This window comes from Streptomyces sp. NPDC051822, assembly GCF_044452745.1.
Lineage (GTDB): Bacteria > Actinomycetota > Actinomycetes > Streptomycetales > Streptomycetaceae > Streptomyces.
The window spans coordinates 110,572-164,959 of the sequence record NZ_JBITBZ010000012.1 but is presented as its reverse complement, the minus strand read 5'-3'; the positions used below and the strand labels follow the sequence as shown (position 1 = coordinate 164,959).

56 protein-coding genes, 2 pseudogenes and 1 riboswitch (2 of these 59 running past the window's edge) are annotated in these 54,388 nt (G+C 72.8%); of the genes and pseudogenes, 36 read left to right on the top strand and 22 right to left on the bottom strand.

Annotation, left to right across the window (positions count from 1 at the left end):
- On the top strand, nucleotides 1-1,521 hold the 3' portion of the coding sequence (locus tag ACIA8N_RS30445; RefSeq protein WP_365780771.1) for an ABC transporter ATP-binding protein. Its footprint begins 261 nt before the window's first position; only the last 1,521 of its 1,782 coding nucleotides appear in the window; its start codon lies beyond the left edge, outside the window; it ends in the stop codon at nucleotides 1,519-1,521.
- 75 nt (nucleotides 1,522-1,596) lie between these two features.
- Here ACIA8N_RS30445 and ACIA8N_RS30440 read toward each other — a convergent pair whose 3' ends face one another.
- Complete coding sequence (locus ACIA8N_RS30440) at nucleotides 1,597-1,812, bottom strand: hypothetical protein (protein ID WP_399416833.1); 216 nt, start codon at nucleotides 1,810-1,812, stop codon at nucleotides 1,597-1,599.
- A 15-nt stretch (nucleotides 1,813-1,827) separates the two neighbouring features.
- Between ACIA8N_RS30440 and ACIA8N_RS30435 the strand changes: the two genes are divergently transcribed.
- Nucleotides 1,828-2,460 (top strand): TetR/AcrR family transcriptional regulator, encoded by a 633-nt coding sequence (locus tag ACIA8N_RS30435; protein ID WP_365780772.1) that lies wholly within the window; start codon nucleotides 1,828-1,830, stop codon nucleotides 2,458-2,460.
- Nucleotides 2,461-2,463: 3 nt separating this feature from the next.
- On the opposite strand, the gene ACIA8N_RS30430 is transcribed toward ACIA8N_RS30435, so the two are convergent.
- Nucleotides 2,464-3,255 carry a metal-dependent hydrolase gene (locus ACIA8N_RS30430; RefSeq protein WP_365780773.1) on the bottom strand — a complete coding sequence of 264 codons (792 nt, stop codon included), beginning with the start codon at nucleotides 3,253-3,255 and terminating at the stop codon, nucleotides 2,464-2,466.
- A 132-nt stretch (nucleotides 3,256-3,387) separates the two neighbouring features.
- Between ACIA8N_RS30430 and ACIA8N_RS30425 the strand changes: the two genes are divergently transcribed.
- Both ACIA8N_RS30425 and ACIA8N_RS30420 read left to right on the top strand, forming a co-directional pair.
- Entirely contained in the window at nucleotides 3,388-5,901 is a 2,514-nt protein-coding gene (locus ACIA8N_RS30425; RefSeq protein ID WP_365780774.1) for a DUF3516 domain-containing protein, read from the top strand.
- Between the two features lie 19 nt (nucleotides 5,902-5,920).
- The gene (locus ACIA8N_RS30420) at nucleotides 5,921-6,784 is read left to right on the top strand and encodes an acyl-CoA thioesterase II (RefSeq protein ID WP_030206807.1); all 864 of its coding nucleotides are present in this window, start codon (nucleotides 5,921-5,923) and stop codon (nucleotides 6,782-6,784) included.
- Nucleotides 6,785-6,797: 13 nt separating this feature from the next.
- Here the strand turns inward: ACIA8N_RS30420 and ACIA8N_RS30415 are convergent, their stop codons facing one another.
- Nucleotides 6,798-7,868 carry an RNA ligase (ATP) gene (locus tag ACIA8N_RS30415; protein ID WP_365780775.1) on the bottom strand — a complete coding sequence of 357 codons (1,071 nt, stop codon included), beginning with the start codon at nucleotides 7,866-7,868 and terminating at the stop codon, nucleotides 6,798-6,800.
- A 118-nt stretch (nucleotides 7,869-7,986) separates the two neighbouring features.
- Entirely contained in the window at nucleotides 7,987-8,211 is a 225-nt protein-coding gene (locus tag ACIA8N_RS30410) for a DUF6011 domain-containing protein (protein ID WP_365780776.1), read from the bottom strand.
- 36 nt (nucleotides 8,212-8,247) lie between these two features.
- Here ACIA8N_RS30410 and ACIA8N_RS30405 point away from each other — a divergent pair, with 36 nt between their 5' ends.
- Both ACIA8N_RS30405 and ACIA8N_RS30400 read left to right on the top strand, forming a co-directional pair.
- Entirely contained in the window at nucleotides 8,248-8,730 is a 483-nt protein-coding gene (locus tag ACIA8N_RS30405; RefSeq protein ID WP_365780777.1) for a glutathione peroxidase, read from the top strand.
- A 61-nt stretch (nucleotides 8,731-8,791) separates the two neighbouring features.
- Entirely contained in the window at nucleotides 8,792-9,499 is a 708-nt protein-coding gene (locus ACIA8N_RS30400) for a putative protein N(5)-glutamine methyltransferase (protein WP_399416838.1), read from the top strand.
- Nucleotides 9,500-9,594: 95 nt separating this feature from the next.
- On the opposite strand, the gene ACIA8N_RS30395 is transcribed toward ACIA8N_RS30400, so the two are convergent.
- Nucleotides 9,595-10,965 (bottom strand): cytochrome P450, encoded by a 1,371-nt coding sequence (locus ACIA8N_RS30395; protein WP_365780779.1) that lies wholly within the window; start codon nucleotides 10,963-10,965, stop codon nucleotides 9,595-9,597.
- A gap of 152 nt (nucleotides 10,966-11,117) precedes the next feature.
- On the opposite strand from ACIA8N_RS30395, the gene ACIA8N_RS30390 reads away from it, so the two are divergent.
- A complete protein-coding gene (locus tag ACIA8N_RS30390) occupies nucleotides 11,118-11,585 on the top strand; it encodes a VOC family protein (RefSeq protein ID WP_365780780.1) in 468 nt (155 codons plus the stop codon).
- Nucleotides 11,586-11,592: 7 nt separating this feature from the next.
- Here the strand turns inward: ACIA8N_RS30390 and ACIA8N_RS30385 are convergent, their stop codons facing one another.
- Nucleotides 11,593-12,807: an acyl-CoA dehydrogenase family protein gene (locus ACIA8N_RS30385; RefSeq protein ID WP_365780781.1), complete on the bottom strand. Its 1,215-nt coding sequence runs from the start codon at nucleotides 12,805-12,807 to the stop codon at nucleotides 11,593-11,595.
- A gap of 162 nt (nucleotides 12,808-12,969) precedes the next feature.
- Here ACIA8N_RS30385 and ACIA8N_RS30380 point away from each other — a divergent pair, with 162 nt between their 5' ends.
- The gene (locus ACIA8N_RS30380) at nucleotides 12,970-13,617 is read left to right on the top strand and encodes a TetR family transcriptional regulator (protein WP_365780782.1); all 648 of its coding nucleotides are present in this window, start codon (nucleotides 12,970-12,972) and stop codon (nucleotides 13,615-13,617) included.
- Nucleotides 13,618-13,670: 53 nt separating this feature from the next.
- On the opposite strand, the gene def is transcribed toward ACIA8N_RS30380, so the two are convergent.
- The gene (gene def / locus ACIA8N_RS30375) at nucleotides 13,671-14,231 is read right to left on the bottom strand and encodes a peptide deformylase (RefSeq protein ID WP_365780783.1); all 561 of its coding nucleotides are present in this window, start codon (nucleotides 14,229-14,231) and stop codon (nucleotides 13,671-13,673) included.
- A 126-nt stretch (nucleotides 14,232-14,357) separates the two neighbouring features.
- Between def and ACIA8N_RS30370 the strand changes: the two genes are divergently transcribed.
- From ACIA8N_RS30370 to ACIA8N_RS30350, 5 genes are all read left to right on the top strand, one after another.
- On the top strand, nucleotides 14,358-15,605 hold the full coding sequence (locus tag ACIA8N_RS30370) for a MurT ligase domain-containing protein (protein ID WP_030546002.1): 1,248 nt from the start codon (nucleotides 14,358-14,360) through the stop codon (nucleotides 15,603-15,605).
- A gap of 19 nt (nucleotides 15,606-15,624) precedes the next feature.
- A complete protein-coding gene (locus ACIA8N_RS30365) occupies nucleotides 15,625-16,353 on the top strand; it encodes a type 1 glutamine amidotransferase (protein ID WP_030206782.1) in 729 nt (242 codons plus the stop codon).
- A 158-nt stretch (nucleotides 16,354-16,511) separates the two neighbouring features.
- The gene (locus ACIA8N_RS30360) at nucleotides 16,512-17,537 is read left to right on the top strand and encodes a 6-phosphofructokinase (RefSeq protein WP_030206780.1); all 1,026 of its coding nucleotides are present in this window, start codon (nucleotides 16,512-16,514) and stop codon (nucleotides 17,535-17,537) included.
- Between the two features lie 104 nt (nucleotides 17,538-17,641).
- Nucleotides 17,642-18,589, top strand: a complete 948-nt coding sequence (locus tag ACIA8N_RS30355; protein WP_365780784.1) for a cytochrome c oxidase assembly protein — start codon at nucleotides 17,642-17,644, stop codon at nucleotides 18,587-18,589.
- 136 nt (nucleotides 18,590-18,725) lie between these two features.
- A complete protein-coding gene (locus ACIA8N_RS30350) occupies nucleotides 18,726-18,932 on the top strand; it encodes a hypothetical protein (RefSeq protein WP_365780927.1) in 207 nt (68 codons plus the stop codon).
- A gap of 15 nt (nucleotides 18,933-18,947) precedes the next feature.
- Here the strand turns inward: ACIA8N_RS30350 and ACIA8N_RS30345 are convergent, their stop codons facing one another.
- Nucleotides 18,948-19,985 carry a DUF3048 domain-containing protein gene (locus ACIA8N_RS30345; RefSeq protein WP_365780785.1) on the bottom strand — a complete coding sequence of 346 codons (1,038 nt, stop codon included), beginning with the start codon at nucleotides 19,983-19,985 and terminating at the stop codon, nucleotides 18,948-18,950.
- Between the two features lie 80 nt (nucleotides 19,986-20,065).
- Here ACIA8N_RS30345 and ACIA8N_RS30340 point away from each other — a divergent pair, with 80 nt between their 5' ends.
- Entirely contained in the window at nucleotides 20,066-20,803 is a 738-nt protein-coding gene (locus ACIA8N_RS30340; protein WP_365780786.1) for a lysophospholipid acyltransferase family protein, read from the top strand.
- A gap of 117 nt (nucleotides 20,804-20,920) precedes the next feature.
- Here the strand turns inward: ACIA8N_RS30340 and ACIA8N_RS30335 are convergent, their stop codons facing one another.
- The 8 genes from ACIA8N_RS30335 to ACIA8N_RS30300 all read right to left on the bottom strand — a co-directional run bounded on the left by ACIA8N_RS30335 (nucleotide 20,921) and on the right by ACIA8N_RS30300 (nucleotide 27,739).
- Nucleotides 20,921-22,501 carry an alpha/beta hydrolase gene (locus tag ACIA8N_RS30335; protein ID WP_365780787.1) on the bottom strand — a complete coding sequence of 527 codons (1,581 nt, stop codon included), beginning with the start codon at nucleotides 22,499-22,501 and terminating at the stop codon, nucleotides 20,921-20,923.
- 142 nt (nucleotides 22,502-22,643) lie between these two features.
- Nucleotides 22,644-23,387 (bottom strand): urease accessory protein UreD, encoded by a 744-nt coding sequence (locus tag ACIA8N_RS30330; protein WP_365780914.1) that lies wholly within the window; start codon nucleotides 23,385-23,387, stop codon nucleotides 22,644-22,646.
- Complete coding sequence (ureG, locus tag ACIA8N_RS30325) at nucleotides 23,384-24,061, bottom strand: urease accessory protein UreG (protein ID WP_365780788.1); 678 nt, start codon at nucleotides 24,059-24,061, stop codon at nucleotides 23,384-23,386. Before ureG ends, ACIA8N_RS30330 begins: the two co-directional genes overlap by 4 nt.
- A gap of 96 nt (nucleotides 24,062-24,157) precedes the next feature.
- Complete coding sequence (locus ACIA8N_RS30320; protein WP_365780789.1) at nucleotides 24,158-24,823, bottom strand: urease accessory UreF family protein; 666 nt, start codon at nucleotides 24,821-24,823, stop codon at nucleotides 24,158-24,160.
- Nucleotides 24,824-24,833: 10 nt separating this feature from the next.
- Complete coding sequence (locus ACIA8N_RS30315) at nucleotides 24,834-26,555, bottom strand: urease subunit alpha (protein WP_365780790.1); 1,722 nt, start codon at nucleotides 26,553-26,555, stop codon at nucleotides 24,834-24,836.
- Nucleotides 26,548-26,907 (bottom strand): urease subunit beta, encoded by a 360-nt coding sequence (locus ACIA8N_RS30310; protein WP_365780791.1) that lies wholly within the window; start codon nucleotides 26,905-26,907, stop codon nucleotides 26,548-26,550. Before ACIA8N_RS30310 ends, ACIA8N_RS30315 begins: the two co-directional genes overlap by 8 nt.
- A gap of 12 nt (nucleotides 26,908-26,919) precedes the next feature.
- Entirely contained in the window at nucleotides 26,920-27,222 is a 303-nt protein-coding gene (locus ACIA8N_RS30305; RefSeq protein ID WP_030545977.1) for an urease subunit gamma, read from the bottom strand.
- Between the two features lie 238 nt (nucleotides 27,223-27,460).
- Entirely contained in the window at nucleotides 27,461-27,739 is a 279-nt protein-coding gene (locus ACIA8N_RS30300) for a type II toxin-antitoxin system Phd/YefM family antitoxin (protein WP_365780793.1), read from the bottom strand.
- Between the two features lie 56 nt (nucleotides 27,740-27,795).
- Here ACIA8N_RS30300 and ACIA8N_RS30295 point away from each other — a divergent pair, with 56 nt between their 5' ends.
- From ACIA8N_RS30295 to ACIA8N_RS30285, 3 genes are all read left to right on the top strand, one after another.
- Nucleotides 27,796-28,422, top strand: coding sequence for an ATP-dependent Clp protease proteolytic subunit (locus ACIA8N_RS30295; protein ID WP_365780794.1), 627 nt, complete (start codon nucleotides 27,796-27,798; stop codon nucleotides 28,420-28,422).
- 7 nt (nucleotides 28,423-28,429) lie between these two features.
- Nucleotides 28,430-28,735: a hypothetical protein gene (locus ACIA8N_RS30290; protein ID WP_365780795.1), complete on the top strand. Its 306-nt coding sequence runs from the start codon at nucleotides 28,430-28,432 to the stop codon at nucleotides 28,733-28,735.
- Between the two features lie 390 nt (nucleotides 28,736-29,125).
- A riboswitch (cyclic di-AMP (ydaO/yuaA leader) is annotated at nucleotides 29,126-29,257 on the top strand.
- Nucleotides 29,258-29,259: 2 nt separating this feature from the next.
- A complete protein-coding gene (locus tag ACIA8N_RS30285) occupies nucleotides 29,260-29,736 on the top strand; it encodes a C40 family peptidase (RefSeq protein ID WP_030206742.1) in 477 nt (158 codons plus the stop codon).
- A gap of 141 nt (nucleotides 29,737-29,877) precedes the next feature.
- Here the strand turns inward: ACIA8N_RS30285 and ACIA8N_RS30280 are convergent, their stop codons facing one another.
- Nucleotides 29,878-30,315, bottom strand: coding sequence for an ATP-binding protein (locus ACIA8N_RS30280; RefSeq protein WP_365780796.1), 438 nt, complete (start codon nucleotides 30,313-30,315; stop codon nucleotides 29,878-29,880).
- A 177-nt stretch (nucleotides 30,316-30,492) separates the two neighbouring features.
- Nucleotides 30,493-31,680 carry an 8-amino-7-oxononanoate synthase gene (locus ACIA8N_RS30275; protein WP_365780798.1) on the bottom strand — a complete coding sequence of 396 codons (1,188 nt, stop codon included), beginning with the start codon at nucleotides 31,678-31,680 and terminating at the stop codon, nucleotides 30,493-30,495.
- A gap of 143 nt (nucleotides 31,681-31,823) precedes the next feature.
- On the opposite strand from ACIA8N_RS30275, the gene bioB reads away from it, so the two are divergent.
- The 11 genes from bioB to mug all read left to right on the top strand — a co-directional run bounded on the left by bioB (nucleotide 31,824) and on the right by mug (nucleotide 42,366).
- Nucleotides 31,824-33,119, top strand: coding sequence for a biotin synthase BioB (bioB, locus tag ACIA8N_RS30270; protein WP_365780799.1), 1,296 nt, complete (start codon nucleotides 31,824-31,826; stop codon nucleotides 33,117-33,119).
- Nucleotides 33,120-33,124: 5 nt separating this feature from the next.
- Complete coding sequence (locus tag ACIA8N_RS30265) at nucleotides 33,125-34,405, top strand: adenosylmethionine--8-amino-7-oxononanoate transaminase (RefSeq protein ID WP_399416832.1); 1,281 nt, start codon at nucleotides 33,125-33,127, stop codon at nucleotides 34,403-34,405.
- A 28-nt stretch (nucleotides 34,406-34,433) separates the two neighbouring features.
- Entirely contained in the window at nucleotides 34,434-35,180 is a 747-nt protein-coding gene (gene bioD, locus ACIA8N_RS30260) for a dethiobiotin synthase (RefSeq protein WP_365780800.1), read from the top strand.
- Nucleotides 35,181-35,234: 54 nt separating this feature from the next.
- Complete coding sequence (locus tag ACIA8N_RS30255; RefSeq protein ID WP_365780801.1) at nucleotides 35,235-35,579, top strand: VOC family protein; 345 nt, start codon at nucleotides 35,235-35,237, stop codon at nucleotides 35,577-35,579.
- A gap of 10 nt (nucleotides 35,580-35,589) precedes the next feature.
- The gene (locus ACIA8N_RS30250; protein ID WP_365780802.1) at nucleotides 35,590-36,261 is read left to right on the top strand and encodes a class I SAM-dependent methyltransferase; all 672 of its coding nucleotides are present in this window, start codon (nucleotides 35,590-35,592) and stop codon (nucleotides 36,259-36,261) included.
- A 99-nt stretch (nucleotides 36,262-36,360) separates the two neighbouring features.
- On the top strand, nucleotides 36,361-36,786 hold the full coding sequence (locus ACIA8N_RS30245; protein ID WP_365780803.1) for a GNAT family N-acetyltransferase: 426 nt from the start codon (nucleotides 36,361-36,363) through the stop codon (nucleotides 36,784-36,786).
- 215 nt (nucleotides 36,787-37,001) lie between these two features.
- On the top strand, nucleotides 37,002-38,363 hold the full coding sequence (locus tag ACIA8N_RS30240) for a hemolysin family protein (RefSeq protein WP_365780804.1): 1,362 nt from the start codon (nucleotides 37,002-37,004) through the stop codon (nucleotides 38,361-38,363).
- A complete protein-coding gene (locus ACIA8N_RS30235) occupies nucleotides 38,360-39,379 on the top strand; it encodes a hemolysin family protein (RefSeq protein WP_365780805.1) in 1,020 nt (339 codons plus the stop codon). The genes ACIA8N_RS30240 and ACIA8N_RS30235 overlap by 4 nt, the downstream gene beginning before the upstream one ends.
- Before the next feature lie 101 nt (nucleotides 39,380-39,480).
- On the top strand, nucleotides 39,481-40,263 hold the full coding sequence (locus ACIA8N_RS30230; RefSeq protein WP_365780806.1) for an SGNH/GDSL hydrolase family protein: 783 nt from the start codon (nucleotides 39,481-39,483) through the stop codon (nucleotides 40,261-40,263).
- A 109-nt stretch (nucleotides 40,264-40,372) separates the two neighbouring features.
- Nucleotides 40,373-41,815, top strand: a complete 1,443-nt coding sequence (gene purB, locus ACIA8N_RS30225; protein WP_030545949.1) for an adenylosuccinate lyase — start codon at nucleotides 40,373-40,375, stop codon at nucleotides 41,813-41,815.
- Complete coding sequence (gene mug / locus ACIA8N_RS30220) at nucleotides 41,812-42,366, top strand: G/U mismatch-specific DNA glycosylase (RefSeq protein WP_365780917.1); 555 nt, start codon at nucleotides 41,812-41,814, stop codon at nucleotides 42,364-42,366. The genes purB and mug overlap by 4 nt, the downstream gene beginning before the upstream one ends.
- A 26-nt stretch (nucleotides 42,367-42,392) precedes the next feature.
- Here mug and ACIA8N_RS30215 read toward each other — a convergent pair whose 3' ends face one another.
- Nucleotides 42,393-42,878 (bottom strand): hypothetical protein, encoded by a 486-nt coding sequence (locus ACIA8N_RS30215; protein WP_365780807.1) that lies wholly within the window; start codon nucleotides 42,876-42,878, stop codon nucleotides 42,393-42,395.
- 151 nt (nucleotides 42,879-43,029) lie between these two features.
- Between ACIA8N_RS30215 and ACIA8N_RS30210 the strand changes: the two genes are divergently transcribed.
- Nucleotides 43,030-44,187, top strand: coding sequence for an ROK family transcriptional regulator (locus ACIA8N_RS30210; RefSeq protein WP_365780808.1), 1,158 nt, complete (start codon nucleotides 43,030-43,032; stop codon nucleotides 44,185-44,187).
- A 54-nt stretch (nucleotides 44,188-44,241) separates the two neighbouring features.
- On the opposite strand, the gene ACIA8N_RS30205 is transcribed toward ACIA8N_RS30210, so the two are convergent.
- The gene (locus tag ACIA8N_RS30205) at nucleotides 44,242-44,982 is read right to left on the bottom strand and encodes a GntR family transcriptional regulator (protein ID WP_365780809.1); all 741 of its coding nucleotides are present in this window, start codon (nucleotides 44,980-44,982) and stop codon (nucleotides 44,242-44,244) included.
- A 280-nt stretch (nucleotides 44,983-45,262) separates the two neighbouring features.
- Nucleotides 45,263-46,156 (bottom strand): RNA polymerase sigma factor SigJ, encoded by an 894-nt coding sequence (gene sigJ / locus ACIA8N_RS30200; RefSeq protein ID WP_365780918.1) that lies wholly within the window; start codon nucleotides 46,154-46,156, stop codon nucleotides 45,263-45,265.
- Nucleotides 46,157-46,290: 134 nt separating this feature from the next.
- On the opposite strand from sigJ, the gene ACIA8N_RS30195 reads away from it, so the two are divergent.
- Nucleotides 46,291-47,121 carry an alpha/beta fold hydrolase gene (locus ACIA8N_RS30195; protein WP_365780810.1) on the top strand — a complete coding sequence of 277 codons (831 nt, stop codon included), beginning with the start codon at nucleotides 46,291-46,293 and terminating at the stop codon, nucleotides 47,119-47,121.
- A 48-nt stretch (nucleotides 47,122-47,169) separates the two neighbouring features.
- Here the strand turns inward: ACIA8N_RS30195 and ACIA8N_RS30190 are convergent.
- Nucleotides 47,170-48,006: pseudogene (locus ACIA8N_RS30190) on the bottom strand (EamA family transporter); the annotation flags it as partial.
- A 149-nt stretch (nucleotides 48,007-48,155) separates the two neighbouring features.
- Between ACIA8N_RS30190 and ACIA8N_RS30185 the strand changes: the two are divergent.
- The 6 genes and pseudogenes from ACIA8N_RS30185 to ACIA8N_RS30160 all read left to right on the top strand — a co-directional run.
- Complete coding sequence (locus ACIA8N_RS30185) at nucleotides 48,156-48,566, top strand: RidA family protein (RefSeq protein ID WP_365780919.1); 411 nt, start codon at nucleotides 48,156-48,158, stop codon at nucleotides 48,564-48,566.
- 29 nt (nucleotides 48,567-48,595) lie between these two features.
- Nucleotides 48,596-48,880 (top strand): annotated as a pseudogene (locus tag ACIA8N_RS30180) (GntR family transcriptional regulator); the annotation flags it as partial.
- A 128-nt stretch (nucleotides 48,881-49,008) separates the two neighbouring features.
- Complete coding sequence (locus tag ACIA8N_RS30175) at nucleotides 49,009-50,157, top strand: PLP-dependent aminotransferase family protein (RefSeq protein ID WP_365780920.1); 1,149 nt, start codon at nucleotides 49,009-49,011, stop codon at nucleotides 50,155-50,157.
- A gap of 190 nt (nucleotides 50,158-50,347) precedes the next feature.
- Nucleotides 50,348-51,937: an alkaline phosphatase D family protein gene (locus tag ACIA8N_RS30170; RefSeq protein ID WP_365780811.1), complete on the top strand. Its 1,590-nt coding sequence runs from the start codon at nucleotides 50,348-50,350 to the stop codon at nucleotides 51,935-51,937.
- A 68-nt stretch (nucleotides 51,938-52,005) separates the two neighbouring features.
- A complete protein-coding gene (locus ACIA8N_RS30165) occupies nucleotides 52,006-53,382 on the top strand; it encodes an SWIM zinc finger family protein (protein WP_365780812.1) in 1,377 nt (458 codons plus the stop codon).
- Nucleotides 53,379-54,388, top strand: the beginning of a protein-coding gene (locus tag ACIA8N_RS30160) for a DUF6493 family protein (protein ID WP_365780813.1). 1,837 nt of this gene lie beyond the right edge of the window; 1,010 of the gene's 2,847 nt are visible here — the first part of the coding sequence; it begins with the start codon at nucleotides 53,379-53,381; its stop codon lies off the right edge, out of view. The genes ACIA8N_RS30165 and ACIA8N_RS30160 overlap by 4 nt, the downstream gene beginning before the upstream one ends.

Genomic DNA, 54,388 nt, shown 5'->3' with positions numbered 1-54,388 from the left:
GCGGTCGCGCTGCTCGTCCAGACGTTCTTCGTACGGCTCGTCCGGCTGCGCGGGGCGATGCTCGGCGAGGAGATGCTCGCCGACCTCCGGGAGGACTTCCTGGTCCGCGCGGTCGGCCTGCCTCCCGGCGTCCTCGAACGGGCCGGCACCGGCGACCTGCTGTCCCGGATCACCACCGACGTCGACCGGCTCTCCAACGCGATGCGCGAGGCCGTGCCCCAGCTGGCCATCGGCGTCGTGTGGGCGGGACTGCTGCTCGGCGGCCTGGCGGTGACCTCGCCGCCGCTCGCCCTTGCCGCGCTGCTCGCCGCGCCGCTGCTCATCGTGGGCGGCCGGTGGTACTTCAAGCGGGCGCCCTCGGCGTACCGCTCGGAGTCCGCGGGGTACGCGGCGGTGGCCGCCGCCCTCGCCGAGACGGTCGACGCCGGCCGCACGGTCGAGGCGCACCGCCTCGGCGACCGCCGGATCGCCCTGTCGAACCGGCGCATCACCGAGTGGGTCGCGTGGGAGAGGTACACCCTCTTCCTGCGTTCGGTGCTCTTCCCTGTCGTCAACGTCACCCACATGACGGTGCTCTGTTCCGTGCTCCTGCTCGGCGGGGTCTTCGTCCTCCAGGGCTGGATCGACGTGGGCCAGCTGACGACGGGCGCCCTGCTCGCGCAGATGCTGGTGGACCCGATCGGTCTGGTGCTCCGCTGGTACGACGAGCTCCAGGTCGCCCAGGTGTCCCTGGCCCGGCTCGTCGGCGTCCGGGACATCGAGCCGGACGCGGGCGACAAGGAGGTGCGGCCGGAGGGCCGCGCCGTCCGGGCCGACGACGTCCGCTTCGGCTACCGCGAGGGCGTCGACGTGCTGCACGAGGTCTCCCTCACGGTGGCCCCCGGCACCCGGATCGCCCTGGTGGGCCCTTCGGGCGCGGGCAAGTCCACCCTCGGCCGGCTGCTCGCGGGGATCTACGCCCCGCGGACCGGCTCGGTCACGCTCGGCGCCGCCGAACTGGCCCGGATGCCGGCCGAGCGGGTCAGGGAGCACGTGGCCCTGGTCAACCAGGAGCACCACGTCTTCGTGGGCACGCTCCGGGACAATCTGCTGCTCGCCAGGACGGGGGCGTCGGACACCGAGCTGTGGGCCGCGCTCACGGCGGTGGACGCTGAGGTCTGGGCGCGGGGTCTCGACGAGGGCCTGGACACCGAGGTCGGCTCGGGAGGCAGGTCCCTGTCCCCCGCGCAGGCCCAGCAGATCGCCCTCGCCCGCCTCGTCCTCGCGGACCCGCACACGCTGGTCCTCGACGAGGCGACCTCGCTGCTCGACCCGCGGGCGGCCCGGCACCTGGAGCGCTCCCTCGGCCGTGTCCTGGACGGCCGCACGGTCGTGGCCATCGCACACCGGCTGCACACCGCTCACGACGCCGATCTGATCGCGGTGGTCGAGTCGGGCCGGATCACCGAGCTCGGCAGCCACACGGAACTGGTCGCGGCGGACGGGGCGTACGCGGCCCTGTGGCGCTCCTGGCACGGCTGACCGACAGGGCGGGCGGACCAGGCGGGGCTGACGGACAGGACGGGGCTGTCGTTCGACGGCCCCGCCCGGCCCGGCTCAGTAGCCGATCGTGAAGCGGCGCTGGACGAAGCGGGGCAGCTCCGCCTCGTCGATCAGCGCCACGGCCGCGTCCTCCGCCGAGACGCGGCTGCGTCCCTCGGCGTCCCTGACCGGCTGGTCCTCGCCGATGCGGAAGCGGCCGGTGCGCTCCCCTGGTGCGATGTCCTCGGCGGGGCTGAAGTAGGTCCACCGCCGGTTCGAGGTGCGCAGCACGTTCAGGGCGTCGCGGTGGCCTCGGGCGGCCCCGACGCCATCACGCTGCGCGCCATCGCCCGCGAGATGGGCATGACGGCCAACGCGATCTACGGCTACTTCGCCACCCGGGACGACCTGGTCACCAGGCTCATCGACGACGTGTACTCGGCGCTCGCCGACACCGTGGAGGCGGCCTGGGCCGGCGCCCCCGCCGAAAACCCGGCCGCTCGCATCCTCGCCTGGGCCCGCGCCTTCCGCGCCTGGGCCCTGGCGAACCCCGAAGGCTTCCGGCTCGTGTACGGCGACCCGGTCCCCGGCTACCGCGCGCCCGAGGCGGGCCCGGCCCCGGACGCGGCCCGCCGGGTGTGCACCGGACTCGCGGGGCTCGCCGCGGCCGCCTGGCCGCACGCCGGACCCCTCTACCGGGACAGCGCGTTCACCTGGTCCGACTTCGACGCCGGACTCCTCGACAAGGTGCGCCCGGCCTTCCCGGAACTGCCCCCGGCGGGCGTCGCCCTCGCCCTGCGGCTCTGGGGACACTTGCACGGCCTCGTGGCCCTGGAGGTGTACGGACACCTCGGCCGCCAGACGGCGAGCCCGGACAAGCTCTTCCAGGAAGAGCTGTCCCGGCTCGTGACGACCCTCGGGGTGCCCCGTACCGCCTGAACGTCAGAGGAAGCCGAGCGCCGACGCCCCGCCCACTCCGCCGAGAAGCATGAAGGCGGGCATCAGGACCTTCAGTTCGACCCAGCTGCCGGCGCGGAAGCGCATGAACTTCGGCGGACCGATCGGGTACCAGCGCTTGCGGCCGACCGGGATGGGCCACAGGATCGGGCAGCCCGAGACGGTCAGGGCGTCCCCGATGTCGTGGACGAGGGCGCCCAGGACGATCGGCAGGCCGAGCCACAGGTACTCCTGGCCGGGGCCGGTGAAGAACCAGTCCGCGCCGTTGCCCGGCTTGTCGAGCACGCCCGCCAGGATCCAGGCGCTGGTCGCCCCGAGCAGCCACACCAGGACGTCGCTGGACATCCGGGCGGCCCGCCACAGCAGGCCTTCCACGGCGAGCACCAGATGCACGAAGAGGATGGCGAGGACCGCCCAGCGGCCGCCGGTGACCGCCGCGGCGGAGGCGCCGCCGCCGATCAGGACCGCCCAGAGCCAGGTGTGGGTGAGGGTCCGGTGGCCGCCGGACCTGCGCGGGTCGGCGGAGGAGCGGGTCGCCTTGTAGACCGCGTACGACAGCTTGTCGACGATCTCGCACAGGCCCTTGGAGACCGGTCCGAAGGCCCGCGAGATGGTCGCCGACTTGTGGTCGAGGTCGGGGGCGAGGGCCGCGCCCGCGCAGATGAGCGCGCCGACGAGGAGAACCGGCCAGGGCATCGGCCGGTCGAAGGCCGCCGCGACCGCTCCGACCCCCAGCCAGGCCGCGGCTCCGGACAGCGAGTGCGCCGGTCCCATCATGGTTGACCCGCCCCGTTTCTCCCCTGCCGGCGCTCAGTTGACGCACGGTCGACGGGCGAGCCTATCGTCCGTGATCAACGCTGCCGATGGCCGGTTCCCTCATCCGAGCGGAATCCAGGCAAGATGGGGGGCGTGACCCTTATCGATCAGCTGCCGCCGACCGCCGACCCCGACGCCCTCTTCGAGGCCTTCTCCTCCTGGGCCGAGGACCGGGGCATCACGCTCTACCCGGCCCAGGAAGAGGCGCTGATCGAGGTCGTCTCCGGGGCCAACGTGATCTTGTCCACACCCACCGGCTCCGGAAAGTCGCTGGTCGCGGCGGGGGCGCACTTCACCGCGCTCGCGAACGACCAGGTGACCTTCTACACCGCGCCGATCAAGGCGCTCGTGTCGGAGAAGTTCTTCGACCTGTGCAAGCTCTTCGGCACCGAGAACGTCGGCATGCTGACCGGCGACGCCTCCGTGAACGCGGACGCGCCGATCATCTGCTGTACGGCTGAGGTGCTGGCCTCGATCGCGCTGCGGGACGGCAAGTACGCGGACATCGGCCAGGTCGTGATGGACGAGTTCCACTTCTACGCCGAACAGGACCGCGGCTGGGCCTGGCAGATCCCGCTCCTGGAACTCCCCCAGGCGCAGTTCGTGCTCATGTCGGCGACGCTCGGCGACATGTCGATGTTCGAGAAGGACCTGACCCGGCGCACGGGCCGGCCGACCTCGGTGGTCCGCTCGGCGACCCGGCCGGTGCCGCTCTCGTACGAGTACCGGCTCACGCCCATCACGGACACCCTGACCGAGCTGCTCGAGACCAGGCAGGCGCCGGTCTACATCGTGCACTTCACGCAGGCGCAGGCCGTCGAGCGCGCGCAGTCGCTGATGAGCATCAACATGTGCACGCGCGAGGAGAAGGACAAGATCGCCGAGCTGATCGGCAACTTCCGCTTCACCACCAAGTTCGGCCAGAACCTCTCGCGTTACGTCCGCCACGGCATCGGCGTGCACCACGCGGGCATGCTGCCGAAGTACCGGCGGCTCGTCGAGAAGCTCGCCCAGGCGGGCCTCCTGAAGGTGATCTGCGGGACGGACACCCTCGGCGTCGGCGTGAACGTGCCGATCCGCACGGTGCTCTTCACGGCCCTGACCAAGTACGACGGCACCCGGGTGCGGACGCTGCGCGCCCGTGAGTTCCACCAGATCGCGGGCCGGGCCGGCCGGGCCGGCTTCGACACGGCCGGTTACGTGGTCGCCCAGGCCCCCGAGCACGTCATCGAGAACGAGAAGGCGCTCGCCAAGGCCGGCGACGACCCGAAGAAGCGCCGCAAGGTGGTCCGCAAGAAGGCCCCCGAGGGCTTCGTCGCCTGGAGCGACACCACCTTCGAGAAGCTGATCGCCGCCGAGCCCGAGCCGCTGACCTCCCGCTTCAAGGTCACCAACATCATGCTCCTGTCGGTGATCGCCCGGCCGGGCAACGCCTTCGAGGCGATGCGCAAGCTCCTGGAGGACAACCACGAGCCGCGCAAGGCCCAGCTGCGGCACATCCGGCGCGCCATCGCGATCTACCGCTCGCTGCTCGACGGCGGGGTGGTGGAACAGTTGCCCGAGCCGGACGCCGAGGGACGCACGATCCGGCTGACGGTCGACCTCCAGCAGGACTTCGCGCTCAACCAGCCGCTGTCGACGTTCGCGCTCGCCGCCTTCGACCTGCTGGACCCGGAGTCCCCCTCGTACGCCCTGGACATGGTGTCCGTCCTGGAGTCGACGCTCGACGACCCCCGCCAGATCCTCCACGCCATGCAGAACAAGGCGCGCGGCGAGGCGGTCGGGCAGATGAAGGCGGACGGCGTCGAGTACGAGGAGCGGATGGAGCGGCTCCAGGACATCTCGTACCCGAAGCCGCTGGAGGAGCTCCTCTGGCACGCGTACAACGTCTACCGGAAGTCGCACCCATGGGTCGGCGACCACCCGGTGTCGCCGAAGTCGGTCATCCGTGACATGTACGAACGGGCCCTGACCTTCACGGAGTTCACCTCCTGGTACGAGCTGGCGCGGACCGAGGGCATCGTCCTGCGCTACCTCGCGAGCGCGTACAAGGCGCTCGACCACACCATCCCGGACGACCTGAAGACCGAGGACCTGGAGGACCTGATCGCCTGGCTGGGCGAGATGGTGCGCCAGGTCGACTCCTCGCTGCTCGACGAATGGGAGCAGCTCGCCAACCCCGAGGTGCAGACGGCCGAGGAGGCCCAGGAGAAGGCCGACCAGGTCAAGCCGGTCACGGCCAACGCCCGCGCCTTCCGGGTCCTCGTGCGCAACGCGATGTTCCGGCGGGTGGAGCTGGCCGCGCTCGACAACGTGGCCGCGCTCGGCGAGCTCGACGCCGAGTCCGGCTGGGACGCGGACGCCTGGGGCGAGGCGATGGACGCGTACTGGGACGAGTACGACGACCTCGGTACGGGCCCGGACGCGCGGGGCCCGAAGCTGCTCGCCATCGAGGAGGACGCGGCGCACGGCCTGTGGCGCGTCCGGCAGACCTTCGCCGACCCGAACGGCGACCATGACTGGGGCATCGGCGCGGAGGTGGATCTCGCGGCCTCCGACGAGGAGGGCCGCGCGGTCGTCCGTGTCACGTCCGTCGGACAGCTGTAGAGGAGAGTTCAGTCCCGTGGTGACGAATCCCGCCGAGAGGCTCGTGGATCTGCTCGACCTGGAGCAGATCGAGATCAACATCTTCCGTGGGCGCAGCCCGCAGGAGTCGCTGCAACGGGTCTTCGGCGGGCAGGTCGCCGGACAGGCCCTGGTGGCGGCCGGCCGCACCACCGAGGGCGACCGGCCGGTGCACTCGCTGCACGCCTACTTCCTGCGGCCGGGGCGGCCGGGCGTGCCGATCGTGTACCAGGTGGAGCGGGTGCGGGACGGGCGCTCGTTCACGACCCGCCGGGTCACGGCGATCCAGGAGGGGCGGACGATCTTCAATCTGACGGCCTCCTTCCACCGGCCTGAGGAGGGTGCCTTCGAGCACCAGCTGCCGCCGAGGCATCTGACCGACCCGGAGACCCTGCCGAACCTCGCGGACGAGATCCGCCAACACCTGGGCGCGCTGCCGGAGGCCCTGGAGCGGATGGCCCGCCGGCAGCCGTTCGACATCCGGTACGTGGACCGGCTGCGCTGGACCAAGGAGGAGATCACCGACGCGGACCCGCGCAGCGCGGTGTGGATGCGGGCCGTCGGCCCGCTGGGCGACGACCCGCTGGTCCACACCTGCGCCCTGACGTACGCCTCGGACATGACGCTCCTGGACGCGGTCCGCATCCCGGTCGAGCCGCTCTGGGGCCCGCGCGGCTTCGACATGGCGTCGCTCGACCACGCGATGTGGTTCCACCGGCCGTTCCGCGCGGACGAGTGGTTCCTGTACGACCAGGAGTCCCCGATCGCCACGGGCGGCCGGGGCCTGGCCCGGGGCCGGATCTACGACCGCGAGGGCCGGCTCCTGGTGTCGGTGGTCCAGGAGGGCCTGTTCAGGAAGCTGTAGCCCTCCCTCCCGGTCACTCGTACTCGGTGCCGCCCTTGCGGGTCAGGTAGGCCGGGCTGACCGCCTTGGCGATGGCCCGGCCGCCGACGACCGGGCTGTACCGCTCGGTCGCGGGCCTGATGACGACGCCCTCCCGCAGGTGCGCCTCGCGGCCGGACACGGTCTCGCGGCCGCTCGCGTGGGCGAGGACGGTGTCCAGGTCGTACGGGCCGGCGTAGAGGCGCGGGACGAGCGGGGCCTCGCCGGGCTCCAGGACCTCGGCCGGGTCCAGCCAGTGGATCTGACCGTCGATGTCGGCCGACACGTCGAACAGGGCGTACCCGACCGTCTCGCCCCGGCCGTCGGCGCCGTACGCGAGGTCCTGAACCCCGGCGCCGTACACCTCGCCGAAGAGCCCGACGCGCCGGGCGCCGAGCCGCTTCGCGAGCCGCTCGGCGACGGCGGGCAGTCCGTGGCCGTGGACGGCCCGCCAGTACAGGTTGCGCGGGTCCTCCTTGAGGGCGAGGCCCTTGGCCCCGTACCCCTTGGAGGAGACCTGTGCGCGGCCGTCCTCGGCGTGCAGGGTCAGCAGGCAGGCCGTTCCGTGGAGCTTCTCGGTCAGGACGACGGGCTCGCCCGGCTCGAAGATGCCGGGATAGCGCTGGAGGTTCTCGATGTCGACCCAGGGCAGCAGGTCGGGGGCGGCCTCGACGTCGCCGTCCATGGTCGTGGGGACCGGCGGCGCCCACTTGGTGATGCCCAGGGTCTCCGCGAAGTCGGTGCCGTCGGCCGCCGCCCGCGCCAGGTCGGTGTCCGCGAGAGCGCCGGGCCGGCACACGATCCCCTGCGACAGCTCCCCGCGCAGCCGCACCGCCTTGACCCGGTCCGATCCCTTCCCGGAGAGCCGCCCGGTCAGCCCGAGCTCGTCGACGAGCGCGGCGGGCAGCACCGCCTGCTCCGGGATGTAGACGGCGGCGTCGCCGGTCCGGTAGGCACCCTTGGCGACGACGGCCCGGTACAGACCGACCTGGGCGAGTTCCAGGGCGTCGGCGTTGGGGTGCGGATGGACGGTCAGGACTTCGGCGGTGACGCGCAGGGTCGACATTTCAGGACTCCGGTCGCTCGGGTTTCGCTCTCATCGGGGCTCACTGTGCCGACCGGGGAAACGGCTGGGCGATCGCTTTTCCGCGCTGGTAGCGTCGCCCGGTTCCGGCCCGAGGCGCCTACGGCGACGGGTCGATGCCAGGGAGGGTGTCCTGCTCGACCTCGTGGCGACGGGTGCGGATGTCGGGGGCAGGGGGGTGGAGTTTGGCGTCGCAGGTCGGGCCGAGGCCCGTGCGTCGCGAGTCCGCTCCGGTCAGGGGGCGGCCGCAGAGCCGGCAGCACACCCGGCGCGGTCCCTCCTCCGGTGCGGAATCGATCGCGATTGCCAGTGGTTCGTCTCCCATGCTGTGATCAAACCCTATTTCCACGAGGAGCAGTCCATGAGCCTGTACGACATTCCGCTGAAGACACTGACCGGTGACCCGATCTCCCTCGCCGACTACCGGGACCGCCCCGTCCTGGTCGTGAACGTGGCCTCCAAGTGCGGTCTGACCCCGCAGTACGCGGGTCTTGAGCGGCTGCAGAAGGAGTACGGGGAGCGCGGTTTCACCGTGCTCGGCGTGCCCTGCAACCAGTTCGCGGGCCAGGAGCCGGGGAGCGCCGAGGAGATCCGGACCTTCTGTTCGACCTCGTACGGGGTGTCCTTCCCGCTCCTGGAGAAGACGGACGTCAACGGCGAGGCCCGCCACCCGCTCTACGCGGAGCTGGTCAAGGTCGCCGACGCCGACGGGGAGGCCGGTGACGTCCAGTGGAACTTCGAGAAGTTCCTCGTCGGCCGCGACGGCCGGGTGACCCGCTTCCGTCCGCGCGTCGAGCCGGACGCCCCCGAGATCATCGCCGAGATCGAGGCGCAGCTTGTCTGACGCCGGCGTCGTCGAGCGACTGCGGGCCGCCGGGTGCGTCTTCGCCGAGGAGGAGGCGGAGATGCTGCTCGCCGCGGCGAGCGGCGCCGCCGAGCTCGACCTCATGGTCGAGCGGCGGGCCGCGGGCCTGCCGCTGGAGCACATCGTGGGCTGGGCCGAGTTCGGCGGGCTGCGGATCGAGGTCGACGGCGGGGTCTTCGTGCCCCGGCGGCGTACGGAGTTCCTGGTCGGGCACGCGGTGGAGCTGGCCCGGCCGGGCGCCGTCTGCGTCGACCTGTGCTGCGGCTCAGGCGCGGCGGGCGCGGTGCTGCTCGACCGGGTCGGAGGCGCGGAGGTGCACGCCTCGGACATCGAGCCGGCGGCGGTGCGCTGCGCCCGGCGGAACGTCGAGCCGCGCGGCGGCCGGGTGTACGAGGGCGACCTGTTCGCGCCGCTCCCGCCGGATCTGCGGGGCCGGGTCGAGATCCTGGTCGCGAACGTGCCCTACGTACCGACCGAGGAGATCGGGTTGCTGCCGCCCGAGGCACGGGACCACGAGCCGCACGTCACGCTCGACGGCGGCCCGGACGGTCTCGACGTGCTGCGGCGGGTCGCCGCCGAGGCGCCGGAGTGGCTGGCGCCGGGCGGACACCTCCTCGTGGAGACGAGCGAACGCCAGGCCGAAATGGCCGCGGAGGCCGTCAGGAAGGTCTCGGGCGACCTCCTCGTCCCCGAGTTGGTCACCTCCGAGGAGTGGTGGGCGACGGCCGTGGTCGCGACCCGGCGCTAGGAACGGCGTGACTGCCAGGGCCTCTCGTTTGGATCATGCCGGGCTCGCGGGGTCCGGCACCGCGCCCTGATCCGGCCTGATCCGAACGAAAGACCCTAGGCGGTCCTGGGCTTGAGGCGGCAGCGGGCCGGGCCCGTCGCCTGGAGGGTGATCGCGGCGGTGACGGGGACCTCGGTGTCGACGGCCTCGAAGCCGTAGCGCTGGAGGATCATCGCCAGGGCGATCACCGACTCCAGCATGGAGAAGTGCTGGCCTATGCAGGCGCGCGGGCCGCCACCGAAGGGGAACCAGGCGTACCGGGGGCGGGTGGCCTCCGCCTCGGGCGTGAAGCGGTCCGGGTCGAAGCGCTCCGCGTCCTCCCAGTAGTCCGGGTGGCGGTGGGTGACCCAGGGGGCGACGATGACGTCCGAGCCCGCCGGGATGGTGACGCCGCCGATCTCGGTGGCGGCGACGGCACGGCGGCCGATGGCCGCGGCGGCCGGGAAGAGCCGCATGGCCTCCTTGAGGACCTGGGTGACGTACGGCAGCGCGTCGAGGTCGGCGGCCCCGGGGGTACGGCCGGCGAGGACCCGGTCGACCTCCTCGTGGGCGCGCTTCTGCGCCTCCGGGTGGAGGGCGAGGAGGTGCAGGGCGAAGCCGAGGGAGCTGGCGGTCGTCTCGTGACCGGCGAGCAGGAACACGAGGACCTGCTCGCGGAGTTCGGTCGCGTCGAAGCTGTCGTCCTCGGCGCTCTCGGCCTCGACGAGGAGGCTGAGGAGGTCCTGCCCGTCGCCGGGGGCCGCGCCGGAGCCGCGGCGTTCGGCGATGATGCGGTCGCAGACCTCGTACAGCGCCTGGTGGACGGCGGCGGCCTTGCGGTTGCCCGGGGTGGGCCAGTCGCGGGGGACGTTGACCGGGGAGAAGCCGCGGCGCAGCACGTAGGCGCCGAGTTCGGGGAAGCTGCGCTCGACGATCTCGACGGCGGCGTCGACGTCCGTGCCGAAGAGGATGCGGGCGACGGCCCGCATGGCGAAGCGGGTCATCTCCTGGAGGACGTCGACGGATCCGCCGCCGTCCTGCCACTCGCCGAGGAGGGTGGTGACCTCGGCGGCGACGGCCGAGGCGTAGGAGTCGACACGGCGGCGGGTGAAGAGGGGCTGGACGAGCCGGCGCTGGCGGAGGTAGTCGTCGTCCTGGCTCGTGAGGAGCCCGTTGCCGAAGGACTCGCGCAGCTCCCGGTAGAACCGGTTGTCCTTGCGGAAGTTGGCGGATTCGCCGGCGAGGACCTGCTGGGCGCCCTCGGCGGAGAAGACGCCGTAGACGACGGCGCGCATGCCGGGCGGTCCCGCGGTGATCCGTACGACGTCGCCGTGCTCGCGCTGGGCCCTCAGGAAGGTGCCCAGGGAGTCGTTCTTGAGGTCGAACATGGAGCCGAGCAGCGGAAGTCCCGCGAGTTCGGGCGCTTCGGTACCGGTGGTGATGGCCATGAACGGTTCCCCCTCGATCGTCACCTGCGGGGCGATTGTCCCCCAGGAAGTAACCCTCGGGTAGTAACCGCCGAACACCCGTCTGAATCTGGCCGGTTGGCCTGATGCCGCCGGGCCCCGCCGTTGTCAGTGGCGTCTGGGAGGCTCGTGCCATGGAGCCACCCGAGCTGACCCTGCAACTGACGATCGACTGCGCCGACCCCCGGCGCCTGGTGCCCTTCTGGCTGGAGGCCCTGCGGTACGTCCCCGATCCACCGCCCGGGGGACACCCCACGTGGCGGGCGTACTGGGAGGCGATCGGCGTCCCCGAGGAGGAGCTGGAGGAGGACGCCGGGGAGCTCCCGGAGTCCATCGTCGACCCGAAGGGCACCGGCCCCCGGGTCTGGTTCCAGCGGGTCCCCGAGCCGAAGACCGTCAAGAACCGGGTCCACCTCGACCTCAAGGTCGGCGGCGGCCGCGAGGTCCCCCTCGCCCTCCGCCGCGAGCGGGTGGACGGCGAGGTGGCCCGGCTGACGGCGATCGGCGCCACGATCCTGTACACGATGGACGAGCCGAACGGCATGGACTACTACGCCGTGGTCCTCCAGGACCCGGAGGGCAACGAGTTCTGCGTGGTGTGAGGAGCCGCTACTTCGCCAGCGCCCGGCTGATCACCATGCGCTGGATCTCGCTGGTGCCCTCGAAGATGGTGTAGATGGCGGCGTCGCGGTGCATGCGCTCCACCGGGTACTCGCGGGTGTAGCCGTTGCCGCCGAGGATCTGGATGGCCTGGGCGGTGACCTGCTTGGCGACCTCGCTGGCGTACAGCTTGGACATGGAGCCCTCGGCCGCCGTGAACGGCTTGCCCGCCGTGGCCATCCAGGAGGCGCGCCAGACGAGGAGGCGGGCCGCGTCGATCTGGGTGGCCATGTCGGCGAGCTGGAAGGCGACGCCCTGGTTCTCGATGATCGGGCGGCCGAACTGGACGCGGGTCTTCGCGTAGTCGAGGGCCACCTCGTACGCGGCGCGGGCGGTGCCGACGGCCATGGCTCCGACCGCCGGGCGCGAGGCCTCGAAGGTGGCCATGGCGGCGTTCTTGACGCGCTCGCCGCCCGACTTGGCCTTCTCCCGGGCACGGGCGAGGCGCTCGTCCAGCTTCTCCTTGCCGCCGAGGAGGCAGTGGCCGGGGATCCGGACGTCCTCCAGGACGACCTCGGCGGTGTGGGAGGCGCGGATACCGTGCTTCTGGAACTTCTGGCCCTGGGAGAGGCCCGGGGTGTTCGGCGGGACGATGAAGGAGGCGTGGCCCTTGGAGCCGAGTTCGGCGTCGACGACGGCGACGACGACGTGGACGTTGGCGATGCCGCCGTTGGTCGCCCAGGTCTTGGTGCCGTTGAGCACCCACTCGTCCTTGGCCTCGTCGTACACGGCCCGGGTTCGCATGGAGGCGACGTCCGAGCCGGCGTCGGGCTCGGAGGAGCAGAAGGCGGCGAGCTTGACGTCGGTCGCGTCGCCGTACATCTGCGGGACCCAGGTGCCGATCTGCTCCTCGGTACCGTTGGCGAGGACGCCGACGGCGGCGAGACCCGTGCCGACGATGGAGAGGGCGATGCCGGCGTCGCCCCAGAAGAGCTCCTCCATCGCGATCGGGATGCCGAGACCGGTGGGGTCGAAGAACTGCTGGGCGTAGAAGTCGAGGGAGTAGATGCCGATCTTGGCCGCTTCCTGGATGATCGGCCAGGGCGTCTCCTCACGCTCGTCCCATTCGGCGGCCGCGGGGCGCATCACGTCGGCGGCGAAACCGTGGAGCCAGTCGCGGACCTGCTTCTGGTCATCGTTGAGTTCGAGCGTGAACTCGCCCATGTGCCCTCCCAGCGGTGAGTTACTTGCGGTAACACCAGTCTGTTACCGGCCGGTACGGGCTGTCAACCAGCGGCGGAGCGGTTCGGGCCGACCAGCACCGGGCACCGGCCGGGTGTTACGTTGCGACAGCCTCACGGAATCGCACGGGCGGGGAGACACGCTATGGACATCGCACACCGGACCACCGACCGGCAGACGCCCGCCGAACAGCGGCGCCGCGAACTGCTGGAGGCGGCGGACCGGGTGGTGCTCCGGGACGGCCCCCAGGCTTCCATGAACGCGATCGCGGCCGAGGCCGGCATCACCAAACCGATCCTCTACCGCCACTTCGGCGACAAGGGCGGCCTGTACCGCGCCCTCGCCATCCGGCACACGGACGCCCTCCTCTCGTCCCTGCGGGCCGCGCTCGACGCGCCCGCCGACCGGCGGCGCCGTGTCGAGGCCACCCTCGACACCTACCTCGCCTCGATCGAGGCGATGCCGCAGGTCTACCGCTTCCTCATGCACCCCGCGGAGGAGCCGCACCAGACCGAGCAGGGCTTCGACGTCGGCCGGCACTCCGCGCCGCTGCTCCGCCGCATGGGCGAGGAACTCGGCCAGGTCATCGCCGAGCGCGTCGACCTGGGCCCGGCCGCCGAGGCCCAGGCCCGCATCTGGGGCCACGGCATCGTCGGCATGATGCACGCGGCCGGCGACTGGTGGCTCGGCGAGCGCCCCTGCTCCCGCGAGGAGCTCGTCCGCAGTCTGGCCGACCTGCTGTGGGGCCGGCTCGCGGAGGCCGACGACCGTCCCGGCGGACCCGGGTTCTAGGGCGCGCCTCCTGGGGGACATGAAGGTCTCTCGGGGGGGGACATGGAGGGCCGCTACGCCTCCAGCACCCCGGCCCCGCTCCCCCACGGCTCCTTGCGGACGGCCCGGATCAGACGTGACTTGCGCCACCCCGTGACCCGGTCCGCGTAGACGCCGCCCTCCAGGTGATCGGCCTCGTGCTGGAGGCAGCGGGCGAAGAACCCCGTGCCCTCCACGCGTATCGGAGTCCCGTCGATCCGTACGCCCTCGACCACCGCGCGGTCGTAACGGGGCGTCGGGGCTTCCAGGCCCGGCAGTGAGAGGCAGCCCTCGGGGCCCCGGATCACGTCGCCGTCCGCCTCCACCAGGCGCGGGTTCACCACATGGCCCAGGTGGCGGATCTCGTCGTCGTCGGGGCAGTCGTACACGAAGACGCGCAGGCCCACGCCGACCTGGTTGGCCGCGAGGCCGACGCCGTTCGCCGCGTACATCGTGGCGAACATGTCCTCGACGAGCCGGGCCAGTTCGGGCCCGAAGTCGGTGACGGGCTCACACGGGCTGTGCAGCACGGGGTCGCCGAGCAGAGTCATCGCTCGGACGAGGCCGGAACTGCCGGGGATGGGGCGGTTTCGCATGGCCGTAAGGGTACGGTCCGCCGTGACCTGGCTGTTTCCCGCGGCCGGCAGACGGTGCCGCTGTTCGGGCTGCTGGCCGGATCTCGATAGGCTGAGCCCGGACCGACGCAAGGAGGAACAAGAACGATGTCAGGACACCCCGGTAATCCAGAGCCGCTGTCGCCGCGCGCCAAGCTGGCCGTGACGGCGGGCAAGGCCGCGGCCGCGGTGTCGCGTGCGGCGGGGCGCGGCAGTGGATCCGTGATCGGCGGCAAGGTGGCGCTGCGGCTCGACCCGGACCTCCTCGGTCGGCTCGCACAGCACCTGGACGTCGTCCTGGTGTCGGCGACCAACGGCAAGACGACGACGACCCGGCTCATCGCGGAGGCCCTGCGTGCGGCGGGCCCCGTCGTCTCGAACGCGCTCGGCGCCAACATGCCCGCCGGCATCACCTCGGCGCTCGCCGGCGGCTCGGACTCCAAGTACGGCGTCATCGAGGTCGACGAGAAGTACCTCGCCGGCGTCGCCCGCGACACCACGCCCAAGGTGATCGCGCTGCTCAACCTCTCCCGCGACCAGCTCGACCGCGCCGCCGAGACCCGGATGCTCGCCGAGAAGTGGCGCGAGGGGCTCAACGGCACCAAGGCCGTCGTCGTCGCCAACGCCGACGACCCGCTCATCGTCTGGGCCGCCTCCTCCTCGCCCAACGTGGTGTGGGTGGCAGCCGGCCAGGAGTGGAAGGACGACGCCTGGTCGTGCCCCGCCTGCGGCGGTGTGATGCAGCGTCCGGGCGACGACTGGTTCTGCGGCGAGTGCGGCTTCCGCCGTCCCGCGCCGAGCTGGGCGCTCAGCGGCGACCACGTGCTCGACCCGCACGGTTCGGCCTGGCCGATCCGTCTCCAGCTGCCCGGCCGCGCCAACAAGGCGAACGCCGCCACCTCGGCCGCCGTCGCCGCCGTCTTCGGCGTGCCGCCGCAGGTCGCCCTGGAGCGCATGTACCAGGTGCAGGCCGTCGCCGGACGCTACGACGTCGTCTCCTTCCAGGGCCGCGACCTGCGACTGCTGCTCGCGAAGAACCCGGCGGGCTGGCTCGAAACGTTTTCCCTCATCGACCAGCCGCCGACCCCGGTGATCCTCTCCGTCAACGCGCGCGGCGCCGACGGCACGGACACCTCCTGGCTGTGGGACGTGGACTACGGCCGGCTCGCCGGCCACCCGATCATGGTGATCGGCGACCGGAAGCTGGACCTCGCGGTCCGCCTGGAGGTCGCGGGCGTGGACTTCCGCGTCTGCGAGACGATCGACGAGGCCGTCGCGATGGCCCCGCCCGGGCAGATCGAGCTGATCGCCAACTACACCGCCTTCCAGGACGTCCGCCGCCGCGTCGGCAACTGACCCGTAGAGGACTTGCAGCATGAGTGACAGCAGCCTGCGCCTGGTCTGGGTCTACCCGGACCTGCTCAGCACCTACGGCGACCAGGGCAACGTCCTCGTCGTCCAGCGCCGCGCGGAGCAGCGCGGCCTCCACGTCGAGCGCGTCGACGTCCGCAGCGACCAGCCGGTGCCGACCTCCGGCGACATCTACCTGATCGGCGGCGGTGAGGACCGGCCGCAGCGGCTCGCGTCCGAGCGGCTGCGGCGGGACGGCGGCCTGAGCCGGGCCGCGTCCAACGGCGCGATCATCTTCTCGGTCTGCGCCGGCTACCAGATCCTGGGCCACGAGTTCATCAACGACCTCGGCGAGCGCGAGGCCGGCCTGGGTCTGATCGACGTGATCTCGACCCGCGGCGAGGGCGCGCGGTGCGTCGGCGACGTCCTCGCGGACATCGACCCGCGGCTCGGCCTCCCCCAGCTGACGGGCTTCGAGAACCACCAGGGCATCACCCATCTCGGCCCGACGGCCCGGCCGTTCGCCCGCACCGTCTTCGGCAACGGCAACGGGACCGGCGACGGCACCGAGGGCGCGTACAACGACACCGTCTTCGGTACGTACATGCACGGCCCCGTCATGGCCAGGAACCCGCAGATCGCGGACCTGCTCCTGAAGCTGGCCCTCGACGTGAACGCGCTGCCGCCGACCGACGACCGCTGGTACGAGGCGCTGCGCGCCGAGCGCATCACGGCGGCCTCGCAGCCCGCCTGAGTCAGCCCGCGCACCGCTGTTGGTCCCTCGTACGAACGTACGTTGTCCACTGTGCGGACATCCGGTTCGGCCCCGCCACCCTGCGGCGATAGGGTGGCGGGGATCCAGCCGGACGACGTGGTCCGGGAGTCGGCCCACGTTGCAAAGGTTTTTGGGCTATGCGCATTGGCGTGCTCACCTCCGGCGGAGACTGCCCCGGTCTGAACGCTGTCATCCGTTCCGTCGTGCACCGCGCCGTCGTCGACCACGGCGACGAGGTCATCGGCTTCCACGACGGGTGGAAGGGCCTCCTGGAGTGCGACTACCGCAAGCTCGACCTCGAAGCGGTGGGCGGCATCCTGGCCCGGGGCGGTACCATCCTCGGCTCCTCGCGGGTCCAGCCCGCGCACCTGGTCGGCGGCGTCGAGCGCGCCCGCGGCCACGTGGCCGACCTGGGCCTCGACGCCATCATCCCGATCGGCGGCGAAGGCACCCTGAAGGCGGCGAACCTGCTCTCCGAGGCGGGTCTGCCCATCGTCGGCGTCCCGAAGACCATCGACAACGACATCGCCTCCACCGACGTCACCTTCGGCTTCGACACGGCCGTGACCGTCGCCACCGAGGCCCTCGACCGGCTGAAGACCACCGCCGAGTCCCACCAGCGGGTCCTCGTCGTCGAGGTCATGGGCCGCCACACCGGCTGGATAGCGCTGCACTCCGGCATGGCCGCAGGCGCGCACGCCGTGGTCGTCCCCGAGCGCCCCTTCGACATGGACGAGCTGACCGCCCGGGTCGGCGAGCGCTTCGAGGCCGGCAAGCGGTTCGCGATCGTGGTCGTGGCGGAGGGCGCGAAGCCGCGTGAGGGCTCGATGGAGTTCAAGACCGCCGGCACCGACATCTACGGCCACGAGCGCTTCACCGGGATCGCCAACCAGCTCTCCGTGGAGCTGGAGCGGCGGCTCGGCAAGGAAGCCCGTCCGGTGATCCTGGGCCACGTCCAGCGCGGCGGCACCCCCACCGCGTACGACCGGGTCCTCGCCACCCGCTTCGGCTGGCACGCGGTCGAGGCGGCGCACCGCGGCGAGTTCGGCATGCTGACCGCGCTGCGCGGCACCGAGATCACGATGGTCCCGCTGGCCCAGGCCGTGGAGACCCTCAAGACGGTCCCGGCCGACCGGTACGCCGAGGCCGAGTGCGTGCTCTGAGCGGCGTCCGTACGTGACATCCGCCCCCGGTCGCAGTCGCGGCCGGGGGCGGTTCTAGTCTGGTGCGGACAACAAGCGCGAATCGGGCTCCAGGAGTGCACACGATGGATCACAGCGGGCACGGCACGACCATGGATCTGCCGCCGTTCACGCTGGGGCGGGGCCTGGAGTTCTCTCCCGACCTCTTCTTCCTGATCGGCTGCCTCGCGGCGCTCGGTCTGTACGGCGTGGGCGTGGTGCGGCTGCGGCGTCGCGGGGACGCGTGGCCGGTGAGCCGGACGGTGTTCTTCACGGTCGGCGTGCTGACCGTCGCGCTCGTGACCTGCACGAAGCTCAACGACTACGGCATGGTCATGTTCAGCGTGCACATGGTGCAGCACATGGTGATCTCCATGCTGTCGCCGATCCTGCTGCTGCTCGGCGCGCCGGTGACCCTCGCGCTGCGGGCCCTTCCGGTGGCGGGCCGCGGGTCGACGGGGCCGCGCGAGCTGCTCCTGAAGCTGCTGCACAGCCGGTACATCAAGGTGATCACGCACCCCGGCTTCACGATCCCGATGTTCATCGCGAGCCTGTACGCGCTGTACTTCACGCCGCTCTTCGACTTCCTGATGGGTTCGAAGCCCGGGCACATCGGGATGATGGTGCACTTCCTGATGGTGGGCGTGGTCTTCTTCTGGCCGATCATGGGCGTCGACCCGGGTCCGCACCGGCCGGGCTATGTGATGCGGATGCTGGAGCTGTTCGCGGGGATGCCGTTCCACGCCTTCTTCGGCATCGCGCTGATGATGGCGTCGGAGCCGATGGTCAAGGCGTACGAGAACCCGCCGGCCTCGCTGGGCATCGACGTGCTCACCGACCAGAACGCGGCGGGCGGCATCGCGTGGGCGTTCAGCGAGATCCCGTCCGTGCTCGTGCTGATCGCGCTGGTCTACCAGTGGTACCACTCCGAGCAGCGGCAGGCGGTCCGCCAGGACCGGGCCGCCGACCGGAACGGGGACAAGGAGCTGGAGGCCTACAACGCGTACCTGGCCTCCCTCCAGACCCGGCGGTGACGCTCCGCGCCGGATCGTGGGGCCCGGCGGCGTTCCCGGCGCACGCCGGAGCGTCCGGGGAGTAGCGCGCGCCCCTCTCGGGGGGTCACCATGGCCTGGACGGCTTCCGTGTCCTCGGTTGGAGGAGGGCGGACTGATGTCCGGTTCCACGAAGACGATGACGGTGCTCACCTGTGCCGCGCTGGTGCTGACGACGGCGTACACGGTGGCGCTAGGCAGCAGCGGCTGGCTCTGGTTCGCCTGGATCGTGCTCGGAGTGGCGACGATCGGCCTCGCCGCCTCGGACGGCGCGACCCCCTCCACCCCCCGCCGCCGCCCACCGACAGGCCCCGCGCGGCCCTAGGGGGTGTCTTGTCGATCAGCCCTTCGGGGCCAGGACCACCCAGACCTGGCCCGGTGCGAAGGCGAGCCGCTGTCCGTCCGGGGTCGTGAAGGTGGTGCCGGCCGTCGCCATGGGACGGGACCAGCGGGCCTCGTGGGCGCGTCCGTCGCGCAGGACGAGCGCGGTGCCGCTCCCGACGGTCTCGGTGTACGGGGAGACGCTGCCGAGGAAGTCGCGGAAGCGGGACGGGCGGATGTCGACGTACTGGATCACGACGGTCGCCGGCTTCAGCGGCCCGGCGTCCGTGGTCACGGCGGGTCTGCCGTCCATCGCGACCCGCCAGGCCTTGTCGGGAGCGGACCAGGTGAAGGTGTACCGGGCGGCGGGGTAGCGCACGGTGCGCTCGCTGACCGGGGTGCCGCCCTCGGGAGGCGCCCCGAAGCGGAATCCGATGTCCTGGGCGAGCCCGGTGCCGGGAGCCGCCGCCAGGGCCCGGCCCGGCAGGAGGTACAGGTTGTGGGGCGCGGGACGGCCGCCACCGCGGACGAAGGCTCGGGGGGCGTCCTCCGGCGGCAGTGCGTGCAGGGGCGCGGCCCTGAGCAGCGGTTTCAGGGCGGTCTGGGAGCCGGAGTAGGCAAGCGCCGGGTCGTCGAACTGCGCGAGCAGCTCGACGTCGGACTCACGGGCGCTGCGGACGGGGCCCGTCCGGTCGGGGAGCCGGGAGGAGTAGACGGCGAGGAGCCGGGTCTGGCCCGCCTCGACCTGTTCGACGTAGACCAGGTCGGCCGCGCCGAGGCCGGTGTGGGGACGGGCGGGGCCCACGTTGTCGATCTTGACGGCGAGGACCGGCGCGGGGCGGGCCGGAAGCCCGGTGAAGGGCGAGCGCCCGGTCGGCGCGGCCGTCGTGGGGGCCGGGGACGTGGGGGTGGTGGGCGCGGGTGCCGTGGTGGCGGGACTCGGTGTGGGTTCGGGCCTGCCCGGGTCGGCGCAGCCGTACAGACCGGCCGCCGTCAGCGCGCACAACAGCGCGGTGAGGACGCGGCCGGGGCGTCCGGTTCGCCGCTCGCTCGTCATGGTGACGCTCCCCCATCAGTGGACCACGGGCCCGCGCACGGATACAACGGGCTTGACGGACGACGAAACGGGGGTCGCGGGTGTTCTACCACCTGATGAAGCACGTACTGCTCGGACCGCTCCTGAGGCTGCTGTTCCGGCCGCGGATCGAGGGGCTCGAGCACATCCCGGAGGAGGGCGCGGCGATCGTCGCGGGCAATCACCTGTCCTTCTCCGACCACTTCCTGATGCCGGTCGTCCTCGACCGGCGGATCACCTTCCTCGCGAAGCAGGAGTACTTCACGGGGCCGGGGATCAAGGGCCGGCTGACGGCGGCCTTCTTCCGGGCGGCCGGGCAGATCCCGGTCGACCGGTCGGGGAAGGAGGCCGGGAAGGCGGCGATCCGCGAGGGACTCGGCGTCCTCGACCGGGGCGAGCTGCTGGGCATCTATCCGGAGGGGACGCGGTCGCACGACGGGCGGCTCTACAAGGGGAAGGTGGGAGTGGCGGTGATGGCGCTGACGGCCGGGGTGCCGGTGGTGCCCTGCGCCATGGTGGGGACCTTCGAGATCCAGCCGCCGGGGAAGGTGGTGCCGAGGATTCGGCGGGTCACCATCCGGTTCGGGGAACCGCTGGACTTCTCGCGCTTCGAGGGCTCGGCGGGTGAGAGGGCGGTGGTCCGCGCGGTGACCGACGAGATCATGTACGAGATCCTGCGGCTGTCCGGGCAGGAGTACGTGGACGAGTACGCGGCGGTGGTGAAGGCCGCGGAGGCGTCGGAGGCATCGGAGGCCCCGGGTGGGACGCCGCCGCGCAAGTTCCCCGGCCGGGAACGCTGACGGCGGATCCGCGCACGGCGCGGTGTCGCGCGGAGGACGCCCGGCCGGCGTCACGGGCATGAAGAAAGGGGCGGCCGTCGGACGGCCGCCCCCTCCTTCGTCACGCGGTGCGGGCCGTCACGGCTGCGGCGTGGCGTGCGGAGCGCAGACCTGGTCCCGCGCGTCCAGCTTCCCGGTCAGCAGATAGGCCTCGACCTTGGTGTTGAGGCACGGGTTGACCGCGTTGGTGAGGCCGTGCGAGCCGGCGTCCCGCTCCGTGATCAGGCGCGAGCCCTTGAACCGCTTGTGCAGTTCGACGGCGCCCGCGTACGGGGTGGCGGCATCGCGCTCCGACTGGGTGATGAGCACCGGCGGCAGGCCCTTGCCGGTCCTCACCTCGGTCGGGCGCTGGCGCGGGGCGGACCAGGTGGCGCAGGGCAGGTTCATCCACGCGTTGGCCCAGGTCATGAACGGGTACTGCTCGTGGAGCCGGCTATTGTCCCGGTCCCACTTCTTCCAGCTGGTCGGCCAGGGCGCGTCGGCGCACTCGACCGCGGTGTAGACGGCGTTGCCGTTCTCCGAGGCCGCGTTGCCCGCCGTGTCGGTCGGGTCCGACGCGGCCGAGTCGATCAGCGGCTGCGGGTCGCCCGCCGCGTACGCGCTCCAGGCCTCGGCGACCGGGGCCCACATGGAGTCGTAGTAGGGGGCGTTCTGGAAGAAGCCGATGAGCTCGGCCGGGCCGACCTTGCCGCCGAGGGGCGCCTTCTTGGCGGCGGCGCGCAGGGTCTCCCACTGCTTCCGGACCTCCTCGTAGGTGTCGCCGAGGTGGTAGGCGGCGTCGTGCTGGGCGACCCAGGTCATCCAGTCCTTCAGCCGGCCCTCGAAGGCGATGTCCTGGTCGAGGTTGGCCTCGTACCAGATCTTCTGCTTCGACGGATTGACGACGCTGTCGAGGACCATGCGGCGGACGTGGGTCGGGAAGAGGGTGCCGTAGACCGCGCCGAGGTAGGTGCCGTACGAGACGCCGACGAAGTTCAGCTTCTTCTCGCCGAGTGCGGCGCGGACGACGTCGAGGTCGCGGGCGGTGTTGCGCGTGTTGATGAAGGGCAGCAGGTCGCCGCTCTTCTCGGCGCAGCCCTCGGCGTACTCGGCGGCCAGCTTGCGCTGCGCGAGCTTGTCGGCCTCGCTGTCGGGGACCGGGTCGGCCTTGGGGCCCTTGACGAACTCGGCCGGGTCGACGCAGGAGATGGGGGCGGACTTGCCGACGCCGCGCGGGTCGAAGCCCACGAAGTCGTAGGCCTTGGCGGTGTTCGCCCAGATCGCGTTCTTCGTGGTGACCCGGCGCGGGAAGCGCAGGCCGGAGCCGCCGGGGCCGCCCGGGTTGTAGAGGAGGGCGCCCTGGTGCTCGGCGGGGGTGCCGGTGGCCTTGATCCGGTCCACGGCTATCTTGATCTTCTTGCCGTCGGGCCTGGCGTAGTCGACCGGGACGGTGACCCAGCCGCACTGGATCGGCTTCTCCAGCCCCCAGCCGGTCGGACAGTCCTGCCAGTCGATGCCCGTCCGAGCCGCTCGCGCCGCGGCGACGGTGACGCCGATCGCCTCCGCGTCGCGCAGCTGCCGGTCGCTGTCGGCGTTCGCCGCCGGGGCCGCGAGCGCGCCCACGACGAGCGCGCCGGCCATCAGAGTGCCGGCCGAACCGAGCACTGCCGTGCGTGCCACAAGTACTCCCCCTGTAGGTGTCGTTCTGTCCGGGGGATCCTTTCGTCAGGGAAGCGCCGGGCGTAAGCCCGTACAGGTGTTTCTTTGCCGAACCCATAACCGGTGCCCGTGCACCGCTGAGCGGTGCGCTCGTGGGGTCCGGTCAGAGCGGGGCGAGTTCGGCCAGGGCGGTGTCGAGCAGGCGGCGCACGGCGAGGGCGTCGGGGGCGACGACGGAGACGAGGGCGGCGGGCCCGGCGAGCGGGCTGACGGCGCCGTTCTCGCCGAGCAGCCGGGGCTCCACCGGCTTCTCCGCGAACCCCGGCTCCACGACGAGGAGTTGCCCGGTGGCCCGGTGGCCGCCCAGGACGGCGCCGCCGTCCCAGCCACCGGGAGCGCCGGGACCGAAGGCGAGCTCCTGGTCGAGGAGGGGGCGTCCGGCGCGGCGGACGGTGAGGCGGGTGACGAGGGTGCCGGGCGGTTCGCCGTGGCGGCCGAGGATCTGCTCCTCGCGCAGCACCAGGCGTGCGGTGGGAGCGAGTTCGACGACCGTGCGCATCCGCAGGTCCGATCCCTGCACGGAGACCAGCTGTTCGGGCAGCCAGCGCAGGACGCCCTCCTCGCCGACGGTGATCCGGACGTCGTACGCGGCGGGCTCGGCGCTCCGGCCCGGCAGGGCGAGGGTCGCGGCGGCCGAGTCGACCAGGAGCCGGGCCCCGTCCCGTACCTCGGTCTCGACGGCGAGCCGGTCGCCGCCGAGCGGGGCGCTCATCGCCCCGACGACGGTGACCCGGGTGTACGGCCCTGCCGCCCTGGTGCGGCGCAGGGCGAGGGGCCCGTCGCTCACCAGGAGCGGCAGTCCGCCGTCGGCGTCGGCGACGATCCGGGCCGTGGCGCGCAGGCTCACGCGGTCCATGCCCCGAGCTGGGCGCGGACCCAGTCGGCGACGGGGGCGATGCCGTCCTCGGCGCGCAGCGAGGTGAAGGCGACGGGGAGTTCGCCGCGCTGTTCCCCGGCGTCGCGGGCCATCCGCGCCAGGTCGGAGCCGACGTGCGGCGCGAGGTCGGTCTTGTTGATCACGAGCAGGTCGGCCGTGGTGACACCGGGGCCGCCCTTGCGCGGGATGTCGTCGCCGCCGGCCACGTCGATGACGAAGATCTGGGCGTCGACGAGCCCCTTGGAGAAGGTGGCGGTGAGGTTGTCGCCGCCGGACTCGACGAGGATCAGGTCGAGCGGTCCCACGGAGTCTTCGAGGTCCTCGACCGCTTCGAGGTTGGCGGAGATGTCGTCGCGGATGGCGGTGTGCGGGCAGGCGCCGGTCTCCACGGCCTGGATGCGCTCGGGCGGCAGGACGGCGTTGCGGAGCAGGAACTCGGCGTCCTCGCGGGTGTAGATGTCGTTGGTGACGACGGCCAGGGAGAGCGTGTCGCGCAGGACCCGGCAGAGCGCGGCGACGGTGGCGGTCTTGCCGGAGCCGACGGGGCCGCCGAGTCCGATGCGCAGGGCGCGGCGGGTGCCGTCGGGGCGGCGGGCGTCGGCGGAGACGGCGCCGTGGGAGGTGTGGCCGTGGTCGAGGTGCATGAGGCGGCTCCTTGCGGGTTCCAGCGGTTCAACGGTTCTTGCGGGCCGGCGGCTCCGGCGGCCCGGTCGGTTCTTCCGGTCGCGGCTCCGGCGGGTCTACGAGGCGAAGAGGCGGACGGGCCAGGCCGCGTGCTGTTCCGCCATGAGGTCGAGCAGCGGCGCGGAGGCGGCGGGCAGGGCGTCGAACCCCTGCCGGGCGGCGGCCGCGGCGCGCTCGGCGACCTGGTCCATCTCGGGGGTGAGGCGGGCGAGGACGGCGGTGGCCTGGTAGGGGTCGAGGCCGAGGAGGCGCACGACCGCGGTGGCGGGTCCGCCGACCGTCTCGTAGGCGACGCAGTAGGCGGCGTCCTCGGGGTCGAGGCCGGCGGCCAGGGCGGTGGTGCCGAGGACGACGGGCTGGTGGGCTCCGCGCGGGTACATGGCGGCCAGCTCGTCGAGGCGGGGGCTCGGCCAGGTGGCGCGGGCGGCCCGCATCAGCTGGCGGCCGAGCCTGCGGGCGACCGCGCGCAGGGCGGGCGAGGGGGTGCGGGCGTCGGCCGCCGCGTCGAGTGCGGCCGGGTCGAGTCCGTACGCGGCCCCGGCGGCGAGCGCGGCGGAGGTGAGGCCGGTGGTGTGCAGCCGGCCCCGGCAGAAGGATTCGAGCCCGGCGGCGTCCTTGACGCGGCCGGCCCGGACGGCCGCCTCGGCGCCGCCTGAGTGAGCGTGCCCGCCGGCGGGAAAGCGCCCGTCGGCGAGCACGAGAAGGGCTGAGCGTGAGGTCATCGGGACTCTGTCAGAAGAGGAAGTAGCGCTGGGCCATGGGCAGTTCGGCGGCGGGCGCGGGTTCGACCGGCTCGCCGTCGATGGTCACCGAGAAGGTGTCGGCGTCGACCTCGACCCGGGGCAGGGCGTCGTTCTCCCGCATGTCGGCCTTGGTGACCCGCCGGGTGGAGGCGATGGCGGCGAACTCCTTGTGCAGGCCGAGCCTTCGGGGCAGGTCGTCCTCGATCGCCGCCTGGGCGACGAAGTTGACCGAACCGGCCGCCGCGGCCTTGCCGAGCGCCCCGAACATCGGGCGGGGCAGGACCGGCTGGGGGGTGGGGATGGAGGCGTTGGCGTCGCCCATCTGCGCGTACGCGATCTGGCCGCCCTTGATGACGACGAGCGGCTTCACGCCGAAGAAGGCGGGTTCCCAGAGGACCAGGTCGGCGAGCTTGCCGGGTTCGACCGAGCCGATGAGGTGGTCCATGCCCTGGGCGACGGCCGGGTTGATCGTGTACTTGGCGACGTACCGGCGCACCCGGTGGTTGTCGGCGCGGCCGTCCCCCGGCAGGGCGCCGCGGCGCTTCTTCATGACGTGCGCGGTCTGCCAGGTCCGCATGATCACCTCGCCGATCCGGCCCATGGCCTGGGAGTCGGAGGAGATGATAGAGATGGCGCCCAGGTCGTGGAGGACGTCCTCCGCGGCGATGGTGGAGGGCCGGATGCGGGACTCCGCGAAGGCGAGGTCCTCGGGGACGGCCGGGTTGAGGTGGTGGCAGACCATCAGCATGTCGAGGTGTTCCTCGATGGTGTTGACGGTGTGCGGCCGGGTCGGGTTGGTGGAGCTGGGCAGGATGTACGGCTCGGAGACCACCGTGATGATGTCGGGGGCGTGCCCGCCGCCGGCTCCCTCGGTGTGGTACGCGTGGACCGTGCGGCCGGCGATGGCGGCGAGGGTGTCGCCGACGAAGCCCGCCTCGTTGAGGGTGTCGGTGTGGATGGCGAGCTGGGCGCCGGTCTCCTCGCACACGCTCAGGCAGGCGTCGATGACGGCCGGGGTGGCTCCCCAGTCCTCGTGGATCTTGAACCCGAGCGCCCCGCCGCGGAGTTGGGAGTGCATGGCCTCCCGGGACATGGTGTTGCCCTTGCCGAGCAGGCCGATGTTGACGGGGAAGGTGTCGAGGGCCTCGAACATCCGGGCCGTGTGCCAGGGGCCGGGTGTGACCGTGGTCGCCTTGGTGCCCTCGGCCGGTCCCGTACCGCCGCCGACGAGGGTGGTGACGCCGGTGGCGAGGGCCTGTTCGACGACGGTGGGCGAGATGAAGTGGACGTGGGCGTCGACGGCGCCGGCGGTGACGATCCTGCCGTTGCCGACGATGATCTCGGTCTCGGGGCCGATGACGAGGTCGGGGTGGACGCCGTCCATGGTGTCGGGGTTCCCCGCCTTGCCGAGCGCGGTGATCCGGCCGTCCCTGATGCCGATGTCGGCCTTGACGATCCCCCAGTGGTCGATGACCAGGGCGCCGGTGATCACGGTGTCGGGCGCGCCCTCGGCGCGGGTGGTGCGGGCCTGGCCCATGGACTCGCGGATGACCTTGCCTCCGCCGAAGACGGCCTCGTCGCCGGCTCGGCCGGGGCCGCCGCTGCGGTCCTCCTCGATCTCGACGAGGAGGTCGGTGTCGGCGAGCCGGACGCGGTCGCCGGTGGTGGGGCCGAAGAGGTCGGCGTAGACGGCGCGGTGCAGCTCAGGCACGGGGCTCTCCGTTCGCACCGGTGACCCCGGCGGCGGTGGCGGCGGTGTCGAGGGGGCCCGCGGTCTCGCCGCGCAGGCCCGGGACGACCCGGCGGCCGGCGATCGGGACGAGCTCGACCTCGACGGGGATGCCGGGTTCGAAGCGGACGGCGGTCCCGGCGGCGATGTGGAGGCGCCGGCCGTGCGCGGCGGCCCGGTCGAACTCCAGGCCGGGGTTGACCTCGGCGAAGTGGTAGTGCGAGCCGACCTGGACGGGCCGGTCGGCGGCGTTGAGCACGGTCAGGCGGGTGACGGGGCGCCCCTCGTTGAGGGCGACGGGGCCGTCCGCGTACAGGATCTCTCCGGGGATCATCGGCCGGCCCGTTCAGACGATGGGGTCGTGGACGGTGACGAGCTTGGTGCCGTCGGGGAAGGTGGCCTCGACCTGGACGTCGTGGATCATCTCGGGGATGCCGTCCATGACCTCCTCGCGGGAGAGCACCTTGCGTCCGGAGGCCATCAGCTCGGCGACGGTTCGGCCGTCGCGGGCGCCTTCCAGGATGTGGGAGGTGAGGAGCGCGACGGCCTCTGGGTGGTTGAGCCGCACTCCCCTGGCCCGGCGCTTCTCGGCCACGTCCGCCGCCACATGGATGAGCAGGCGTTCCTGCTCGTGCGGGCTCAGTTGCACTCTTCCACCTCACAGTCGTCGACCGGGACACCCGGACAGCCGTGGACCCTACCGACCGTCAACAAGGTGTTGAGGTGCAGAGATGCGGCACACGGTCAGACATTGCACGTTAGGGCGGAAGTTTTTCCGGCTCGTTAACTGCGGCTTTGCATTTCCATGATCATCGGACTCGTCCGGACCCCATGGGTGTCCATGGGTCCCCACGGGGCGCCACGGGTGTCATGGGTGTCACGGTTCGTTACGAGGAGCCCGGCTCGCGGTGGTGGGCGGCGATGCCGAAGCGGCGCTGTTCGCCCGCGGCGGAGTCGACCGGGTGGAGGCCGGAGACCGAGCTGACCACGTGCTCGTCGGCCGGCTTCTCGGCCGCTTCGAGATCCTCCAGGTCAGCGGCGGAGACCAGGGCGACGAGCGGCTTCCCGTGACGGGTGACGACGACGCGCTCGCCGCCGTACACGACGCGGTTGATGAGGTCGGCCAGCTCAGCCCGCGCTTGCGTCACCGGGATCTCGTAGGTCATGCTCCCCATCTTACGGCCTGTACGTCCTGTACATTTTTTACAGATGGAGGTACGTCATGCACGCACGTCACGTCCTGCCCGAATTCACGGAGCGGACCGGCAACGGCACCCGGACCCTCGACCCGTACTCCAAGCTCCTCGAGTCCCGGATCGTCTTCCTCGGCACACCGATCGACGAGACCGCGGCCAACGACGTCATCGCCCAGCTACTCCATCTGGACCACGCGGCGCCGGACCGGGCCGTCTCGCTCTACCTCAACTCCCCCGGCGGCTCCGTCAGCGCCATGACGGCGGTCCACGACACGATGCGCTCGCTGCACTGCGAGGTGGAGACCACCTGCCTCGGCCAGGTCGAGTCCACCGCCGCGGTCCTGCTCGCCGCCGGCACTCCAGGGAGGCGCCTGATGCTCGCGGGCGCGCGAGCCACCCTCCGGCAGCCCGCCGTGGAGGAGCCGCTGCGGGGGCAGCTCAGCGACCTCGACATCCACGCGGGCGAACTGCTCCGGCAACGCTCGCTGATGGCCGGGATGCTCGCCGAGCACACGGGACAGGACCGGGAGCGGATCGACGCCGACCTCGACCGTCTCACCGTCCTCGACGCGTCGGCGGCGGTCGCGTACGGCCTGGTCGACCACGTCGTCACCAGCAGGCGGGCGGCCGCCGCCGGCGACACGGCGCGGTGAGGCGGCCGTGGTCCCGGAACTGCCGCCCCTGCCCGCCCTGACGCGGGCCGAGGGTGAACTCGTCGACGCGTACCTCGAAGTCGCCGACCTCCTCGGGAAGATCAATCCATCCAGAGGTACGCATACCTATGGAGCGCTGCGAGCGGCACAAGCCCTGGTGGGAAGGGCGGAGGCGCTGCGTGAGGCCCTGACGCTCATGCATATGCGGGGCGAGCACGAGGTCCACGCGGACACATTGGCGCGCGCCCTGCGGGTGTTGGACGGAGAGCGGAGGACCGGCCGCGTCACTGTCCGCGACGCGCAGGCGAGTTGACATTCCGGCGCGTCGTGTCGAGGGCCGTACGGCCGACGCGCACCGCAGAATCGCTCCCCCGTTCGGCGTAGTCGACGAGTCGACATATGTGCCGGGTGACTTGCACATCACGTGCACGCATCTGGCCGAACGGGGCGTTCCACCCCTGGTGCGGGGCTCGTCGGCCAAACCTCCGACGATCACGAAACCATCCTGTCCACCCGTATGGATCAGTCGTGAGGAGCCTCACATATCGCCGTTTCAGCTCGGATTTCGACCTCTGTGTGGGTCAAGATCCCTGTCGACGACAAGCCCCCGCCACCGCGGCGGGGCGGTCCGGGCGGACGCCGAGTCCTGCCGCTGTCCCGGACGTCTGGTCGACAGGAGTGGATCGGCAGGAGTGGAGGACCCGATTTTTACGGGGCGTACGCGCTGTTCCGGCAGCGGGGCCGTCCCTTGGGGTGAAGCCGCGTCAGCGGCCGGGCATCTTCGCCAGCCCGAACCCGACAGGTCATCCTTCGCAGGCGGCTGACGAAGGGTTGCGCATGACCGCGCAGATGCACGTCCCGTCCCTGCTGTCCCGGGCCGGAGCCGTCTCGGCTCTCACCCTCGCCGCCGTCGGCGGCACGCTGCTCGCACCAGGTGCGGCATCGGAGGCCCAGGCAGCCACCACGCACGCGAACAAGGCACTGAGCGTCGCCGCGTCCAAGAAGGGAGCCCCGTACCGGTACGGGAGCACCGGACCCACCAGGTTCGACTGCTCCGGGCTGACGCTCTACGCGTACAAGAAGGCGGGCAAGTCGCTGCCCCGCACCGCGCAGCAGCAGTACAACACCACCCGGCACATCTCCGCCTCCAGCAGGCAGCAGGGGGACCTGGTCTTCTTCCACTCCGGCGGGAGGGTGTACCACGTGGGCATCTACGCCGGCAGCGGCAAGATCTGGCACTCGCCCAAGACGGGCTCCTGGGTGAAGCTCGACAAGATCTGGTCGTCGAAGGTCTACTACGGCCGCGTCCGGTGATCCGGCGCCGATAGCGGTCCGTTCGTGAGGGGTGCGATGGCGCCGCCGTACCCCCTCGCCCGCCGTACCCCCTCGCCCGGAGGACCCGCACGCACCCGGAACTCCCGCGCTCACCGGGAAGACCCGTATACGAAAACCCCGTCAACACCTCGCGACGGGTGACACGGTCCACGGGACGGTGATCCAGACCGTCTTGCCGCCGTCCTCGGTCGGTGTGACCGAGAGCCGGCCGCCCGCCTCCGCCGCGAGCACACGGATGATGACCAGGCCCCGGCCGTTGTCCTGCTGGACCGCCGCCGGAAGCCGCCTGGGCCGGCGGGGGTGGCTGTCGGTGACGCCGATGTGGAGCCGTTCCTCGCGCTCCAGGCGGATCTCGACCGTGAAGGTCGGCGACTGGCCGAGGGTGTGCAGAACGGCGTTGGTGGCGAGTTCGGAGACGATCACGCGGACCGAGTCAGCGAGGTCCGCGGCGCCGTCGAGGCCCCAGCCGGTGAGGACGTCCGCGACGTACCTCCGGGCCGTGGGGACCGAGGCGGGGTCGCTCGGCAGCGTGACGGATGCTTCCTGGTGATCTGCCATGGCGACGCTGTCCCTTTCCCGCCGGGGCCGCTGCCCCGGATCGCGCTTCGCGTCAGAGTGCCACCGATCGTGCCGCGCCGGGCCGCGTTCCACCAAGATATGTCCCCATCTGTCGCCCGAAGCGGTGAACTCTGCTGCCTCGGAACGCTTTTGGGCCCTCCCCCGGATCGCCCGCCGTCACGCCTCCGGGACCGCGGGCGCCGTGCGCAGGATCGTCGCCACCGCGCGCTCGATCTGCGCGTCCGTCAGATCGGCGCGGGCCGTGAGGCGCAGGCGCGAGATGCCGTCGGGTACGGACGGAGGACGGAAGCAGCCGACGACCAGGCCCTGTGCGCGGCAGTCCGCCGCCCAGCGCAGCGCCGCCTCCGGGGAGGGGGCGCGCACCGAGACGACGGCCGCGTCGGGCCGGGCCGCGGTGAGGCCCTCCTCCGTGAGCAGCCGGTACAGCGTGGTGGCGACGGTACGGGCCCGCCCGGCGAGGCCCGGCTCCGCGCCGAGCAGCCGGAGGCCGGCGAGCGCGCCGCCCGCGGCGGCCGGGGCGAGCCCGGTGTCGAAGATGAAGGTGCGGGCCGTGTTCACCAGGTGCTCGATCACCCGGGCCGGGCCGAGGACGGCACCGCCCTGGCTGCCGAGCGACTTGGAGAGGGTCAGGGTGGCGACGACGTCCTCGTCGCCCGCGAGCCCGGCCTCGTACAGGGCGCCCCTGCCCCCTTCGCCGAGGACGCCGAGGCCGTGGGCGTCGTCCACCACGAGCCCCGCCCCGTGCTCGCGGCAGGCCGCGGCGAGCCGCGTCAGCGGGGCCTTGTCGCCGTCGACGGAGAAGACGGAGTCGCTGACCACCAGGGCCCGCCGCCCCGGGTGCGCGTCCAGGGACTTGGCGACGGCCTCGGGATCGGTGTGCGGGACGACGGCCGTCTCGGCGCGTGCGAGGCGGCAGCCGTCGACGATCGAGGCGTGGTTGGAGGCGTCGGACACGATCAGGGAGTCCCGGCCGCCGAGGGCGGTCAGGGCGGCCAGGTTGGCGGTGTAGCCGGAGGAGAAGACGAGGGCCGCCTCGAAACCGCAGAAGTCGGCGAGTTCGCGCTCCAGGCGGGTGTGCAGCCGGGTGGTGCCGGTGACGAGCCGCGAGCCGGTCGAGCCGGCGCCCCAGCGCCTGGCCGCCTCAGCCGCGGCCTCGGTGACCTCGGTCCTGCGGGTGAGGCCGAGGTAGTCGTTGCTCGCCAGGTCGAGGAGGTCGGATTCGGCCGCCCGGGGCCGCAGCGTACGGACGAGACCGGCATCCGCCCGGCGGCGCGCCTCGGCGTCGGTCCAGTCGAACGCGGTACGGCGCGGGCCCGCGGCCCGTGCGTCGTCGGCCTGTGGCATGCGGCGATCCTTTTGTAGGCAGCGCACAGACCCTAACCGCAGGATGCCGTGGCCGGGATGTGGTCATCCACACACCTCGTTCGGGGGCGTTTGTTCGGATCCTCCTTGGCCCGGGGGTGGGCGGTAGGCAAGGATCAGCCCTTATGGACCTGCTGAACACGCTGGTGGAGAAGGGGCTGCGGCGCGAGCTGCCGACCCGTGAAGAAGCGCTCGCCGTCCTGGCGACCTCCGACGACGAACTGCTCGATGTGGTGGCGGCGGCCGGCAAGGTGCGCCGGCAGTGGTTCGGGCGCCGGGTGAAGCTCAACTACCTGGTGAACCTGAAGTCCGGCCTGTGCCCCGAGGACTGCTCCTACTGTTCGCAGCGGCTCGGCTCCAAGGCCGAGATCCTCAAGTACACGTGGCTGAAGCCGGACGAGGCGTCCCAGGCCGCCGCGGCGGGTGTCGCCGGCGGCGCCAAGCGGGTCTGCCTGGTGGCGAGCGGCCGCGGTCCGACGGACCGGGACGTCGAGCGGGTCGGCAGGACCATCGAGGCGATCAAGGAGCAGAACGAGGGCGTCGAGGTGTGCGCCTGCCTCGGTCTGCTCTCGGACGGCCAGGCGGAGCGGCTGAAGGACGCCGGCGCCGACGCGTACAACCACAACCTGAACACGTCCGAGGCGACGTACGGCGGCATCACCAAGACCCACACCTACGCGGACCGCGTGGACACCGTGCAGAAGGCGCACGCCGCCGGTCTGTCGGCCTGCTCGGGTCTGATCGCGGGCATGGGCGAGAGCGACGAGGACCTCGTCGACGTCGTGTACGCGCTGCGCGAGCTGGACTCCGACTCCGTGCCGGTCAACTTCCTCATCCCCTTCGAGGGGACGCCGCTCGCCAAGGAGTGGAACCTGACCCCGCAGCGCTGTCTGCGGATCCTCGCGATGGTGCGGTTCGTCTGCCCCGACGTCGAGGTACGGATCGCGGGCGGCCGTGAGGTGCACCTGCGCTCGATGCAGCCGCTGGCGCTCAACATCGCGAACTCGATCTTCCTCGGCGACTACCTGACGAGCGAGGGCCAGGCCGGCCAGGCCGACCTGGACATGATCGCGGACGCGGGCTTCGATGTGGAGGGCGCGGGCACGACCACGCTGCCGAAGCACCGCGCGGACGCCCTCGCGGCGGGGGCCGGGGGTTGCGGTTCCAAGGCGTCGGCCGGCTGCGGCTCGCACGACGCGGAGGAGGGCGCGGGCTGCGGCTCGCACTCCGGCGGCGGGTGCGGTCCCTGCGGCGGGCACGCCGAGACCGCGTCCACCGCGTCCGTGTCCACCGAGACCGCGTCCACCGCGTCCGTGTCCACCGGGGCGGCGGAGAGCGCGGCGGCCGCGAACGGTGCCAGGACCGACCTGGTCGCGGTGCGTCGCCGCGGCGCCGGTACGGACCTCGCCCCGAACGCGTGACGGCTGTGAGCAACGACGAACTCATCGCCCTGGACCGGGCGCACGTCTGGCACCCGTACGGCCCGATGCCGGGACGTACGGACCCGCTGGTCGTGGCGTCCGCGTCCGGGGTACGCCTCCGGCTCGCCGAACCCTCCGAGGGCCGGGACGAGTTGGTCGACGGCATGTCCTCCTGGTGGTCGGCCGTCCACGGCTACAACCACCCGGTGCTCAACGCGGCGGTCCGCGACCAGCTGGAGCGCATGAGCCACGTCATGTTCGGCGGGCTCACGCACGAGCCGGCCGTGCGGCTCGCCGCCCGGCTCGTCGAGATCACCCCCGAGCCGCTGCGGCACGTCTTCCTCAGCGACTCGGGCTCCGTGTCCGTCGAGGTCGCGGTCAAGATGTGCCTGCAGTACTGGCGTTCGCTCGGCCGCCCCGAGAAGCGGCGGCTGCTCACCTGGCGCGGCGGCTACCACGGGGACACCTGGCAGCCGATGGCCGTGTGCGACCCGGACGGCGGGATGCACGAGCTGTGGACGGGGGTGCTCCAGCGGCAGGTGTTCGTGGACGCCCCGCCCGCGGCGTACGAGGAGTCGTACGCCGAGCTGCTTCGGACCGAGATCGGTAAGCACGCGCACGAAGTGGCCGCGGTGATCGTGGAGCCGGTGGTGCAGGGCGCGGGCGGGATGCGCTTCCACGACCCGGAGTACCTGCGGGTGCTGCGGGAGGCCTGCGACGCGCACGACGTCCTGCTCGTCCTCGACGAGATCGCCACCGGCTTCGGCCGGACGGGCACGCTGTTCGCCGCCGACCAGGTGGGGATCTCCCCCGATGTGATGTGCCTGGGCAAGGCCCTGACGGGCGGCTACCTGTCCATGGCGGCGACGCTCTGCACGAGCCGCGTCGCCGACGGGATCTCGCGTGGCGAGGTCCCCGTGCTGGCGCACGGGCCGACCTTCATGGGCAACCCGCTGGCGTCGGCGGTGGCCCTCGCCTCGATCGACCTGCTGCTCTCCCAGGACTGGCAGGTCCAGGTCAAGCGGATCGAGGCCGGCCTGCGGGCGGGCCTCGCGCCCGCCGCCGAGCTGCCGGGGGTCCGCGAGGTGCGGGTGCTCGGCGCGATCGGGGTCGTCCAGCTCGACCACGAGGTCGACATGGCCGCGGCGACGCGCGCGGCGGTCCGGGAAGGCGTGTGGCTGCGCCCGTTCCGGGACCTGATCTACACGATGCCGCCGTACGTGTCGGGCGACGAGGACGTGGCCCGGATCTGCGCCGCGGTACGCGCGGCGGCAGCGGCAGGATGATCATGTGAACGGAAGGACGGGCAGGTCAGTGGGAATCGTCGTCGTCAGCGGGACCGGCACGGAGATCGGCAAGACGGTGGTGACGGCGGCGGTGGCCGCCGTGGCCACCGCCGCGCACCGGTCGGTCGCCGTCCTGAAACCCGCGCAGACGGGTATCGGTCCCGACGAGCGCGGCGACGCGGACGAGGTCGTGCGGCTCTCGGGCGCCGTGGCCTCCACCGAGCTGGGCCGTTTCCCGGAGCCGCTGGCTCCGGGGACGGCCGCCCGGCGGGCCGGGCTCGCCCCGGTCGGGGCCCTGGAGGTCGCCGAGGCCGCCCGGAAGCTGGCTGCCTCGCACGACCTGGTCCTCGTGGAGGGCGCGGGCGGTCTGCTCGTCCGCTTCGACGCGGAGGGCGGCACGCTCGCGGACGCGGCCGCGCTGCTCGGAGCACCGGTCCTGGTGGTGGCCCCGGCCGGGCTCGGGACGCTCAACTCGACGGCCCTGACGGCCGAGGCGCTGCGGGCCCGCGGGATCGAGCAGCTGGGTGTCGTGGTCGGCAGCTGGCCGGCGGCGCCGGACCTGGCGGCGCGCTGCAATCTGGCCGATCTGCCGGAGGCGGCGGGCGCGCCGCTGCTCGGCGCCGTACCGGAGGGGTCGGGGGCGCTCGACCCGGCGGAGTTCCGGGCGGCCGCGGGCGGCTGGCTGGGTCCCGCGCTCGGCGGTACGTGGGACGCGGCGGAGTTCGGGGAGCGGTTCGCACCCGGGCCCGTGGCGCCCGGAAGCGTGGCGCCCTAAGCCGTCGCGCCCGGAACCGTGGTCCCCGGGGTGGCTACTCCGTAGGCTGGAGGCATGCGTGCTTCCGTGCAGGAGATCGTCTTCGATTGTGCCGACCCCGCCGTCCTCGTCCGCTTCTGGGCGGAGCTCCTCGGCGGTGATCCGGTCGACCGGAGCGGCGACTGGTCGTACGTGGACCCGCCGGGGTTCACGCGGCTGGCCTTCCAGCGGGTGCCGGAGGGCAAGTCGGTGAAGAACCGGCTCCATCTCGACCTCCGGGTGGAGGATCCGCACCGGGCTGCCGAGGAGACGCTGTCCCTCGGCGCGGCCCGGGTCGGCGACCTCATGAAGGACGAGCAGGGCGCCTTCCAGGTGATGCGGGACCCGGAGGGCAACGAGTTCTGCTTCGTGACAGGCTGAGGTGGTTCCCATGACACCGCCACCCCCGGTCGGGCCGGGAAACGTCTCTCCCCGCGTCCACCATCCGCTGTTCGCCCGCTTCTACGCCCGGTTCAGCGTGTCCGCCGACACCAGGGGCGGGCTCGGGGACCTGCGCCGGGAGCTGCTCGCCGGGCTCTCCGGCCGGGTGCTCGAGATCGGGGCGGGGAACGGGCTGAACTTCGCGCACTACCCGGCCGGGGTCACCGAGGTGGTGGCCGTCGAACCGGAGCCCCGGCTGCGCCGGCTGGCCCAGGAGAACGCGCGGCGGGCCGGCGTCCCCGTGGCCGTACTGCCGGACACGGCCGAGGCGCTGCCGCTCGAGGACTCCTCCTTCGACGCGGCGGTGGCCTCGCTCGTCCTGTGCACGGTACGGAGCGTCCCCCAGGTCCTCGCGGAGCTGCACCGGGTGCTGCGCCCGGGCGGCGAACTCCGCTTCTTCGAGCACGGGGCGGCCGGGACGCCCGGTCTGGCCCGGGTGCAGCGGGGGCTCGACCGGACGGTCTGGCCGCTGCTCTTCGGCGGCTGCCACACCGCGCGCGCCCCGCTCGCGGCGATCGAGGCCGCCGGCTTCACCCTCGGCCCGTACCGGTCCTTCGACGTCCCGGAGAAAGGCCCGCGCCTGCCGTCGTCGCCCTGTGTACTGGGCGTGGCGCGGCGGTAGGGGATGTCCCTGCCGGGCGCCGGCGCCCCCTCTCGTACCCCGGCGTCCGGCAGTCGGAACTGCTGGCGACGGTTCCGCACGACATGGTGGGATCCGGCCATGACCGATCCGCAGATACGTACCGCCACCCCCGACGACGCCGAGGCCGTGCTGGCCTTCTGGAAGGAGTCCGCCAAGGGGACGTCCGTCTCCGACGACGTGCGGGGGGTGACCCGGCTCGTCGAGCGCGACCCGGAGGCGCTCCTTCTCGCCGTGGCCGACGGCCGGATCGTGGGGTCCGTGATCGCGGGCTGGGACGGCTGGCGCGCCTCCCTCTACCGGCTCGCCGTGCTGCCCTCGTACCGTCGGCGGGGCATCTCCACCGCCCTCCTGCGAGCGGCCGACGAACGTTTCGTCGCGCTCGGGGGACGGCGGGTGGACGCCATGGTCCTGGAGGAGAACGAAACCGGGCACCACCTGTGGACGGCCGCCGGCTACCGGCGTCAGGACCAGTGGCGGCGCTGGGTGAAACCACTCGGGGAGTAGCCGCGGCGGGCCGGGCGGCAGGGTGACCACCAGGCCGCTTTGCCTATCCTTTACCATGGTTGCGCACAATCATGACCGAACATCACGACGATCGAAAGGTGTGAGCGTCCGCCCATGGGCGAGCCTCCCAGTAGCACTGGTTCCGACTCCCGCTCCGAAGACCGACATCGAGCGGTCCTCCGCCCCCTGACTGATCATGGGACGGAGGTGAACCGATGACCGAAGTGCTTCTGCTCCTCCTTGCGCTCCTCCTCTCCCTCGCCTGCGGCGCCTTCGTCGCGGCCGAGTTCTCGCTGACCACCGTCGAGCGCGGCGAGCTCGAAGCCGCCGTGGAGCGCGGCGAGCGCGGCGCGGCGGGGGCGCTCAAGGCCGTCAGGTCGCTGACCTTCCAGCTCTCCGGCGCCCAGCTCGGCATCACCGTCACCAACCTGGTCGTCGGCATGCTCGCCGAGCCGTCGATCGCCAAGCTGATCCGCGGTCCGGCCGAGGCCGTCGGCCTCTCCCCCGCGGTCGCCTCCTCGGTGGCGCTCGTCCTGGGCACCGCCCTGTCGACCGTGGTCCTGATGGTGGTCGGCGAGCTGGTCCCCAAGAACTGGGCGATCTCCTCGCCCCTCGCCGTCGCGAAGGTCGTCGCCACCCCGCAGCGGATCTTCACGGCCGCCTTCAAGCCGTTGATCAGCCACCTCAACAACACCGCGAACCGGATCCTGCGCCGCATCGGCATGGAGCCCACCGAGGAGCTGGCGTCCGCGCGTTCCCCCCAGGAGCTCGTGGCCCTCGCCCGGCACTCCGCGAAGGAGGGCGCGCTGCCCGCCGACACGGCCGAGCTGTTCGTCCGTACCCTCAACCTCGCCGAGCTGACCGCCGAGAACGTGATGACGCCCCGCGTGCAGGTCACCGCCCTCGAGGTGCAGGCCACCGCCGAGGACGTCGCCAACGCGACCCGCGCGACCGGTCTGTCCCGCTTCCCGGTCTACCGGGGCAGCCTCGACGCGGTCGTCGGCATCGCGCACATCAAGGACGTGCTCGCCATACCGGCCGCCGAGCGCCCGCACCGCCGGATCGGCGAACTGCTGCGCGAGCCCCTGCTCGTCCCCGAGACGCTGACCGTCGACCGCCTCCTCGACCGCCTGTCCGGGAAGCAGACGATGGCCGTCGTCATCGACGAGTACGGCGGCACCGCCGGTGTCGCGACGCTGGAGGACATCGTGGAGGAGGTCGTCGGCGAGGTACGCGACGAGCACGACCCGCACGAGACGCCGGACCTGGCGCGGGCGGGCGAGGACGCGGACGGGCGTGAGCTCTGGTCCGCGGACGGCGCGGCCCGTACCGACCAGGTCGAGGTGATCGGCCTCCGGGTGCCGGACGGCCCGTACGAGACGCTCGCGGGCGTCGTCGCCCATGAGCTGGGCCGCATCCCGGCCGTCGGCGACCGGGTGGACCTCGGCGACTGGCGGCTCGACGTCGTGGACGCCTCGGGCCGGCGCGCCGCGCGCGTCCTGCTGCACGCCCCCGCGACGCACCAAACCGACGCCGGGGCCGCCGGGACCGACGAGACCGGGAAGGCGGGACGATGACCGCGATCCAGCTGTTGATCGGCTTTCTCACCCTGATCGTCAACGCCTTCTTCGTCGGCGCCGAGTTCGCCCTGATCTCGGTCCGCCGCAGCCAGATCGAGCCGCTGGCCGAGTCCGGTGACCGGCGGGCCCGCAGCGTCATGTGGGGCCTGGAGCACGTGTCCGCGCTGCTCGCCGCGGCGCAGCTCGGCATCACGCTCTGCACCCTGGTCCTCGGCATCGTCGCCGAGCCGGCCATCGCGCACCTGCTCGAGCCGGTCTTCGACGCGATCGGCGTGCCGCACGGTCTGGTCCACCCGATCTCGTTCGTGATCGCGCTGAGCGTGGCCACGTACCTGCACATGCTGCTCGGCGAGATGGTGCCGAAGAACATCGCGCTCGCCGAGCCGACGCGCACCGCGCTGCTGCTCGGCCCGCCCCTGGTGACGCTCGCGCGGGCGCTGCGGCCGGTGATCTTCACGATCAACGCCTTCGCCAACGCCCTGCTCAAGCTGTTGCGGGTGGAGGTCAAGGACGAGGTCTCGGCGACCTTCTCCGACGACGAGCTGGCCCGGATGGTCACCGACGCTGGCGACGCCGGACTCCTGGACGACCGGGCGGCCGAGCGGCTGCACGACGCCCTGGAGCTGGGCCGCCGTCCCGTACGGGATGTCGTGATGCCGGCGGAGAAGGTGGTGTACGCGCAGGTGGGCACCACTCCCGAGGAGCTGGAGGCGCTGTCGGCGCGGACGGGCTTCTCACGTTTCCCCGTGGTCGACGCGGAGCGCAGGATCCTCGGCTATCTGCACGTCAAGGACGCCCTTGACGTCTCGCCCCGCGACGAGCCGTTCCCGGTGTCCGCGCTGCGGCCGATCGCCAGGGTGCGGGCGGCCACGCCGCTGGACGACGTCCTGACCGCGATGCGTCGCAGCCGGACGCATCTGGCGGCGGTGCTCGACGAGGACGGCAAGCCGTCGGGGCTCGTGGCGATGGAGGACGTGCTGCGGGAGCTGGTGGGCCGCCCGGCGGCGTCGTAGCGGGTACGCGAGGAGGCGGGTCCCGGATGTTCCCGGAGCCCGCCTCCTTCCGCCTCCCCGGCGGGCACGCCTCGCATACCGCGCGGTATGATCGCTCGGCCATGCAGATCAATGCCACATACAACAGTTTCGTCGCGCTCGGCGACAGCTTCACCGAGGGCATGTCGGACCTCAGGCCCGACGGTTCCTACCGGGGCTGGGCCGACGTCCTCGCGGACCGCCTGGCCGCCCGCACCCCCGGCTTCCGGTACGCCAACCTCGCCGTACGCGGCAAGCTCATCGGCCAGATCGTCGAGGAGCAGGTCGACACGGCCGCCGCCATGAAGGCGGACCTCGTGACCCTCGTCGGCGGACTCAACGACACCCTGCGGCCCAAGGTCGACATGGGGCGGGTGCGCGGGCTGCTCACCGAGGCCGTCGAACGGCTCGCGCCGTCCTGCGGGCAGCTGGTCCTGATGCGCAGCCCCGGCAGGAACGGTCCGGTCATGGAGCGCTTCCGCCCCCGGATGGAGGAGCTCTTCACCCACATCGACGATCTGGCCGCCCGGCACGGGGCCCTGGTCGTCGACCTGTACGGCGCCCCGTCGCTCGGCGACCCCCGGCTGTGGGACGTGGACCGGCTCCACCTCACCGCCGACGGGCACCGAAGGGTCGCGGAGGCAGTGTGGCAGGCCCTCGGCCTGGCCCCCGAGGAGGACTGGCGGACGCCGCTGCCGCCGTCCCTGCCGCCGGGCTGGACGAGCCGCCGGCTCGCCGACGCCCGCTTCGCCCGGCAGCACCTGGGCCCCTGGATCGGCCGTCGGCTGACGGGCCGCTCCTCCGGCGACGGCCGCGCACCGAAGCGCCCCGACCTGGCGCCCCACGAACCGCCGACGGGTCCGTGAGCCGCGCTTCGGGCGCGTCGCCCCCTCGTGGCGTGAGCTGCGTCTCGTAGCAAGCTCCACATGGGACCGTGGCGCTGGCCTGCAGAAACCGCCAGTAGAATCTCTCCACGTGACTGCTGTGACTGCGAAGCCCCGCATCCCCAACGTTCTGGCCGGCCGCTACGCCTCCGCGGAGCTCGCCGTCCTCTGGTCCCCCGAGCAGAAGGTGAAGCTGGAGCGTCAGCTGTGGCTCGCCGTGCTCCGTGCGCAGAAGGACCTCGGGATCGAGGTTCCGGAGGCCGCGCTCGCCGACTACGAGCGCGTGCTCGACCAGGTCGACCTCGGTTCCATCGCCGAGCGCGAGAAGGTCACCCGGCACGACGTGAAGGCCCGTATCGAGGAGTTCAACGCCCTCGCCGGCCACGAGCACGTCCACAAGGGCATGACCTCGCGCGACCTCACCGAGAACGTCGAGCAGCTGCAGATCCGGCTCTCCCTCGAACTGATGCGGGACCGTACGGTCGCCGTCCTCGGCCGTCTCGGCAAGCTCTCCGCCGAGTACGCGGAGCTGGTCATGGCGGGCCGCTCGCACAACGTGGCCGCCCAGGCGACCACCCTCGGCAAGCGTTTCGCGACCGCGGCCGACGAGCTGCTCGTGGCCTACGCCCGCCTGGAGGAGCTGCTCGGCCGCTACCCGCTGCGCGGCATCAAGGGCCCCGTCGGCACCGCGCAGGACATGCTGGACCTGCTCGGCGGCGACGCCGGCAAGCTGGCCGACCTTGAGCAGCGGATCGCCGGACACCTCGGCTTCGCCCACGCCTTCACCTCGGTCGGCCAGGTCTACCCGCGCTCGCTCGACTACGACGTGGTCACCTCGCTCGTACAGCTGGCCGCCGCGCCGTCGTCGATCGCCAAGACGATCCGCCTGATGGCGGGCCACGAGCTGGTCACCGAGGGCTTCAAGCCCGGCCAGGTCGGCTCCTCGGCGATGCCGCACAAGATGAACACCCGCTCCTGCGAGCGCGTCAACGGCCTCATGGTGATCCTGCGCGGCTACGCCTCGATGACCGGCGAGCTGGCCGGTGACCAGTGGAACGAGGGCGACGTCTCCTGCTCCGTGGTCCGCCGGGTCGCGCTGCCGGACGCCTTCTTCGCGCTCGACGGTCTCCTGGAGACCTTCCTCACCGTGCTCGACGAGTTCGGCGCCTTCCCGGCCGTCGTCGCCCGCGAGCTCGACCGCTACCTGCCCTTCCTGGCGACCACCAAGGTCCTCATGGGCGCCGTGCGCGCCGGGGTGGGCCGCGAGGTCGCCCACGAGGCCATCAAGGAGAACGCCGTCGCCTCCGCCCTCGCCATGCGCGAGCAGGGCGCCGAGCGCAACGAGCTGCTGGACAAGCTGGCCGCCGACGAGCGCATCCCGCTGGACCGGGCGCAGCTCGACGAGCTGATGGCGGACAAGCTGTCCTTCACCGGCGCCGCCGCCGACCAGGTCGCCTCCGTGGTCTCCCGCATCGAGGAGATCCTCAAGCAGCACCCGGAGGCCGCCGCCTACGCCCCCGGAGCGATCCTCTGACCCGGTTCACCCCGGAGCAGCTGGAGGCCGCCCGCGACCGCGTCGTTCCCGACGTGGTGGCGGGCGGCCTTTCCGTGCTGTTCTGCGGGATCAACCCCGGGCTGATGACGGCTGCCACGGGGTATCACTTCGCCCGCCCCGGCAACCGGTTCTGGCCGGTGCTCCATCTGTCCGGGTTCACCCCGAGACTGCTGCGGCCGGACGAGCAGGACGAACTCCTCTCGTACGGGCTGGGGATCACGAACGTGGTGGCGCGGCCGACCGCGCGGGCCGACGAGCTGAGCCGCGAGGAGTACCGGACGGGCGGGCGGCTGCTCGTCGAGAAGGTGGAGCGGCTCGCGCCGCGCTGGCTCGCTGTCGTCGGCGTCACCGCGTACCGCACGGCCTTCGACGAGCCCAAGGCGGCGATCGGGCCGCAGGAGCGCGTGATCGGATCCACCCGGGTCTGGGCGCTGCCCAACCCGAGCGGCCTCAACGCGCATTGGACGGCGGCGACGATGGCGGAGGAGTACGCGCGGCTCCGGGAGGCGGCGGCGACCGGGACTCCATAGGAGACCGACGCCTGGTCCTTCGGCCCTCAGGGAAGATCGAGGTCGGTTCCCCGGGGGACGTCGACGTCGGTTCCCCGGGGGACGTCGACGTCGGTGATCACGGCGAGGAGCTGGAAGGGCAGCTCCTTGTCCCACTGGGAGACGCCGAGGCCTATCCACCGCCCGTCCGCCCGCCACAGCCACACGCTCGGGGTGTGGGAGCTGAGAGTGGACCACGGCTCCGGCAGCTCCTCGCCCTCCATGCTCCGCTCCAGGACGGACCACAGACCCACCTCTTCCGGTGGCCCCCAGCGGGCGGTGAGCAGGACGGCGAGCCCGTCCCGCTCCGCCTCGTACTGCTCCTCGACGAGCACGCGGCGCGTGCCGTCGTCCTCCCAGAACTCCTCGCTCGTCGCGAGCTCCGCCACGTGGAAGCCCGGACCGCTGTCGAGGGGCCCGGACCGCTCCGGTCGCGCAGGGAAATCGCGGGAGCGCAGTAAGTCGATCGTCGCCAGGTGCCGTGCCGTGGTCATGGGTCCAGTAAAGCGGCCCGCACTGACAGTTGGCGTTCCGTCAGGAGGCGGGACGGGAGCGGCGCGGGCCGGGCCCGGGGGCGGCCCTCGCCGCGACCCGACCCATTGAGTACCATCCGCCGAAGAGGTGCACGAGCTGGAAGGACACACTGTGGGGCGGCTGACCGGCGGGGATCCGTCTCTGCTGCGGCGGATCAACTCCGCGGTGGTACTCCATGCGCTGCGCGGCGCCGAGGCGCCCACGCTCACGGACCTGACCCGGATCACGGGCCTCTCGCGGCCCACGGTCGAAGGCGTCGTCGAGGGCCTCATGGAGGGCGGTCTCGTCGTCGAGGCCGCGCCCGAGGAGGGCGAGACCCGGCGGCAGGGGCGGCCGGCGCGGAGGTTCCGCTTCCGCGCGGAGGCCGGTCATCTGCTCGGCATCGAGATCGGTCCGCACCGGGTGGCCGCGCTGCTGTCCGGTCTGGACGGACGGATCATCGGCGCCGGATCGCGCGAGGTGGCGGAGACGGCTCCCGAGGACGAGCGCCTCGACCGGGTGCGCACGGTCGTGGCCGACGTGCTGCGCAGGGCCGGGGTCGCCCGGTCCAACCTGCGGGCGGTCGGCGTCGGCACCCCGGGCATCGTGGAGGCCGACGGGACCGTCCGCCTCGGCACCGCCCTGCCGGGCTGGACGGGTCTCGCGCTCGGCGAGCGGCTGCGGCGGTCGTTCCGGTGCCCGGTGATCGTGGAGAACGACGCGAACGCGGCGGCCGTCGCCGAGCACTGGAAGGGTGCCGCGACCGACTCCGACGACATCGTGTTCGTCCTGGCCGGGCTGAGCCCGGGAGCCGGTTCGCTGATCGGCGGCCGGCTGCACCGGGGCTTCGGCGGCGCGGCCGGGGAGATCGGCGCGCTGCACCTGCTCGGTCAGGGCGTCACCCCCGAGCATCTGCTCTCGACCACGGACGAGCCGCTGCACCCGCTGGACGAGCAGGCGGTCGCCGAGGTCTTCGCGCTGGCCCGCAAGGGCGACGCGCGGGCACAGGCGGCGGAGGAGCGGTTCATCCAGCGGCTGGTGCACGACGTGGCGGCGCTGGTCCTCGCGATCGACCCCGAGCTGGTGGTGGTCGGCGGCTGGGCGGCCGGCCTCGACGGCGTACTGCAGCCGCTCCGGGACGAGCTGGCGCGGTTCTGCCTGCGGCCGCCACGGGTGGTGCTGTCCCTGCTCGGCGAGGCCGCGGTGGGAACGGGCGCGCTGCGGCTGGCCCTCGACCACGTCGAGGAGCAGCTGTTCGCGGTCGAGGGCACGGTGACGGCCCGCCGCTAGTGTCTGTCCGAGGACTGACCGGCGACGGGCCGTGAGTGTGACGGGTGTGTCGTCCTACGAGGCCATGACCAGGTCGACCGAGTCGCCGAAGGTCAGCCGGCAGGTGTCGGCGCGGTAGGTGGCCACGGAGACGGCGGCGGTACGCCCTCCGGAGAGGTAGCGGGTCGTCACCACCAGGACGGGCGCGCCCGGCAGCCGGTCGAGCTCCTTGGCGTCGTCGGCACGGGCGGAGCCGAGCTCCACGGAGCGGTCCTGGCCGTCGAGGGCGAGGTGCTGGAGTTCCCGCAGCACCGCGCGGGCGCGAGCAGGCCCCGCGGGTGCGTCGATGGCGCTGAGACCCGGGACGGAGCCGGCCGGTACGTACAGCAGCTCGGCGGCGACGGGCTGGTCCTGGCTGACGCGGAGGCGGCGGACGATGTGCAGCCGCTCCTCGGCGCCTGTCTCCAGGAGGCGTGCGACGGCGGCCGGTGCCACGTCGGAGGCGGAGTCCAGGGACTGCCAGGCCTCGTCGCCGACACCGGGCCAGGTGTGCTGGGTGGTGGAGACGTCGACGCCCACGCGCGGCGGGGCGACCGTGGTGCCGACGCCGCGGCGGCGCTGCAGCCGGCCTTCCAGCTCCAGCTGCTCCAGGGCCTGTCGGAGCGTGGCACGGGCGACGCCGAAGCGGGCCGCGAGCTCGCGCTCGTTGGGAAGGATCTCCCCGACCGCGAAGTCCGAGTCGAGCGCTTCGCCGATCACCGTCTTGAGGTGCTGGTACTTCGGCTCCGGTACCGATGCCAGCTGCGTGGTCCCCACCCTGATCCTCCGCAATTCGCCGTGTCCCGCGGCGGTTTTCCGCGCCCTTGTTTATTAAAGGTTCCTGCACTAACTCTGCGACCATAAGGCGAGCCTCCCCCTTGGTCAAGACCAATCCTCTGTCGAACGCCCCCGAATGTGACCCTCTGACCTAGATCGTTCACAGGACGTTCGCGCCCCCGTGAGCCCCGCGCAGCAAAAGGCCCCGCCTCCCGGGGTGGAGGCGGGGCGGGTTCCGGCCGCCCGGCGCGATCGCGTGCTTCCGGCGCCGTGGTGCGGCTCAGCGTTCGCCGGTGCCGGCGAGGCCCTGGAGCTTGTCGGGGTTGCGGATGACGTACACGCACTGGACGAGCCCGTCGCGCACCTCGAGTTGGGTGACGGTGTCGGGCCGCCCGTCGGCGAGGGTGAGGACGGCGGGGGCACCGTTGATCTCGACGAAGCGGATCTCGTACAGGGTGTCCGCGTCCCGTGACACGGCGGCGAGGAAGCGCCCGACCTTGTCGGCGCTCTCGATGATCCGGCGTGGGGTCCTGGCCTTGCCGCCGCTGTCGCCGACGAGTCGCGCGTCGGGTGCGAGCAGGGCGAGCAGCCCGCCGAGGTCACCGCCCGCCGCGGCGGCGAGGAAGCGCTCGGTGAGGTCGCGGCGTTCGACCGGGTCCACGTCGTAGCGCGGCTTGCCCTCGTCGACATGGCGCCGGGCCCGCCCGGCGAGCTGGCGCACGGCGGCCTCGGAGCGGTCGAGGGCGGTCGCGATCTCCCCGAAGGGGAAGCCGAAGGCCTCGCGGAGCACGAAGACGGCCCGCTCCAGCGGGGAGAGGGATTCGAGGACGACCAGGACGGCGAGGGAGACGGAGTCGGCGAGCAGGGCGCGCTCGGCGGTGTCGGGGGCGGCCGGGCCGAAGTCGGTGACGACGGGCTCGGGCAGCCACGGGCCGACGTAGGACTCGCGGCGCGACTGGGCCTGCCGGAGGCGGTCGATGGCGAGGCGCGTCGTGATCCGTACGAGGAAGGCGCGGGGCTCGCGGACGGCGGCCCGGTCCTCCGCGGTCCAGCGCAGCCAGGCCTCCTGGACGACGTCCTCGGCGTCGGCGGCTCGGCCGAGCATGCGGTAGGCGACGCCGAGGAGCATCTGGCGGTGCTCCTCGAAGAGTTCGGTCAGGGTGTCGGTCGCGATGTCGGTGGGCACCCCTCCATCCCAGCCCACCGCGGTCGGCCTGTCCAGTTTCGGACAGGGGCTTGAACTCCGAGCTACTCATCGGTAATTCTCCCTGACGGGACGTCTAAGAAGCTTCAGGACAGGGAGTCCGCATGCCCGAACGGATCGCGTTCACGTTTCAGGCCCCGGCGGGGCCCCGCACGGCGTCCCTCACGTACGAACGCCGGGGCTCGGGCGAACCGCTGCTGCTCCTGCACGGCATCGGACACCACTGGCAGGCCTGGGAACCCGTCCTCGACATCCTGGCCGCCGAGCGGGACGTGATCGCCGTCGACCTGCCCGGCTTCGGCGCATCCGACGAACTGCCCGACGGCTGCCCCTACGACCTGGCCGTCGTCGTCGCCGTGCTCGACGGCTTCTGCGCGGCCCTCGGCGTCGAACGGCCGCACGTGGCGGGGAACTCGCTCGGCGGACTGCTCGCCCTGGAGCTCGGCCGGGAGAAGCGGGTGCGCTCGGTCACCGCGCTCTCCCCCGCCGGGTTCTGGTCGGAGGGAGAACGGCGGTACGCCTTCGTGACGCTCCGGGCGATGCGGGGCGCCGCCCGGTCGATGCCCCTCCCCCTGATCGAGCGCCTGTCCCGTACGCCCGTCGGGCGCACCGCGCTCACCAGCAGCATCTACGCGCGCCCCGGCCGCCGTTCACCCGAGGCGGTCTACGCCGAGACGCTCGCGCTGCGCGGCGCCACCGGCTTCCGGCAGACCCTGGCGGCCGGCGGATCCGTGCGCTTCCGCGAGGACGTACCCGAGGTGCCCGTCACCGTCGCCTGGGGCACCCGCGACCGGCTGCTCCTTCCCCGCCAGGGCGTCCGGGCCAAGCACGCCCTGCCCGGCGCGCGGCTCGTCCGGCTGCCCGGCTGCGGCCACGTACCCATGAGCGACGACCCGGCTCTCGTCGCGCGCGTCGTCCTGGACGGCAGCCGCTGAGGTCCGCCCGCGCGTCCGCGTGAACAGGCCGGTGCCCACGGCGGCGCCGGCCCCCACGAGCAGGCTGCCGACCGCCTGCGGGAGGCCGAAGGCGGCGCCCGCGACCAGCGCGGCGCTCAGCGCGGCGGCGACCGGGATCGCGCCGGTGAAGAGGGTGGCCCGCTCCATGCCGACTCGCTGGACGCCCATGTAGAAGAGGACGAAACCGACCACCGTGGCAAGCGCCGCCTGCCAGATCAGGGCTCCCGTCTCCACCCCCGTCGGCAGGCGTACGAAGTCGGGTCCGTCCACCAGCAGGCCGACGAGCGTCGCCTCGGCCGCGCCGACCCCGCAGACGGCGGCCGTGAGCAGTTTCGGCCCGAGCAGCCGGAGCACCGGGACGGCGAGGACCGTGAACCCCACCTCGCCCGCGAGCGCCGCCACCGACCAGCCGATCCCGGCCGGATCCGTCCGCCCCCAGCCCTGCACGGTGAAGGCGCCCGCGGCGACGAGCAGCGCCCCGTACAGCACGGCGGGGGCGGGCCTTCGGCCCTCGACCAACGGGACCAGGACGGCGACGACGACCGGGGCGCAGCCGACGAGGACACCGGGCACGGCGGGCTCGGCCGTCCGCTCGGCGGCGAGGACCGCCAGGTTGAAGCCGACCATGCCGACGCCCGCGAGGGCGGCGAGCCGCAGCCAGTGACGGGCGGTCAGCTTCCGCAGCGGGGCGAGCCCGCCGCGGCCGAGGAGCGGGAGCAGAAGCAGACAGGCGGCTCCGTAGCGCAGCGCCTGACCACCCGCGTACGGGTAGGCGCCGAGCAGGCTGTTCGCGGTGAAGGAGGCTCCGACGAGGGCGTAGGCGAGGGTGACCAGGAGGACCCCGCGCAGGGCGTTCGCGTTCATGACTCCGACGCTAGGCAGCGGGGCGGCCCCCGTTGAGGTCCACTTCCCTCGCGCCATCGGGGACCACTTCGAGGCGGGGAAAACGCGGTGCGCGTCGGCGGCTCGCCGGTCAGACTCCCGGGATGACCACGACGAACACCCGTACCGGCATGGCCGACGCGATCACCCGCATCAATCCCGACGTGCTGCACCCGACTCCCGGCTACCACCACATCACCGTGGTGGAGGCCGGCCGCACCGCCTACCTGGCGGGACAGTGCCCGCTCGACCGGAGCGGATCCCTGGTCGGCCCGGGGAACCTCGGTGCGCAGGTCGACCGGGTCGTCGAGAACGCGCTCGCCGCCTTGACCGCGGTGGACGCGGAGCCGCAGCACGTGGTCCGCTCGGTGATCTACGTACGGAGCGAGGACAGGGACGACCTGGTGACCGCGTGGCGCGGGCTCACCGAATCCGGCCTCGGACCGGCGTTCACCACCGCGAGTACGCTCCTGGGCGTCGCGCAGCTCGGCTACCCGGGTCAGCTCATCGAGGTGGACCTCACGGTGGCACTGTTCGGCTGAAGGGGGCACGGCTGAAGGGGGCACAGGGGATGAGGAACCACGGACAGGCGGCGTGGGAGCTGCTCCTGCCGTCCGTCGACGCACCGGCGCGGCAGCGGGGACGGGCCCTGCAGGAGGCGCTGCGCGAGGCGGTGCGCTCGGGGCGGCTCGCGGCCGGGACCCGGCTGCCGTCGACGCGCGAGCTCGCGGCCGACCTGGGCGTCTCGCGGGGCCTCGTCACCGAGGCGTACGAGCAGCTCACCGCCGAGGGGTACCTGCGCAGCGGCCGGGGTGCGGGGACCTGGGTCGGTGAGGCGGCCAGGGCGCGGCGGACGGAACGGTCAGGGGCGGTGGACGATCGCCTCGGGCCGGGGGCGGCCGGTCGCCTCGGGCCGGGGCGGGCGGTCGCCTCGGGCCGGGAGCGGCCGGTCGCCTCGGGCCGGGAGCGGACGGCGGCGTGCCGGTGGGCGGGGTCCGCGCCCCGGCTCCGGTCCCGGTCCCGGCCGCCGGGACCGCCCGCGTCCTGGTGGACTTCCGTCCCGGGACCCCCGACCTGTCGCTCTTCCCGAGGGCCGCCTGGGCGGCCGCCCAGCGTGCCGTGCTCACCCGGCTGCCCCACCCGGCGCTCGGGTACCCGGACCCGCGCGGGCTGCCCGAACTGCGTGAGGCACTGGCCGGCATGCTGGCCAGGCGGCGGGGCGTGGTGGCCGATCCCGAGCGGCTCGTGGTCTGTTCGGGCGTGGCGCAGGCATCGACGCTGCTCGGCTTCGCCCTGCGGGCGCGGGGGCTCGACGCGGTCGGCATCGAGGATCCCGGCAGTCCCGAACACGGGCGCCTGTTCGCCTCGACCGGCCTGGACACGGTGTGGCTGCCCCTGGACGAGGAGGGACTGCGGCCTGAGCCGCTCGCCGCCTCGGGCGTGCGGGCCGTGGTCGTGACGCCCTCGCACCAGTTCCCGTCCGGGATCAGCTGGTCGGCAGGGCGCCGTGCCGCGCTCCTCGACTGGGCGCGGGCCGTGGACGGCTACGTCCTGGAGGACGACTACGACGGTGACTTCCGGTACGACCGGGCTCCCGTCGGCGCGCTTCAGGGCCTCGACCCGGAGCGGGTGGTCTACGCGGGCTCGGTCAGCAAGTCGCTGGCGCCCGGGCTGCGGCTCGGCTGGACGCTCGTCCCCGAGGCGCTGCTCGGCGAGGTGGTCGAGCGCAAGCGCACGATGGACCTCGGCAACCCCGTACTCGACCAGGCGGTGCTGGCGGAGCTGGTGACGCGGGGCGGGTACGACCGTCAGCTGCGCCGCTGCCAGCGCGCCTACCGGGAGCGGCGGGACGCGCTGCTCGGAGCCCTCGCGGAGCACCTGCCCGGGACCCGGGTGAGCGGCATCGCGGCCGGGCTGCACGTCATCGCGCGCGTACCGGCGCTTTTCGGGCCGCCGGAACGGTTCCTCGCGCGGGCGGCGGAGGCCGGGGTGGCTCTGCGGCCCCTGGAGGACTACGGCACCGCGCGGCCCGCCGACGGGGACGTACGGCTCGTCATCGGGTACGCGCACCTGGCGCCTTCGGCCGTGACGGCCGGGATCCGGCTGGTGGCGGAGGCGGTCGGCCGGGGGTGAGGCCGTCGCGGGCGAGGGACGAGCCTGGGGGGCGATGGGCGGGCCTGGGGGCTCTGGGCGAGCCCTCGGAGGCGACGGCGAGCCGAGGCCCGATGATCTGTTCACGCGGGGTTGGTGTGGGCGCCGCCCCCGGCCGTTAGGCATGGGGCGACGCACCGCCCCCGCCCGGACCCGCCTCGGAGGCCCTTCCATGTCCCAGCCCGTACCCGGCAGTTCCCCCTCCCCCGCCCGTCGCAGCGTGCTGCGCGGGTCGCTGGCCGCCTCGGCGGCGCTGACCCTCGGCGGCACCGGTCTCGCCGCCCCCGCTTTCGCGCTGTCGGGCCGGCCCGGTGCCGGGTGGGGCGTCCAGACGGGCGACGTCACGGCCTCCTCCGGTCTGGTGTGGGTGCGGTCGGACCGGCCGGCGCGGATGCTCGTCGAGACCTCGGCGAGCGAGTCGTTCCGCCGGGTCCGCCGCCACCAGGGGCCGCTGATCGGCGCGGGCACGGACTTCACCGGCACCACGGCCCTGCGCGGTCTGCCCGCGGGCGAGCAGATCCACTACCGGGTCACCCTCGCCGACCCGGACGACCCCCGCCGGACGGGCGAGCCGGTCACCGGAACCTTCCGTACGGCCCCGGAGCGGCGCCGCGACGGGGTCCGCTTCCTGTGGTCGGGGGACATCGCCGGGCAGGGCTGGGGCATCAACCCGGACATCGGCGGCTTCCGCGCCTACGAGGAGATGCGCCGTCTCGACCCCGACTTCTTCCTGTGCAGCGGCGACTCGGTCTACGCCGACGGGGTGATCCAGCCGAGCGTGACGCTGCCCGACGGCCGGATCTGGCGGAACGTCACCACCCCTGAGAAGTCCAAGGTCGCGGAGACGCTCGACGAGTACCGCGGCAACTTCCGCTACAACCTGCTCGACCACAACGTCCGGGCGTTCAACGCGCAGGTGCCTTCGGTGGTGCAGTGGGACGACCACGAGGTGCGCAACAACTGGTACCCGGGCCAGATCCTGGACGACGCCCGCTACACGGAGAAGGACGTGGACGTCCTCGCCGCGCGGGCCCTGCGGGCCTTCGGCGAGTACACGCCGGTCTCCACGCTCCACGCGCGCGGCGGCCGCGGGAACCGGATGCACCGGGTGGTGCGGTACGGGCCGCTGCTCGACGTGTTCGTGCTCGACATGCGCTCGTACCGGAACGCCAACTCCCCCGGCCGGCAGGCCGACGACACCACGGGCATCCTCGGCGCCGAGCAGCTCGCCTGGCTCAAGCGGGAGCTGGCCGCGTCCACGGCGGTGTGGAAGGTGCTCGCGGCGGACATGCCCCTCGGCCTGGTCGTACCGGACGGCTCGGCGAACTTCGAGGCCATCGCGCAGGGTGACCCGGGCGCGCCGCTCGGCCGTGAGCTCCAGATCGCCGAGCTTCTGCGATTCGTCAAGCACCGGCGGATCACCGGCACGGTGTGGCTGACGGCGGACGTGCACTACACCTCGGCGCAGCACTACGCGCCGGAGCGGGCCGCGTTCAAGGACTTCGCGCCGTTCTGGGAGTTCGTGTCGGGGCCGCTGGCCGCCGGCGGCTTCCCGGCGAACGCCCTCGACGCGACCTTCGGCCCCGAGCGGGTGTTCGTGCGGGCTCCGGAGCGGGCGAACCTTTCGCCGATGGAGAGCCCGCAGTACTTCGGCGAGGTCGACATCGACGGCCACAGCGGGGAGCTGACGGTGCGGCTGCGCGCCGAGGGCGGGACGGTGCTGTTCAGCAAGGTCCTGCGGCCGGGGCGCGTGGGGCAGTAACGCCTGGTCAGGGCGGGGAAGGAGGCCTGGCCCGGTGATTGTCAGTGGCGGGACCTACGGTCGTACCCATGACGCGATCCGTGCAGGCAATCGCCTACGTCCGCCCGTCCACGCTGGAGTCCACGGGCTCCGGCCGGCTGCTCGGTCTGGAGACGGCGGGGGGCCTCACGCCCCGGGGGGCCGAGGCCCATCCCCGCTTCTTCTCCGGCTTCCTGGCCTCCCCGCAGGTCGCCGCCCGAGGGCTGCTCGCGGTCGCCGACGTGGCCGCGGCCCGCTACCACCAGCGGACGAGGACCGGGTCGCTGGATCCGGTGGTGACGGGGAACGGGGACCGGCTGCGGTTCGAGTCGTTCTCGGGCTGCGGCGGGGTGTACGCGCGCCTGGACGTGCTCGACGAGGGACTCGGGGGTACGGAGACGGGGCACGGCACCACCAACGTCGACGTCAACGACCCGCTGCGGGAGGCGCTGTCGCGGATGACCGGGGACGATCCGCTGCATCTGCGGGTGGGCCCGGAGGAGATGGCCGTGACCACGCTCGCGGGGGCGGTCGTCGAGAAGAAGGTCCCGCTGCCGGACCGCTGGCTGCGCGGCTTCGCCGAGGCGCAGGTCGCCTCGGCCCGGTTCGATCTGCGGGCCGAGGTGAGCGGGGCGGAGGCCGTCCGCTTCCTGCGGTCTTTGCCGCGCGGCCAGGCCCGCGGGCGCGGGCCGCTGCGGATCTCCCCGTCCGGCCGGTCGCTGCGCCCGACGACCCGGCCGGGCGCCGGATCGGTGTGCCTGCCAGGCCCTGACCGGCTGGTCGCCCTGGAGCGGGTGCTGCGGCACGCGACGGGCCTGCGGGTGTACGGGCCGGTGCCGGACGGGGGCATGGCCACGGCGAGCGCCTGGGAGCTGACCCTGCCGGGCATGCGGCTCACGCTGACGCTGTCCCCCGATCCCGCGCGGGGCTTCTCCGGCGAGGGCGGGGTCCTGGAGGCGCTCGCGACGGAGGAGGCGGCCCAGGACGCCGAGCTGGTCGCGGTCCTGCTGGCCTGGGAGCCCCGGATCGACCTGGCCGACCTCTCGGCGCAGGCGGGGCTCACGGTCGACCGGGTGCGGGCGGCACTGACCCGGCTCGGCACGGCGGGCCGAGTGGGGTACGACGTGGCGGACGCGGGTTACTTCCACCGGGAGCTGCCGTACGACACGGACCGGGCCGAGCGGCACAATCCGCGTCTGGTGAGCGCCCGGCGGCTGGTCGCGGAGGGGGCGGTGACGCTCGAAGGGGATCTGGCGACGGTGGCCTCGGGCGAACGGCACTACCGGGTACGGGGGTCGGACGGGGTGCTCGGCTGCACCTGCCAGTGGTGGGCGGACCACCAGGGGCGCCGGGGCCCGTGCAAGCACGCGCTCGCGGTGCGGATGGTCCGGCGCGGCGCCGCGGTCCCCGCAGGGGCCGGGCGATGACGACGCCCCGGCCGGAGCGGCCGGACGAGACGGGCACCATGGGAGACGGCGTGGAGAGCGGAACGAGTGAGGGCGTGGGGGCCGGGATGGGTGAGGGCGTGGGGGCCGGGATGGGTGACGGCGTGGGGGTCGGGATGGGTGACGGCGTGACGGGTGTCGACGAGGCGGGCGTGACGGGGGTCGGCGTCGGGGAGGGATCCGGAGCCGAATCCGGGGTCGACAAGCTGCTCGCGGCGGTACGCGCGGGCGTGACCGCCGACGTGCCGGCGCTGCTCGAACCGCTGGACGCCGCCGAGCGCAAGGCCGCCCTCGCGCGGCTGAAGGTGCTCCGTGCCGAGGTGCGCGCCGGGCAGTGGGCCTCGCCCCCGTACCTGGCCAACCGCATCCGCAGCGCGATGTACGTGGCGGGCGCCGGCTGTCTGACGGGGGTCGCGGAGACCGCGAGCTGGCTCGGCGCGCGCGATCTGCTGATGTGGGACACGGACGGGCCGATGGCTCTCGCGGCGCTCGGCGAGCGCGATCCGGAGTGGGCGGCGGACCTGGCGGGGCGGCTGGCCAAACGGCAGGCCGTGGCGGAGAACAGCTACCCGCTCCTGCACGGTCTCGTGGTCCGCTCCGGGTACGCGGTCGCCCCGACGGACGGCTACGTCAACGGCTGGGTCTGGCACATCACCGACGACCGGCTCCTGGAGCGGCTCCGGGAGGATCCCCAGACGCCCACCCTGGTGGCCCACGCGCTCGCCATGGCCGAGACCCCCGAGCGGTTCACGCGGACGCTGCGTCCCGGCTCCCCGAGGCAGTGGCCCACGGCGCTGCGGACGCTCGTCGCGGAGGGACTCCTGGACCGGGCTCAGGTCCTGGACCTGTGTGTCTCCCGGCTGCTGCGCGGCGGCCCCATCCGGAACCTGCGTTTCCCGCTGGAGATGGTGCGGCTGCTCGAACCGGACTCGGACGAGCTGGCGAAGCGGATCCCCGACTGGGTCGGGATCGCGGCCGACGCGCCGTC

Bases quoted from the DNA above. Each gene is read 5' to 3' on its own strand.
- ACIA8N_RS30410 (WP_365780776.1), bottom strand. From the start codon at position 8,211: ATGGGAGACGAACCACTGGCAATCGCGATCGATTCCGCACCGGAGGAG.
- bioB (WP_365780799.1), top strand. From the start codon at position 31,824: ATGGACCTGCTGAACACGCTGGTGGAGAAGGGGCTGCGGCGCGAGCTG.
- ureG (WP_365780788.1), bottom strand. From the start codon at position 24,061: ATGCACCTCGACCACGGCCACACCTCCCACGGCGCCGTCTCCGCCGAC.
- ACIA8N_RS30380 (WP_365780782.1), top strand. From the start codon at position 12,970: ATGGACATCGCACACCGGACCACCGACCGGCAGACGCCCGCCGAACAG.
- ACIA8N_RS30395 (WP_365780779.1), bottom strand. From the start codon at position 10,965: ATGGCCATCACCACCGGTACCGAAGCGCCCGAACTCGCGGGACTTCCG.
- ACIA8N_RS30300 (WP_365780793.1), bottom strand. From the start codon at position 27,739: ATGACCTACGAGATCCCGGTGACGCAAGCGCGGGCTGAGCTGGCCGAC.
- ACIA8N_RS30390 (WP_365780780.1), top strand. From the start codon at position 11,118: ATGGAGCCACCCGAGCTGACCCTGCAACTGACGATCGACTGCGCCGAC.
- ACIA8N_RS30215 (WP_365780807.1), bottom strand. From the start codon at position 42,878: ATGACCACGGCACGGCACCTGGCGACGATCGACTTACTGCGCTCCCGC.
- ACIA8N_RS30285 (WP_030206742.1), top strand. From the start codon at position 29,260: ATGACCGCGCAGATGCACGTCCCGTCCCTGCTGTCCCGGGCCGGAGCC.
- ACIA8N_RS30280 (WP_365780796.1), bottom strand. From the start codon at position 30,315: ATGGCAGATCACCAGGAAGCATCCGTCACGCTGCCGAGCGACCCCGCC.
- ACIA8N_RS30275 (WP_365780798.1), bottom strand. From the start codon at position 31,680: ATGCCACAGGCCGACGACGCACGGGCCGCGGGCCCGCGCCGTACCGCG.
- ACIA8N_RS30400 (WP_399416838.1), top strand. From the start codon at position 8,792: ATGCTGCTCGCCGCGGCGAGCGGCGCCGCCGAGCTCGACCTCATGGTC.
- ACIA8N_RS30385 (WP_365780781.1), bottom strand. From the start codon at position 12,807: ATGGGCGAGTTCACGCTCGAACTCAACGATGACCAGAAGCAGGTCCGC.
- ACIA8N_RS30195 (WP_365780810.1), top strand. From the start codon at position 46,291: ATGCCCGAACGGATCGCGTTCACGTTTCAGGCCCCGGCGGGGCCCCGC.
- ACIA8N_RS30430 (WP_365780773.1), bottom strand. From the start codon at position 3,255: ATGATGGGACCGGCGCACTCGCTGTCCGGAGCCGCGGCCTGGCTGGGG.
- ACIA8N_RS30295 (WP_365780794.1), top strand. From the start codon at position 27,796: ATGCACGCACGTCACGTCCTGCCCGAATTCACGGAGCGGACCGGCAAC.
- ACIA8N_RS30350 (WP_365780927.1), top strand. From the start codon at position 18,726: ATGTCCGGTTCCACGAAGACGATGACGGTGCTCACCTGTGCCGCGCTG.
- ACIA8N_RS30405 (WP_365780777.1), top strand. From the start codon at position 8,248: ATGAGCCTGTACGACATTCCGCTGAAGACACTGACCGGTGACCCGATC.
- ACIA8N_RS30170 (WP_365780811.1), top strand. From the start codon at position 50,348: ATGTCCCAGCCCGTACCCGGCAGTTCCCCCTCCCCCGCCCGTCGCAGC.
- ACIA8N_RS30245 (WP_365780803.1), top strand. From the start codon at position 36,361: ATGACCGATCCGCAGATACGTACCGCCACCCCCGACGACGCCGAGGCC.
- ACIA8N_RS30235 (WP_365780805.1), top strand. From the start codon at position 38,360: ATGACCGCGATCCAGCTGTTGATCGGCTTTCTCACCCTGATCGTCAAC.
- ACIA8N_RS30255 (WP_365780801.1), top strand. From the start codon at position 35,235: ATGCGTGCTTCCGTGCAGGAGATCGTCTTCGATTGTGCCGACCCCGCC.
- ACIA8N_RS30370 (WP_030546002.1), top strand. From the start codon at position 14,358: ATGTCAGGACACCCCGGTAATCCAGAGCCGCTGTCGCCGCGCGCCAAG.
- ACIA8N_RS30355 (WP_365780784.1), top strand. From the start codon at position 17,642: ATGGATCACAGCGGGCACGGCACGACCATGGATCTGCCGCCGTTCACG.
- ACIA8N_RS30365 (WP_030206782.1), top strand. From the start codon at position 15,625: ATGAGTGACAGCAGCCTGCGCCTGGTCTGGGTCTACCCGGACCTGCTC.
- ACIA8N_RS30165 (WP_365780812.1), top strand. From the start codon at position 52,006: ATGACGCGATCCGTGCAGGCAATCGCCTACGTCCGCCCGTCCACGCTG.
- ACIA8N_RS30360 (WP_030206780.1), top strand. From the start codon at position 16,512: ATGCGCATTGGCGTGCTCACCTCCGGCGGAGACTGCCCCGGTCTGAAC.
- ACIA8N_RS30415 (WP_365780775.1), bottom strand. From the start codon at position 7,868: ATGTCGACCCTGCGCGTCACCGCCGAAGTCCTGACCGTCCATCCGCAC.
- ACIA8N_RS30250 (WP_365780802.1), top strand. From the start codon at position 35,590: ATGACACCGCCACCCCCGGTCGGGCCGGGAAACGTCTCTCCCCGCGTC.
- ACIA8N_RS30240 (WP_365780804.1), top strand. From the start codon at position 37,002: ATGACCGAAGTGCTTCTGCTCCTCCTTGCGCTCCTCCTCTCCCTCGCC.
- ACIA8N_RS30310 (WP_365780791.1), bottom strand. From the start codon at position 26,907: ATGATCCCCGGAGAGATCCTGTACGCGGACGGCCCCGTCGCCCTCAAC.
- ACIA8N_RS30320 (WP_365780789.1), bottom strand. From the start codon at position 24,823: ATGACCTCACGCTCAGCCCTTCTCGTGCTCGCCGACGGGCGCTTTCCC.
- ACIA8N_RS30185 (WP_365780919.1), top strand. From the start codon at position 48,156: ATGGCCGACGCGATCACCCGCATCAATCCCGACGTGCTGCACCCGACT.
- def (WP_365780783.1), bottom strand. From the start codon at position 14,231: ATGCGAAACCGCCCCATCCCCGGCAGTTCCGGCCTCGTCCGAGCGATG.
- ACIA8N_RS30230 (WP_365780806.1), top strand. From the start codon at position 39,481: ATGCAGATCAATGCCACATACAACAGTTTCGTCGCGCTCGGCGACAGC.
- ACIA8N_RS30345 (WP_365780785.1), bottom strand. From the start codon at position 19,985: ATGACGAGCGAGCGGCGAACCGGACGCCCCGGCCGCGTCCTCACCGCG.